Annotated in this window: 58 protein-coding genes, 1 tRNA gene and 2 pseudogenes (2 of these 61 running past the window's edge); 24 read left to right on the forward strand and 37 right to left on the reverse strand. The window is 64.9% G+C overall.

Features of this window, described 5'->3' with window-relative positions:
- Nucleotides 1-561, reverse strand: partial view of a competence/damage-inducible protein A gene (locus tag OKW52_RS03095; RefSeq protein WP_264504407.1) — the 5' portion only. 165 nt of this gene lie to the left of the window's left edge; the window shows 561 of its 726 coding nt (coding positions 1-561); its start codon is at nucleotides 559-561; the stop codon falls past the left edge of the window.
- Nucleotides 562-628: 67 nt separating this feature from the next.
- The gene (locus OKW52_RS03100; protein ID WP_264504408.1) at nucleotides 629-2,056 is read right to left on the reverse strand and encodes a hypothetical protein; all 1,428 of its coding nucleotides are present in this window, start codon (nucleotides 2,054-2,056) and stop codon (nucleotides 629-631) included.
- A 183-nt stretch (nucleotides 2,057-2,239) separates the two neighbouring features.
- On the opposite strand from OKW52_RS03100, the gene map reads away from it, so the two are divergent.
- Nucleotides 2,240-3,088: a type I methionyl aminopeptidase gene (gene map, locus OKW52_RS03105; protein WP_264504409.1), complete on the forward strand. Its 849-nt coding sequence runs from the start codon at nucleotides 2,240-2,242 to the stop codon at nucleotides 3,086-3,088.
- A gap of 129 nt (nucleotides 3,089-3,217) precedes the next feature.
- On the opposite strand, the gene OKW52_RS03110 is transcribed toward map, so the two are convergent.
- The 4 genes from OKW52_RS03110 to OKW52_RS03125 all read right to left on the reverse strand — a co-directional run bounded on the left by OKW52_RS03110 (nucleotide 3,218) and on the right by OKW52_RS03125 (nucleotide 6,039).
- Complete coding sequence (locus tag OKW52_RS03110) at nucleotides 3,218-3,529, reverse strand: H-NS histone family protein (RefSeq protein WP_264504410.1); 312 nt, start codon at nucleotides 3,527-3,529, stop codon at nucleotides 3,218-3,220.
- A gap of 470 nt (nucleotides 3,530-3,999) precedes the next feature.
- On the reverse strand, nucleotides 4,000-4,446 hold the full coding sequence (locus tag OKW52_RS03115; RefSeq protein ID WP_264504411.1) for a YaiI/YqxD family protein: 447 nt from the start codon (nucleotides 4,444-4,446) through the stop codon (nucleotides 4,000-4,002).
- 66 nt (nucleotides 4,447-4,512) lie between these two features.
- Nucleotides 4,513-5,124 (reverse strand): hypothetical protein, encoded by a 612-nt coding sequence (locus OKW52_RS03120; protein ID WP_127106450.1) that lies wholly within the window; start codon nucleotides 5,122-5,124, stop codon nucleotides 4,513-4,515.
- A gap of 93 nt (nucleotides 5,125-5,217) precedes the next feature.
- The gene (locus tag OKW52_RS03125) at nucleotides 5,218-6,039 is read right to left on the reverse strand and encodes an ABC transporter permease (RefSeq protein ID WP_264504412.1); all 822 of its coding nucleotides are present in this window, start codon (nucleotides 6,037-6,039) and stop codon (nucleotides 5,218-5,220) included.
- Between the two features lie 111 nt (nucleotides 6,040-6,150).
- Here OKW52_RS03125 and cysQ point away from each other — a divergent pair, with 111 nt between their 5' ends.
- The 6 genes from cysQ (at nucleotide 6,151) to OKW52_RS03155 (ending at nucleotide 13,328) form a co-directional block, all read left to right on the forward strand.
- Nucleotides 6,151-6,948, forward strand: a complete 798-nt coding sequence (gene cysQ, locus OKW52_RS03130) for a 3'(2'),5'-bisphosphate nucleotidase CysQ (protein WP_264504413.1) — start codon at nucleotides 6,151-6,153, stop codon at nucleotides 6,946-6,948.
- A gap of 168 nt (nucleotides 6,949-7,116) precedes the next feature.
- Complete coding sequence (gene galU / locus OKW52_RS03135) at nucleotides 7,117-8,010, forward strand: UTP--glucose-1-phosphate uridylyltransferase GalU (RefSeq protein WP_264504414.1); 894 nt, start codon at nucleotides 7,117-7,119, stop codon at nucleotides 8,008-8,010.
- A 111-nt stretch (nucleotides 8,011-8,121) separates the two neighbouring features.
- On the forward strand, nucleotides 8,122-9,144 hold the full coding sequence (locus tag OKW52_RS03140) for a glycosyltransferase family 2 protein (RefSeq protein WP_264504415.1): 1,023 nt from the start codon (nucleotides 8,122-8,124) through the stop codon (nucleotides 9,142-9,144).
- Nucleotides 9,145-9,228: 84 nt separating this feature from the next.
- Nucleotides 9,229-10,239 carry a glycosyltransferase family 2 protein gene (locus OKW52_RS03145; RefSeq protein ID WP_264504416.1) on the forward strand — a complete coding sequence of 337 codons (1,011 nt, stop codon included), beginning with the start codon at nucleotides 9,229-9,231 and terminating at the stop codon, nucleotides 10,237-10,239.
- Nucleotides 10,236-11,933 (forward strand): beta-1,6-N-acetylglucosaminyltransferase, encoded by a 1,698-nt coding sequence (locus OKW52_RS03150; protein ID WP_264504417.1) that lies wholly within the window; start codon nucleotides 10,236-10,238, stop codon nucleotides 11,931-11,933. Before OKW52_RS03145 ends, OKW52_RS03150 begins: the two co-directional genes overlap by 4 nt.
- A 3-nt stretch (nucleotides 11,934-11,936) precedes the next feature.
- Nucleotides 11,937-13,328: a sulfotransferase family protein gene (locus tag OKW52_RS03155; protein WP_264504418.1), complete on the forward strand. Its 1,392-nt coding sequence runs from the start codon at nucleotides 11,937-11,939 to the stop codon at nucleotides 13,326-13,328.
- 186 nt (nucleotides 13,329-13,514) lie between these two features.
- Here the strand turns inward: OKW52_RS03155 and OKW52_RS03160 are convergent, their stop codons facing one another.
- The 11 genes from OKW52_RS03160 to OKW52_RS03210 all read right to left on the reverse strand — a co-directional run bounded on the left by OKW52_RS03160 (nucleotide 13,515) and on the right by OKW52_RS03210 (nucleotide 26,820).
- On the reverse strand, nucleotides 13,515-13,856 hold the full coding sequence (locus OKW52_RS03160; RefSeq protein ID WP_127106464.1) for a DUF2853 family protein: 342 nt from the start codon (nucleotides 13,854-13,856) through the stop codon (nucleotides 13,515-13,517).
- Nucleotides 13,857-13,970: 114 nt separating this feature from the next.
- The gene (locus OKW52_RS03165; protein ID WP_264504419.1) at nucleotides 13,971-15,152 is read right to left on the reverse strand and encodes a lytic murein transglycosylase; all 1,182 of its coding nucleotides are present in this window, start codon (nucleotides 15,150-15,152) and stop codon (nucleotides 13,971-13,973) included.
- 169 nt (nucleotides 15,153-15,321) lie between these two features.
- Nucleotides 15,322-16,455 (reverse strand): DNA recombination protein RmuC, encoded by a 1,134-nt coding sequence (locus tag OKW52_RS03170; protein ID WP_264504420.1) that lies wholly within the window; start codon nucleotides 16,453-16,455, stop codon nucleotides 15,322-15,324.
- Nucleotides 16,452-18,314 carry a DNA mismatch repair endonuclease MutL gene (mutL, locus tag OKW52_RS03175; protein WP_264507646.1) on the reverse strand — a complete coding sequence of 621 codons (1,863 nt, stop codon included), beginning with the start codon at nucleotides 18,312-18,314 and terminating at the stop codon, nucleotides 16,452-16,454. Before mutL ends, OKW52_RS03170 begins: the two co-directional genes overlap by 4 nt.
- 39 nt (nucleotides 18,315-18,353) lie before the next feature.
- Complete coding sequence (locus OKW52_RS03180; protein ID WP_264504421.1) at nucleotides 18,354-19,670, reverse strand: M16 family metallopeptidase; 1,317 nt, start codon at nucleotides 19,668-19,670, stop codon at nucleotides 18,354-18,356.
- On the reverse strand, nucleotides 19,670-21,001 hold the full coding sequence (locus tag OKW52_RS03185) for a M16 family metallopeptidase (RefSeq protein WP_264504422.1): 1,332 nt from the start codon (nucleotides 20,999-21,001) through the stop codon (nucleotides 19,670-19,672). Before OKW52_RS03185 ends, OKW52_RS03180 begins: the two co-directional genes overlap by 1 nt.
- A gap of 93 nt (nucleotides 21,002-21,094) precedes the next feature.
- Nucleotides 21,095-21,625 (reverse strand): DUF3035 domain-containing protein, encoded by a 531-nt coding sequence (locus tag OKW52_RS03190; RefSeq protein ID WP_264504423.1) that lies wholly within the window; start codon nucleotides 21,623-21,625, stop codon nucleotides 21,095-21,097.
- A 32-nt stretch (nucleotides 21,626-21,657) separates the two neighbouring features.
- Nucleotides 21,658-22,149 carry a signal peptidase II gene (gene lspA / locus OKW52_RS03195; protein ID WP_264504424.1) on the reverse strand — a complete coding sequence of 164 codons (492 nt, stop codon included), beginning with the start codon at nucleotides 22,147-22,149 and terminating at the stop codon, nucleotides 21,658-21,660.
- Nucleotide 22,150: 1 nt separating this feature from the next.
- Nucleotides 22,151-23,734 (reverse strand): bifunctional phosphoribosylaminoimidazolecarboxamide formyltransferase/IMP cyclohydrolase, encoded by a 1,584-nt coding sequence (gene purH, locus OKW52_RS03200; RefSeq protein WP_264504425.1) that lies wholly within the window; start codon nucleotides 23,732-23,734, stop codon nucleotides 22,151-22,153.
- Nucleotides 23,735-23,746: 12 nt separating this feature from the next.
- On the reverse strand, nucleotides 23,747-25,501 hold the full coding sequence (locus OKW52_RS03205; RefSeq protein ID WP_264504426.1) for a heparinase II/III family protein: 1,755 nt from the start codon (nucleotides 25,499-25,501) through the stop codon (nucleotides 23,747-23,749).
- Between the two features lie 71 nt (nucleotides 25,502-25,572).
- Nucleotides 25,573-26,820, reverse strand: coding sequence for an RsmB/NOP family class I SAM-dependent RNA methyltransferase (locus OKW52_RS03210; protein ID WP_264504427.1), 1,248 nt, complete (start codon nucleotides 26,818-26,820; stop codon nucleotides 25,573-25,575).
- Between the two features lie 76 nt (nucleotides 26,821-26,896).
- On the opposite strand from OKW52_RS03210, the gene OKW52_RS03215 reads away from it, so the two are divergent.
- Complete coding sequence (locus OKW52_RS03215) at nucleotides 26,897-27,070, forward strand: DUF1674 domain-containing protein (RefSeq protein ID WP_127106484.1); 174 nt, start codon at nucleotides 26,897-26,899, stop codon at nucleotides 27,068-27,070.
- A 22-nt stretch (nucleotides 27,071-27,092) separates the two neighbouring features.
- Here the strand turns inward: OKW52_RS03215 and OKW52_RS03220 are convergent, their stop codons facing one another.
- The 4 genes from OKW52_RS03220 to rbfA form a co-directional block, all read right to left on the reverse strand.
- Nucleotides 27,093-27,428, reverse strand: a complete 336-nt coding sequence (locus OKW52_RS03220) for a dihydrodipicolinate reductase (protein WP_264504428.1) — start codon at nucleotides 27,426-27,428, stop codon at nucleotides 27,093-27,095.
- Nucleotides 27,429-27,493: 65 nt separating this feature from the next.
- The gene (locus OKW52_RS03225) at nucleotides 27,494-28,927 is read right to left on the reverse strand and encodes a protein adenylyltransferase SelO (RefSeq protein WP_319800495.1); all 1,434 of its coding nucleotides are present in this window, start codon (nucleotides 28,925-28,927) and stop codon (nucleotides 27,494-27,496) included.
- A 42-nt stretch (nucleotides 28,928-28,969) separates the two neighbouring features.
- Complete coding sequence (locus OKW52_RS03230; protein WP_264504429.1) at nucleotides 28,970-29,704, reverse strand: phosphodiester glycosidase family protein; 735 nt, start codon at nucleotides 29,702-29,704, stop codon at nucleotides 28,970-28,972.
- Nucleotides 29,694-30,110: a 30S ribosome-binding factor RbfA gene (gene rbfA / locus OKW52_RS03235; protein ID WP_264504430.1), complete on the reverse strand. Its 417-nt coding sequence runs from the start codon at nucleotides 30,108-30,110 to the stop codon at nucleotides 29,694-29,696. Before rbfA ends, OKW52_RS03230 begins: the two co-directional genes overlap by 11 nt.
- Before the next feature lie 90 nt (nucleotides 30,111-30,200).
- Here rbfA and dapB point away from each other — a divergent pair, with 90 nt between their 5' ends.
- On the forward strand, nucleotides 30,201-31,010 hold the full coding sequence (dapB, locus tag OKW52_RS03240; protein WP_264504431.1) for a 4-hydroxy-tetrahydrodipicolinate reductase: 810 nt from the start codon (nucleotides 30,201-30,203) through the stop codon (nucleotides 31,008-31,010).
- 140 nt (nucleotides 31,011-31,150) lie between these two features.
- Here the strand turns inward: dapB and OKW52_RS03245 are convergent, their stop codons facing one another.
- The 4 genes from OKW52_RS03245 to OKW52_RS03260 form a co-directional block, all read right to left on the reverse strand.
- Entirely contained in the window at nucleotides 31,151-31,534 is a 384-nt protein-coding gene (locus tag OKW52_RS03245) for a histidine triad nucleotide-binding protein (RefSeq protein WP_264504432.1), read from the reverse strand.
- A gap of 16 nt (nucleotides 31,535-31,550) precedes the next feature.
- Nucleotides 31,551-31,985 carry a hypothetical protein gene (locus OKW52_RS03250; protein ID WP_264504433.1) on the reverse strand — a complete coding sequence of 145 codons (435 nt, stop codon included), beginning with the start codon at nucleotides 31,983-31,985 and terminating at the stop codon, nucleotides 31,551-31,553.
- Nucleotides 31,978-33,423 (reverse strand): aldehyde dehydrogenase family protein, encoded by a 1,446-nt coding sequence (locus OKW52_RS03255; protein ID WP_264504434.1) that lies wholly within the window; start codon nucleotides 33,421-33,423, stop codon nucleotides 31,978-31,980. The genes OKW52_RS03250 and OKW52_RS03255 overlap by 8 nt, the downstream gene beginning before the upstream one ends.
- A 99-nt stretch (nucleotides 33,424-33,522) precedes the next feature.
- Complete coding sequence (locus OKW52_RS03260; protein WP_264504435.1) at nucleotides 33,523-34,149, reverse strand: hypothetical protein; 627 nt, start codon at nucleotides 34,147-34,149, stop codon at nucleotides 33,523-33,525.
- A 198-nt stretch (nucleotides 34,150-34,347) separates the two neighbouring features.
- Between OKW52_RS03260 and OKW52_RS03265 the strand changes: the two genes are divergently transcribed.
- Nucleotides 34,348-35,001 carry a peroxiredoxin gene (locus OKW52_RS03265; RefSeq protein ID WP_264504436.1) on the forward strand — a complete coding sequence of 218 codons (654 nt, stop codon included), beginning with the start codon at nucleotides 34,348-34,350 and terminating at the stop codon, nucleotides 34,999-35,001.
- Between the two features lie 52 nt (nucleotides 35,002-35,053).
- Here OKW52_RS03265 and OKW52_RS03270 read toward each other — a convergent pair whose 3' ends face one another.
- Both OKW52_RS03270 and OKW52_RS03275 read right to left on the reverse strand, forming a co-directional pair.
- Nucleotides 35,054-35,326: a DUF6525 family protein gene (locus tag OKW52_RS03270; protein ID WP_264504437.1), complete on the reverse strand. Its 273-nt coding sequence runs from the start codon at nucleotides 35,324-35,326 to the stop codon at nucleotides 35,054-35,056.
- A 3-nt stretch (nucleotides 35,327-35,329) separates the two neighbouring features.
- Nucleotides 35,330-36,521: pseudogene (locus OKW52_RS03275) on the reverse strand (GTP-binding protein).
- Between the two features lie 152 nt (nucleotides 36,522-36,673).
- Between OKW52_RS03275 and OKW52_RS03280 the strand changes: the two are divergent.
- Nucleotides 36,674-37,279, forward strand: a complete 606-nt coding sequence (locus OKW52_RS03280; RefSeq protein ID WP_264504438.1) for a LolA family protein — start codon at nucleotides 36,674-36,676, stop codon at nucleotides 37,277-37,279.
- Here the strand turns inward: OKW52_RS03280 and OKW52_RS03285 are convergent.
- Nucleotides 37,276-37,860 carry a transglycosylase SLT domain-containing protein gene (locus OKW52_RS03285; RefSeq protein WP_264504439.1) on the reverse strand — a complete coding sequence of 195 codons (585 nt, stop codon included), beginning with the start codon at nucleotides 37,858-37,860 and terminating at the stop codon, nucleotides 37,276-37,278. The two genes, OKW52_RS03280 and OKW52_RS03285, sit on opposite strands and share 4 nt — an antisense overlap.
- Nucleotides 37,861-38,110: 250 nt before the next feature.
- On the opposite strand from OKW52_RS03285, the gene hspQ reads away from it, so the two are divergent.
- Complete coding sequence (gene hspQ, locus OKW52_RS03290; RefSeq protein WP_264504440.1) at nucleotides 38,111-38,437, forward strand: heat shock protein HspQ; 327 nt, start codon at nucleotides 38,111-38,113, stop codon at nucleotides 38,435-38,437.
- 18 nt (nucleotides 38,438-38,455) lie between these two features.
- Here hspQ and OKW52_RS03295 read toward each other — a convergent pair whose 3' ends face one another.
- Nucleotides 38,456-38,965: an ATP-binding protein gene (locus OKW52_RS03295; protein WP_264504441.1), complete on the reverse strand. Its 510-nt coding sequence runs from the start codon at nucleotides 38,963-38,965 to the stop codon at nucleotides 38,456-38,458.
- A 23-nt stretch (nucleotides 38,966-38,988) separates the two neighbouring features.
- The gene (locus OKW52_RS03300; protein ID WP_264504442.1) at nucleotides 38,989-39,324 is read right to left on the reverse strand and encodes an STAS domain-containing protein; all 336 of its coding nucleotides are present in this window, start codon (nucleotides 39,322-39,324) and stop codon (nucleotides 38,989-38,991) included.
- An 85-nt stretch (nucleotides 39,325-39,409) separates the two neighbouring features.
- On the opposite strand from OKW52_RS03300, the gene OKW52_RS03305 reads away from it, so the two are divergent.
- On the forward strand, nucleotides 39,410-40,588 hold the full coding sequence (locus OKW52_RS03305; protein WP_264504443.1) for a thiolase family protein: 1,179 nt from the start codon (nucleotides 39,410-39,412) through the stop codon (nucleotides 40,586-40,588).
- Nucleotides 40,589-40,713: 125 nt separating this feature from the next.
- Here the strand turns inward: OKW52_RS03305 and OKW52_RS03310 are convergent, their stop codons facing one another.
- The 3 genes from OKW52_RS03310 to leuB all read right to left on the reverse strand — a co-directional run bounded on the left by OKW52_RS03310 (nucleotide 40,714) and on the right by leuB (nucleotide 43,099).
- A complete protein-coding gene (locus tag OKW52_RS03310) occupies nucleotides 40,714-41,043 on the reverse strand; it encodes a hypothetical protein (RefSeq protein ID WP_264504444.1) in 330 nt (109 codons plus the stop codon).
- Nucleotides 41,044-41,414: 371 nt separating this feature from the next.
- Nucleotides 41,415-41,900: a YybH family protein gene (locus OKW52_RS03315; RefSeq protein WP_319800450.1), complete on the reverse strand. Its 486-nt coding sequence runs from the start codon at nucleotides 41,898-41,900 to the stop codon at nucleotides 41,415-41,417.
- Between the two features lie 92 nt (nucleotides 41,901-41,992).
- A complete protein-coding gene (gene leuB, locus OKW52_RS03320) occupies nucleotides 41,993-43,099 on the reverse strand; it encodes a 3-isopropylmalate dehydrogenase (RefSeq protein ID WP_264504446.1) in 1,107 nt (368 codons plus the stop codon).
- Nucleotides 43,100-43,240: 141 nt separating this feature from the next.
- Here leuB and OKW52_RS03325 point away from each other — a divergent pair, with 141 nt between their 5' ends.
- Entirely contained in the window at nucleotides 43,241-43,633 is a 393-nt protein-coding gene (locus OKW52_RS03325) for a hypothetical protein (RefSeq protein ID WP_264504447.1), read from the forward strand.
- Here OKW52_RS03325 and OKW52_RS03330 read toward each other — a convergent pair.
- Nucleotides 43,620-44,522 (reverse strand): LysR family transcriptional regulator, encoded by a 903-nt coding sequence (locus OKW52_RS03330; protein ID WP_264504448.1) that lies wholly within the window; start codon nucleotides 44,520-44,522, stop codon nucleotides 43,620-43,622. The two genes, OKW52_RS03325 and OKW52_RS03330, sit on opposite strands and share 14 nt — an antisense overlap.
- Before the next feature lie 93 nt (nucleotides 44,523-44,615).
- Between OKW52_RS03330 and OKW52_RS03335 the strand changes: the two genes are divergently transcribed.
- Nucleotides 44,616-45,509: an NAD-dependent epimerase/dehydratase family protein gene (locus OKW52_RS03335; RefSeq protein WP_264504449.1), complete on the forward strand. Its 894-nt coding sequence runs from the start codon at nucleotides 44,616-44,618 to the stop codon at nucleotides 45,507-45,509.
- A gap of 102 nt (nucleotides 45,510-45,611) precedes the next feature.
- Nucleotides 45,612-45,803: a hypothetical protein gene (locus OKW52_RS03340; RefSeq protein ID WP_264504450.1), complete on the forward strand. Its 192-nt coding sequence runs from the start codon at nucleotides 45,612-45,614 to the stop codon at nucleotides 45,801-45,803.
- On the opposite strand, the gene zapE is transcribed toward OKW52_RS03340, so the two are convergent.
- A complete protein-coding gene (gene zapE, locus OKW52_RS03345) occupies nucleotides 45,800-46,882 on the reverse strand; it encodes a cell division protein ZapE (protein ID WP_264504451.1) in 1,083 nt (360 codons plus the stop codon). The two genes, OKW52_RS03340 and zapE, sit on opposite strands and share 4 nt — an antisense overlap.
- Nucleotides 46,883-46,892: 10 nt before the next feature.
- Nucleotides 46,893-47,756 carry a LysR family transcriptional regulator gene (locus OKW52_RS03350; RefSeq protein WP_264504452.1) on the reverse strand — a complete coding sequence of 288 codons (864 nt, stop codon included), beginning with the start codon at nucleotides 47,754-47,756 and terminating at the stop codon, nucleotides 46,893-46,895.
- Nucleotides 47,757-47,856: 100 nt separating this feature from the next.
- Here OKW52_RS03350 and OKW52_RS03355 point away from each other — a divergent pair, with 100 nt between their 5' ends.
- The 4 genes from OKW52_RS03355 to OKW52_RS03370 all read left to right on the forward strand — a co-directional run bounded on the left by OKW52_RS03355 (nucleotide 47,857) and on the right by OKW52_RS03370 (nucleotide 51,340).
- Nucleotides 47,857-48,642: a 2OG-Fe(II) oxygenase gene (locus OKW52_RS03355; RefSeq protein ID WP_264504453.1), complete on the forward strand. Its 786-nt coding sequence runs from the start codon at nucleotides 47,857-47,859 to the stop codon at nucleotides 48,640-48,642.
- An 89-nt stretch (nucleotides 48,643-48,731) separates the two neighbouring features.
- Entirely contained in the window at nucleotides 48,732-49,583 is an 852-nt protein-coding gene (gene sseA, locus OKW52_RS03360; protein WP_264504454.1) for a 3-mercaptopyruvate sulfurtransferase, read from the forward strand.
- A gap of 1 nt (nucleotide 49,584) precedes the next feature.
- Complete coding sequence (locus tag OKW52_RS03365; protein WP_264504455.1) at nucleotides 49,585-50,151, forward strand: GNAT family N-acetyltransferase; 567 nt, start codon at nucleotides 49,585-49,587, stop codon at nucleotides 50,149-50,151.
- A gap of 10 nt (nucleotides 50,152-50,161) precedes the next feature.
- Nucleotides 50,162-51,340 carry an amino acid aminotransferase gene (locus tag OKW52_RS03370; protein WP_264504456.1) on the forward strand — a complete coding sequence of 393 codons (1,179 nt, stop codon included), beginning with the start codon at nucleotides 50,162-50,164 and terminating at the stop codon, nucleotides 51,338-51,340.
- A 290-nt stretch (nucleotides 51,341-51,630) separates the two neighbouring features.
- Here the strand turns inward: OKW52_RS03370 and OKW52_RS03375 are convergent, their stop codons facing one another.
- Entirely contained in the window at nucleotides 51,631-52,500 is an 870-nt protein-coding gene (locus OKW52_RS03375; RefSeq protein ID WP_264504457.1) for a branched-chain amino acid aminotransferase, read from the reverse strand.
- 172 nt (nucleotides 52,501-52,672) lie between these two features.
- Here OKW52_RS03375 and OKW52_RS03380 point away from each other — a divergent pair, with 172 nt between their 5' ends.
- The 4 genes and pseudogenes from OKW52_RS03380 to OKW52_RS03395 form a co-directional block, all read left to right on the forward strand.
- On the forward strand, nucleotides 52,673-53,185 hold the full coding sequence (locus OKW52_RS03380) for a MarR family winged helix-turn-helix transcriptional regulator (RefSeq protein ID WP_264507647.1): 513 nt from the start codon (nucleotides 52,673-52,675) through the stop codon (nucleotides 53,183-53,185).
- Nucleotides 53,182-53,894, forward strand: a pseudogene (locus tag OKW52_RS03385) (response regulator). Before OKW52_RS03380 ends, OKW52_RS03385 begins: the two are co-directional and overlap by 4 nt.
- Before the next feature lie 124 nt (nucleotides 53,895-54,018).
- A tRNA-Lys gene (locus OKW52_RS03390) sits at nucleotides 54,019-54,093 on the forward strand.
- Between the two features lie 248 nt (nucleotides 54,094-54,341).
- Nucleotides 54,342-54,447 carry the beginning of a UDP-2,3-diacylglucosamine diphosphatase gene (locus OKW52_RS03395; protein ID WP_264504458.1) on the forward strand. 644 nt of this gene lie beyond the right edge of the window, so 106 of the gene's 750 nt are visible here — the first part of the coding sequence; the start codon lies at nucleotides 54,342-54,344; its stop codon lies beyond the right edge, outside the window.

A 54,447-nucleotide genomic window follows, 5' to 3' on the forward strand; every position in this document is an offset into this window, starting at 1 on the left:
GGCAATTTCCCCCTCGCCGCGCTTGACGTCGATCATCTGGCTGAGCAGCGGATCGCCACCGGTAAGCGTGGGCAGCACGCTGGCCACCATCGCTTCAAAGATCGCGGGGACTCCGGCCATGACATGCACGTTGCCGAGGGTGAAACCCGGGGCCGAGGACACCGGGTTGTCGATCAGCGTTGCGCCGTCGGGGACGCGGGCCATGCGCAGGCGGGCCTCGTTCAGCTCTAGCCCGGTGCGCTGGTAATGCGCTTCAAGGATCGCGCGGGCATCGGCGCGCACGTCGATGGGGGCGCCAAAAGCCGCTGCCACGGCATCGGCGGTGATGTCGTCATGCGTCGGCCCGATCCCGCCCGAGGTGAAAACGTGGTCATAGGCACCCCGCAGCGCGTTCACCGCAGCAACGATGGCGCCCTGATCATCGGCCACCACGCGGGCCTCCTGCAGGCGGATGCCGCGCGCGGTCAGCGCCTGCGCCAGATGGTTGGTGTTGGTGTCGCGGGTGCGGCCGGACAGGATCTCGTCCCCGATGACGAGCATGGCGGCGGTGGGATTGGGCATGGTGACCTCTTGTGCTTTGCGCCGACGTTAGCGCGGTTGCACACGGTTTCCAATCGGGCCCGGCCGCTTATCGGTGCGTGGTGAAAGGGATCTTGGCGCCGAGGGTCAGGGTTGTCGGTGACATGCCATTGCCGCGCAGCGCCGTCAGCTGGCCGACACCCAACGACAGCCGCCACGCCTCACCCACGCGGTAGTCAAGCTCGGCCCGCAGCCCGCCGATGATCCCGCCCGCCGCATTGACCCCGCCGCCGCCTGCTGCGCCCAGCAGACCCTCGACCGACAGGCTCCAGCGATCCGACAGCGTGAACTCATAGCCCAGACCCATCATCCCGATCGCATAGCCCGCAGCACCGCCGCCGACGGTGGTTTGCGCGTTGCCGGTGACATACAGGCTTTGACCGACGAAATAATCCAGCGCACTTTCCTGCATGAAGACGGCATTGCTGGTGTTGGCCGGGTTCTGGAAATAGCCCGCGTGGGTTTGCTGCACCGAAATCCCGGAGCTGAAGGCCCAGCGCTGATCCGTAGCAGCCTGCCCGGGCCGGTTGAAGACGCGGGTCAGGTTCAGCGCCACGGTCGAGGCACGGTAGTCGCCGCTCGCGGCCCCCTGCGCGCCCACCGCCAGCTCCAGATCGAACGCGCGCGAGACGGGAACGCTGATGCCCAAGGCCGCGCGCAGCAACACGCCATTGCCGGTGTCGACATCGCCGCCACCGCCAAAGCCCAGGCCTCCTTCGGCAAAGAAGCTGAGGGAATTCAACGCGAATCGCTGCCTCGCACCGGCCATGATCTGCATATAGCCCTGCGCCCCGTCAGCGGCACCGGCGGCGCCAAACGACAGTTGCGTGCGCTCACTGACATCAAACAATACCTGCGCGCCGACCAGCGCGATCGCAGGCTGTGCGCTGCCCGAGCGGGTGCGCGTGCCCGAGGCCGCCTGCATATAGGTCGCACCCAGGGTGATCGCGTCGAACTCGGGGGCCCAGCCCGGCGTCGCCCGGTCGCCGAAGCGATAGCGCAGGCCAAGCCCATAGGCCGGTCCGTCGATGGGCGCACCGGAGATGCGGATCCACGAGGTCGTCAGCTGCACATCCCAGTCGCGTGAGAGCTGGTAGTCCAGCGCGATCCCGGCACGCAGCATGGTGCCGTCGCCATTCACCTGCGCCGCGCCGCCGCCACCGCCGGCGAAACCCGAAAAGCTCAGGCCGAAGCGGCTGGACAGGGGCAGATGCGCGACACCCTCAAAGCCCCAGAAGAAAGCGCCACCGGCATCGCCGGCAGCGGCGGAATAAATGCCCTGGCCAACGCTGAAGGTCGGCGAAACGCGACGCCCGATGTACAGGCGATGAAGCCCCTCGATCGTGGTGTTCGGCGACTGGAGCATCTCGATGCCGGTTTCGACCTCAAAGGTCTGGGCATTTGCTGCCGATACCGCACCAAGGCCCGCACTGAACGCGAGAGCAAACGCCACTGCAACGTTGTCTGTCTGAGTCACGTCTCTGTCCCGCACAATTTTTTCAAACATTAGCAAGTGGCGCGCCGCGAACAACGCATGACGAGTCACTCAATCCAAGATTGTTGTCCAAGAGCCACGCTGAATGAACCGGCACTCTGTGCACCCATCTGGCCTTTTCGCCGATTCGTCCCTATTTAGAGACCAGAAAAAAGAGGTCAGACCGTGTACGACAAGAAAGGGACCGTCACCCGCGAGGGGATCCGCATCCACGAGGCCGAAGATTTCGCCGGGATGCAGCGGGCCGGGCAGCTGGCCGCAAAGATCCTTGACGATATCGCGCCGCATGTCGCGCCGGGCCAGACGACAGGAGAGCTGGATCGCCTGATCGAGGAATGGGTCAATGCCAATGGCGCGACCTCGGCAACGATCGGCTATCGCGGGTACAAGCACGCCAGCTGCATCAGCCTGAACCATGTCGTCTGCCATGGTATCCCCGGCAGCCCGGTGCCCACCGGGCGCACCGAGAAGAAGCGGCTGGATGACGAGATCCGCGACGGTGATATCCTGAACATCGACGTGACGGTGATTGTGGACGGCTGGTTCGGCGACTCCTCGCGCATGTATATCGCTGGCAAGCCGAAGCCCTTTGCGATGCGGTTGATCGAGGTTACGCATGACTCGTTGATGAAGGGGATCGAGGCGGTAAAGCCCGGCAACACCTTTGGCGATATCGGCTATGCGATTCAAAGCTATGTCGAAGCGCAACGCATGTCGGTGGTCCGCGATTTTTGCGGGCACGGGTTGGGCCGGGTTTTTCATGCGCCGCCCAATGTGCTGCATTACGGGCGTCCCGGGCGCGAAGCTGTGCTGGAAGAGGGGATGTTCTTTACCATCGAGCCTATGGTCAATCTGGGACGGGCCGAGACCAAGGTTCTGGCTGACGATTGGACGGCGATCACCCGCGACAAATCCCTGTCCGCGCAGTTCGAACATTCGGTGGGCGTTACTGCCACTGGTTGTGAAATCTTTACGCTTTCACCCGGAAACAAGTTTCATCCCACCTGGAGTTGAAAAAACGGCGGCCCTTGGGCCGCCGTTTCTGCTTCTGGTCTAAAGACAGAAGTCAAACTATGTCGTATTACATCTTTTTCCAGATCTGACTTAATAAAGCCGTAGGCTCGGCTTTGTTGATCATGACTCTCAGATCGTCATGTCTTCCAGCGACTTACCCTCGGCCAGCGCGGCTTCGATCCAGCGCGGGCGGCGGCCACGGCCGGTCCAGGTCTGGCTATCGTCTGCCGGGTTGGCGTATTTCGGCACGGCAGCCTTGCGCGTACGTTTGGAAGTCAGTTCAGACAGATCCGACGGGGACAGGCCACGTTCTTTGGCAAAAGCCTCAACTTCGGCCAGCGCCTTTTTCCGCTCGCGATCTTTGAATTCGGTGATCGCCGCGTCGACGTCTTTCTGAAGTTGCTTGAGCTCCTTCAGCGACAGGCTTTCCAGATTGTTCATGTGTCGTCCTGCTTTATTACGGTGATTCGCATCATTCTGGTTTGCACGTTCCTCTTTTTCGCGTCAAATGCAAAATGCAAACATCAGTTTTCCTTATTCCGATCACCGCGTCGGAAAGCGGGCAATACAGACGGCTCGGGTCCTTGTGCTTAATCCCTGATCACAGGGGCTGAGCATTCGTCAGATGTCGTACGAAAGGCTTAAGCGCGGGCGGTTCGGGGGGTGATTTGCAGCGAATTCGTTCAGTGTTGCGCTGAAAACATGCCTGTTAGCGCGCAAACTCGTCCGGATAACTGCTTGAGCGTTAATGCGAAACGCCGAAAGATCGGGGCGAGCAGGGAACTGCGAATGGCGGTTTCATTTACACCGGCGAGAAATTGCCGATCCCCTCTGGGCAGGTACCGTAAATGTGAACAAGGCAAGCGAGGGCGCTTGCGGTCTTTCGTGCATTAGCGAAGCAACGGCGCGTTTTACTTGCGATTCACCAGCAGACGGTCAAGCACTTGCGAAAAGCGTGAGCGATCGCGCGGGCCGAATGCCTTGCCCGAACCCTGGCGAAACGGATCAGCGGCGCGCAGGTCGGCGGCAAGGTCGCGCATGGCCAGAACCTGACCGATATTGACCGGCGTCAACTCACTCCCGTCATGCTTGAGCACGGCGGCCCCGGCCTCGAGACAGCGCGCCGCCAGAGGGATATCGCCGGTCACCGCCACATCGCCGGGCACACAGGCGGCGGCGATCCATTTGTCTGCCTCGTCCGCGCCCTGATCGACATAGACCATCCGCACCAGCGGGTGATTGACCGGACGGATGCCGCCATTCGACACAAAGACAACGTTGGCGCCGTGGCGCAGCGCGACTTTCAGGGCCTCTTCCCGCACCGGGCAGGCGTCGGCGTCGATATAGAGCGTGGGCATGGGCACCTTTGGCTTGATCGGGGGTATGTGGCCCGGCTGGGCATCAAGTGCAAGCCGGGCCTGCGGTCAATGCGCGAGTGTGCAGCACCCGGACAGCGCCGAGGTCTGGCCGCGGAAATAGACCTGCGTCTCAAGCCCGTAAAGATAGTCGCTCATCCCGTCGGAACACACGCCATTGCGGATCACCGCCATGCCAGTACGTCCGCCGGTAAAGGGAACGGCCAGTGTCGGTGGCGCAAAGGTGGTGGGCAGGGCCGGTGCATCGGTGGTCAGCGTGGTGTTGGTGCCATCCGCCAGACTTTGATACGCGCCGCCATTCGTCGGCAGATACAGATGCAGCGTCCAGAACGGCTCGGTTCCCGAGCAAGTCAGCGATTGCTGGCCGTCACGCCAGCTGTCCGAGCGTTCGGCGGTGAGATAGCGCATCGAGGTCCAGCCAACGGCCTCATTGGTGCGCACCAGACCCCAGTTGCGGTCTTCGGACAGGCCGATAACCTCGATCCCGACCTGCGTGCGGGTGAATTGGCCGACGATGTTGGACCGGGCGCTGGCCTCGGCGCGGATGTTGAGAACATCGCCGGCCGAGACATTGGTGACACGGAACAGCGCGGGGAAATCCTGCGCCATGGCGGCGTGCGAGAGGAAAACAGCGATAAATAGAGAAATGAAACGGATCATGAAAAGCCTCCTTGTCGCTCAAGGATAGCAAATATTCCGGCGTCGTGCTGTGTTTGCATGCGGCGCGCCTTCACAGTCGCGCCAACGACCCGTTCAGTGCTTCGCGCTCCAACTGATCGACGCGCGGCGGCGGGTGTAGAACTCGCCCATAAGCCCGATCAGCAAGGCGGCAAAGGTGATCGCCACGGGATAGACCACATTGGTGTAATGCGGGTTATAGTTCAGGAAAGCGTAGCCGCGCGCCTGATCGATCGTGTGGAACAGCGGGTTCCAGCTGAAATAGGGCAGCATGAAACCGGGCAGCGAATTGGCCACGAACATCTTGCCCGAGGCGAACATGTTCACCCGCGAATAGACCTGCGCCAGCAGGCCGATGGTCTTGGGCGACCACGGTTTCGCCGCCAGAAAGATCATGCCGATCGCCACGCCCGAGAACCAGCTGAGCAACATCATCAGCAGCGTGCCCAGCACATCATAGATCACCAGCGGCTGCCACGCGGCGTGGTAGAGGAACAGCACCACGGTCATCGACAGGATCTGCACATAAAGCTCACCCAGCGCGGCGGCGCCAATCGACACGATGGTGTTCATCGGCGCGTGTTTCATCATCGCCGAGGTTGGCCCCTCAGAGGCGACAACGGCGCCCATCGCTTTGACGTGACACATGAACAGGAACACGCCGGTCATCAGGTACAGCAGGAAATCGCCGCGGATGCCCGCGCTGGTGCGCCCCATGAAAAAGAACATGAGGTAAAAGACGCCGACCAGCATCAGCGTCTGCACGATGTTCAGCAACAGGCCCATCAGCGCGTTGCCATGCGCGTTGCGCACGGACCGGACGGCCGAGTGATAAATCAGCTCAAGAATGGTGAAGGCCGAAGCCAGTCCCGAGTCCTGGCTGCGATTACTGAGCATCGGCGCGATTCCTTGCCGGTATAAGGGTGGGTAAGCTTGCACCCCGGGCTGTGGCAAGGATAAGGCGAAAGGCGAACCCGATCAACTCGGCCCCCCAGAAAGAGCGATTTCATGTCCGCAGATTTGCATCAACAGATTGAGACCATTTTTCGCGCCATCGCGCTCAAGGCCGGCGACGTCATCATGGAGGTCTATGCCCGCCCCGATTTCGAGGCGCGTGCCAAGTCCGACAACTCGCCGGTGACCGAAGCGGACGAAGCCGCCGATGTGCTGATTCGCGCTGAACTGGCCAAGGCATTTCCCGGTGTGCCGGTGGTGACCGAAGAGCTGTCTGAATCGCACGCCATTCAGGCGGACCGCTTCATCATCGTCGATCCGCTGGATGGCACCAAGGAATTCGTCCAGCGTCGCGGCGACTTCACGGTGAATATCGCGCTGGTGGAAAACGGTGTGCCGGTGCGCGGCGTGGTCTATGCACCGGCCAAGGACCGGCTGTTCTATACGCGCGCCGATGGGTCGAGTGTGGAAGAGGCCGCACCCTTTGGCGAAACGGCCGGTGTCCTGACCCCGATTCAGGTGTCAAAGCCCGACAATGACGCGCTTTTGGTCGTGGCGTCGAAATCGCACCGCGATGCGGCAACGGATGACTACATTAACCGCTATACCGTCAAGGACGCCAAAAGCGCGGGATCGTCGCTGAAGTTCTGTCTGGTGGCCACGGGTGAGGCGGATTTCTATCCGCGTCTGGGTCGTACGATGGAATGGGACACAGCAGCGGGGCATGCTGTCGTGCTGGGCGCAGGTGGTGTCGTGCTGCGCTTTGATGACCATTCGCCGCTGACCTATGGCAAGGCGGGCTATGAGAACCCGTTCTTTCTGGTGCTCTCGCCCGGGGTGATTCTGCGCTGAGGTGTCGAATCCCGGCTGATTCACGCTGCAAAGCGGCATTGGCCGGGATTCTGTCCTTAATTCACCAATAATTCCACAATATCGGGCCACAAACGCGCCCAGTTTCACCGGCATCAAGTGTCTGTGGGCGGCAGAAGCACCGCCAAGGACAGCAAGGTGGAACCTCAGATGCGCAACAAAGTTACCAAAGCCGTTTTCCCCGTAGCCGGCATGGGCACCCGTTTCCTGCCCGCGACCAAGGCCGTTCCGAAAGAGATCATGACGCTGGTTGACCGGCCGCTGATCCAGTACGCGATCGACGAGGCACGCGACGCCGGGATTACCGAATTCATCTTTGTGACCTCGCGCGGCAAGGGCGCGCTTGAGGACTACTTTGACCGTGCACCCGAGCTGGAAGCCTCGCTGCGCGCCAAGGGCAAGACCGACCTTCTGGAAATCCTGAACGCCACCAACATGGACAGCGGCGCGCTGGCCTATGTCCGCCAGAATCAGGCGCTGGGTCTGGGTCACGCTGTCTGGTGCGCCCGTCACCTGATCGGCGACGAGCCTTTCGCCGTGCTGCTGCCCGATGATGTGATCGCTGCCGAGAAGCCCTGCCTCAAGCAGATGGTCGAGGCTTACGCCGAAACCGGCGGCAACATGGTTGCGGCGATGGAAGTGCCCGCCGACAAGGCCAGCTCGTATGGCGTGCTGGATGTGCCCGCATCGATCAGCCCTGTTCTGCCGGTCAAAGGCATGGTCGAAAAGCCCGCGCCGGGCACCGCGCCGTCCAATCTGGCCGTGATTGGCCGCTATATCCTGACCCCGGACGTGCTGAAAACGCTCGACAACAAGCAGACCGGTGCCGGGGGTGAGATCCAGCTGACCGACGCGATTGCCCAGCAGATCGAAGCCCACAACAACGTTTATGGCTACCGGTTCCAGGGCCAGCGCTATGACTGCGGCTCGAAAGCCGGGTTCCTGCAGGCGACCATCGCTTTCGGTCTGGCCCGCGCCGACCTGCGCGACGAGCTGGAAGACTATATCTACGACATGATGGCGATGCGTCAGGCTGCTGAATAAGCGACTGTGCTGCCTTTGAGATCGCACAGAGGGGGCCTGCTGCCCCCTCTTCGCATTCGCGAATTCACCCCCGCGCGTATTTAAGGCAAGATGAAGCGCAACAGGGGTGTGATGGGCAAGGTTCTCGATCTTTGGACAGCGTATCAGTGGCGGCGGCGCAGGCAGCTGCGGCTGGCGCGTGCGCTGCGCAAACGGCGGGAACTGAGTGCGCTGGTGGATCGGACGGATGCGATCAGGCCGGGGGACGTGCTGGCCTTTACCACGCTGCGAAACGAGGCCGAGAGGCTGCCCTATTTCCTGAACCATTACCGCGCCTTGGGTGTGCAGCATTTTCTGGTGGTGGATAATGACAGCGACGACGGCAGCCGCGCGCTGTTGGGCGCGCAGCCGGATGTATCGCTGTGGCACACCACGGCCAGCTATCGCGACTCGCGTTTTGGCGTGGACTGGCTGCAGGGGCTGTTGATGCGCCATGGCGACGGGCATTGGTGCCTGACCGTCGATGCCGATGAGCTGCTGGTCTATCCGCATCACGACACCCGCCCGCTGCCTGCGTTAACCACGTTTCTGGAGGGCGAGGGTGAACAGGCCTTCGGCGCGCTGATGCTCGATCTCTATCCCAAGGGCCCGCTGGACAGTCTGCGCTACCGCGCCGGGCAAGACCCGGTCGAGGTGCTGGGTTGGTACGACAGCGCCAATTACACCATCACGCGCAAACCCGAGCTGGGGGCGCTGTGGATACAGGGCGGGCCGCGCGGGCGGATGTTCTTTGGTGATACACCCGAGAGGGGGCCGACCTTGACCAAGGTGCCGCTGGTCAAATGGAACTGGCGCTATGTGTATCTGAACTCGACCCACACCCTGCTGCCGCGCCCGCTGAACCGGGTTTACGACACCGACGGTGGCGAGAAACTATCGGGCGTGTTGCTGCACACCAAATTCCTGCCGGGCATCGGCGCGAAATCGGCAGAGGAAAAGACCCGCCGCCAGCATTTCGGCGAACCGGGCGCTTTCGACCGCTATTACGACGCACTGATCACGTCGCCGGATCTGTGGACCCCGGCTGCCTCGCGCTATCGCGGCTGGCGGCAGCTTGAGGCCGAAGGGCTGATGTCGCGCGGCGGGTGGGGGTGACGGTCCGATGACAAGTTTTCGGTTTGATCCTGATTCGGTCCGGGGTATTCCCAAGGGAACAGGCAGTGTTGTGTGGGTAGTTGCGTGGGTTTTCTGACGTCATATCGCCTGCGGTTGATGCGCAAGCGCTGGCAGCTGCGCGCCCGGTTGAAGCGGCGAGAGCTGGCACCGCTCGCGGATCGTACCCACCAGTTGCGCAAGACCAGCATTCTGCTGTTCGCCACGTTGCGCAATGAAAAATCCCGGCTGGCGTATTTCCTGACGTATTACCGCGCGCTGGGCGTCGAGCATTTTCTGATCGTGGATAATGGATCGGACGACGGCTCGGCGGAATACCTGAGCGCGCAGCCCGATGTTTCGGTCTGGCGCACCACGGCCAGCTACAAGGCCTCGCGCTTTGGCATGGACTGGATGAACGCGCTCTTGCGCCGCTATGCGCATGGGCGCTGGGCGCTGGTGGTCGATGTGGACGAGTTCTTCCTTTACCCGTTCTGCGATACCCGCCCGTTGCGCGCGCTGACCGACTGGCTGGACGACGCCGGGCTGCGCAGCTTTGGCACGCTGCTGCTGGACGTCTACCCCAAGGGACCGGTGAACGCGCAGCCCTGCATCGAGGGGCAGAACCCGCTGGAAATTGCCAGCTGGTTCGACAACGCCAATTACGCGATCACCCGCAACCACCAGTACCGTAACCTGTGGATTCAGGGCGGGCCGCGCGCGCGCGGGTTCTTTGCCGATACGCCCAAGGCGGCGCCGGCGCTGAACAAGATCCCGCTGGTCAAATGGGACCGCAGCTATGCCTATGTCAGCTCGACCCATATGCTGCTGCCGCGCGGGCTGAACCTGACCTATGACACCTACGGCGGCGAAAAGGCGTCGGGCTGTTTGCTGCATGCCAAGTTTCTGGCGACGCTCACCAGCAAGGCGCGCGAAGAAATGGCGCGGGGCGAGCATTATGCCGACAGCCGCGAGTATAAGGCCTATGCCGAGGGGCTTGAGGACGGCACCGATCTGTGGACCAAATGGTCCGAGCGCTTCATCAACTGGCGGCAGCTGGAAATCATGGGGCTGATGTCCAAGGGGAACTGGGCATGAGCGAGAAGCTGGGGTTCATCCTGCTGGCCCATACCGCGCTGGACCGCGTGGCGCAGGTGGCACGCTTTGTGGCGCAGGGTGGCAATCCGGTGGTGATCCACGTCGATGCCCGCACCCCGGCGAAGGCGTTTCAGGGTCTGCAACAGGCGCTGACCGATCTGCCCGACGTGCGGTTCAGCAAGCGGCATCGCTGCGACTGGGGCACGTGGTCGCTGGTGGCGGCGATGCAGACGGCGGCCGAGCAGATGCTGGCGCAGTTTCCGGGGGTCGAGCGGGTTTATGCGATGTCCGGCGCCTGCCTGCCGCTGCGCCCGGTGAGCGAGCTTGAGGCGTGGCTGGCCCGCCACCCCGACACGGATTTCATCGAATCGGTGAATGTGGGCGATGTGAACTGGACCAAGGGCGGGCTGTCCAAGGAACGCTTTACCTTGTGGTTTCCCATCGGGTTCAAGCGCAACAAATGGCTGTTCGACCGGCTGGTTGATGGCCAACGCCTGCTGCGGATGAAGCGCGACATTCCCGATGGCATCGTGCCGCACATCGGCTCGCAATGGTGGTGCCTGACCCGTGAGACGCTGAACGCGATCCTGACAGATCCGATGCGCGGGCCCTACGACCGGTATTTCAAGCGCGTCTGGATCCCTGACGAAAGCTATTTCCAGACGCTCGTGCGCCTGCATGCCCGCCGGATCGAAAGCCGCACGCTGACGCTGGGCAAGTTCGACCATCAGGGCAAACCGCATGTGTTCTACGATGACCATTTGCAGCTGCTGCGCCGGTCGGACTGTTTCATGGCGCGCAAGATCTGGGCGGGGTCGGACCGGCTGTATCAGCATTTCCTCGCCGCGCGTGACGCAGCGCCCAGCGACGCCGAGCCGCAACCCAGCCGCATCGACCGCCATTTCGCCCGCGCCACCGAGCAGCGGGTGCGCGGGCGCGCCGGGCTTTATATGGCCAGCCGGTTTCCGGTCAGGAACCGCGAAAATGGCAAAACGGCCGAGCCCTATTCAGTGTTTCAGGGCTTTACCGAGGTGTTTCAGGACTTTGAGGGTTGGTTGGCCGCCGTTGCCCAGTGCCGCGTGCACGGCCACCTCTTTGCCCCGCGCAAGGTCCAGTTTGCCGGGCGCGAACGGGTGTTTACCGGCGGCCTCAGCGACAGCGCGACCCTGCGCGACTATAATCCGCGCGCCTTTCTGACCAACCTTCTGTGGGCCACGCGCGGCGAGCGGCAGTGCTTTCAGTTCGGCCCCGGCGATACGCAGGGCAAGGATTTCGACCTGCTGCGCTTCATGGCGACCGATTCCAACGCGCAGATCTCGGTGATCTCGGGAGCCTGGGCGGTGCCGCTTTACCGCTCGGGCGGTGATTTTGCGCAACTCCGGCGCGAGGCCGCGCGGTTGCAGCGGATCGAGACCGCGATGCTGGACGTCCTGCAAAGCCCGCAGACCCGCGCGCGTATCCGCATCTGGACGATGGCCGAGTTTCTGGAAAACCCCGCCGAGCCGCTGCACATGCTGTTCGACGAAATCGCCCCGCACGCGCAGGCCCGGCTGATCCGCATTCCCGATATGGTTGATCTGGGCGGTTTCGGCAGCTTCCTGCAGGAATTGCGCAATCAGGGCATGCAGCCGGTGCTGATGGGGGATTTCCCGCAGACGCCTGTCTCTCCCGACCCCTCGCACCGGATGAAATAACCCATGGCGTATGAGTATTTTGTTGTTCTGGCTGAAATGCGGACCGGGTCCAACCTGTTGGAGTCCAATCTCAATGCCCTTGAGGGGATCGAATGCCACGGTGAGCTGTTCAACCCGTTCTTCATCAATCAGCCGGGCACCGACACTTTCAAAGGCATCAGCTTCGCCGAGCGCGAGAAAGACCCCTGGCCCTTGATGATGGCCGTGCGTGCGGGCGGGGGGCGGATGGTCGGTTTCCGGCTGTTCCATGACCACGACCGGCGGATCTGGGACCATGTGCTGGCCGATCCGGCCTGCGCCAAGATCGTCCTGACGCGCAATCCGCTGGACAGCTATGTCTCGCGCAAGATCGCGGCGGCGACGAACCAGTGGAAACTGGGCGATGTGAAGCACCGCAAACAGACGCAGGTGACGTTTGATGCGGCCGATTTCGAGCAGCATCTGGCCCGTGTTCAGGGCACACAGATCGAGATCCTGAACCTGTTGCAAACCACCGGGCAAAGCGCGTTCTATATCGGCTATGACGACGCCAATGATCTGAGCGTTCTCAACGGTTTGGCGCGTTGGCTGGGCGTGGCCTCGGTGATCACCGAACTGCCCCGCGCGCTGAAAAAGCAAAACCCCGAGCCACTGGACCAGAAGCTGACCAACCCGCAGGCCGTCGCGCAGGCGATGGCACGGATTGACCGGTTCGACCTGACCCGCACGCCGAATTTCGAGGTCCGGCGCGGCCCGACGCTGCCCGCGATCCACGCGGGCGCGCAGGTGCCGCTGCTGTTCCTGCCCCTGCGCGGCGCGCCCGAGGCCTCGGTGATCGACTGGCTGGCCGCGCTGGACGGGGTGCCGCCGGGCGCTCTGCCGCGCGATTTCGACGAGGGGCGGCTGGACCAATGGCGTCGCGCGCATCCGGGCTTTCGCAGCTTCACCGTGCTGCGCCACCCGCTCAAACGCGCCTATTGGGTGTTTCAGCGCAAGGTGCTGACCGGCGACTTCACCGCCGTGCGCGAGCATATGCAGCGGCTGTTTGGTGCGTCACTGGAAGGGGGCTCGCTGTCACTGGACGAACAGCGCACGGCGTTCAAGGCGTTCTTGCGGTTCTGTGCCGCGTCTGTCTCGGGTCAGACCGGGCTGCAGCCCTGGCCGATGTGGGCCAGTCAGGCGGCGCTGCTGGACGGCTACACCAAGGTTATCACCCCGGACCTGATCCTGCGCGAAGAGGAACTGGCCGAAGACCTGACCACCCTCGCCCGCCGTATGGGCCGCCCTGCGCCAGAGCTGGGATCCGAGAGTGAGCCGGGTCTGCCGCTTGCTGCGCTCATCGACGAAGAGATCACCGATCTGGTGCGTATCGCCTATCGGCGGGACTATGACGCCTTCGGCTTCGCGGATCTGTAAGGGGAAAATCAATGGGGGGCTCCAGTCGCCCGGAACCCCCATCTCCCACGTGCCCTTCGCACCACACGTGAACCTGGATATGTCCCGGACCATCCTGGTCCATGAAACAACCCTGACACGGCGCGGTGCGCATGGCAAAGATTTAGCCCGCCGCATTTAGCTCAAATGCGACGGGCCAGGGGCAGGTCAGGCGTAGGCGGCTTCCTTGCCGAAATGCTTGCACAGCATGTAATACACCACCGCGCGGTACTTGTTGCGCTCGGATTTGCCATAGGTCTCGATCACCGCTGCAATCGCCTCATCCAGCGCCGGACCGGCTGCCAGACCGAGCTTCTTCATCAGGTACTTTTCCTTGACGGTTTCCAGCTCACCCGGCTGGCTGGCGGCGACGGTCGAGGCGTCGGCGTCATAGATCGACGGGCCACAGCCAATCGTAACCTTGGTGAGCAGCGCCATATCCGGCTCCATCCCGCATTTATTGCGCAGGTCATCGGCATATTTGGCAATCAGATCGTCACGGCGTCCCATAGCGTACCTCTCCCCGAGAAATCGTTTATTTCTGTCGTCAAACCATACGGAAACGCCGCGCTTTCTCGCAAGAAGAAAGCGCGGCGGTCAGCGGGTTTGTCACGGGCCGTCGGATCAGAGGCGGCGCAGAAGCTCTGCGGTGGGCCAGCCATCGGCGGGCAGACCCAGCTGGCCCTGCACGTCCTGCACGGCGGCGCGGGTGCCAGCCCCCAGAATGCCGTCAATCGCCCCGACGTCAAACCCGCGCGCCTGCAAGCGTTGCTGCAAGGCGCGCATGCCGTTCTGGTCCAGACCCTCTTGCGGGTTGCCCGCGTCATAGATCGGCGCGCCCTCGATCCTTGTGGCGAAATAGGCGGCGGTCACGACATAGGTGAAGGACTGGTTCCACTCGAACAGCACGCGGAAATTGTCAAAGATCATGAAGGCCGGTCCGCGATGGCCCTGCGGCAGGATCACCGAGGCCGACAACCGGCCTGATGGCATCGACACGCCCCGCGCCTGCACGCCCATCCGCTCCCAGTCTGAAACGCTCATCTGCGTGCGCAGCCCGGTGCGGCTCAGGTCCAGGTTCGACGGGATCGACACTTCGACCAGCCACGGCTCATTCGGCCGCCAGCCGTGGTGGCGCAGCAGGGCGGCGCCGGTCATCACCGCGTCAGGCATCGAGCCGCGCACATCCACGTGCCCGTTGCCGTCAGCATCGACGCCCAAGGTCAGAATATCGCGCGGCAGCATTTGCACCATGCCGATCTCCCCGGCCCAGGCGCCCTGCGTCGTCGCCGGGTCCAGATCGCCGCGGCGGTACAGCTCGGCCATCGCGATCAGCTGCGGGCGGAACAGTTGCGGGCGGCGGCAGTCATGCGCCAGCGTTGCCAGCGCGTCGGCGGTGTTGATATCGCCCTGAAACGCGCCGAAATCGGTCTCGAAGGCCAGAAAGGCCAGCATCACCCCGGGGTTGATCCCATAGCTGCGCTGTACCTCCTGAAACAGCGCGCTGCGTTGCGACAGCAGTTGGCGCGCGCGGTCCAGCCGGCTCTGGCTGATCAGCGAGCGCGAAAAGTCGATGAACGGGCGCTGAAAGAACCCCTGCGCGCGGTCGCGGCTCAGCACGGTGCTGTTCTGGCGCAACCGGCCAAAGAACTGATCCGCGACCGATGACGGCAATCCGCCGCGCACGGCTTCCTGTTTCACGCCGTCGATAAAACCGGACCAGCTGCCACCGCAGCTGGCCTGTGCTTGTGCGGCAACGGGGGAAAGGCAAAGGGCGGTAACGGCAGCGGCAAGAAATCGGCGCATGAAAACTCCTGTCAAATGTTAACCGAATCTACCAACAAACGCCGCCCGCGTCCAAGGGTGCCGCGGCCTGCCCGGTAACATCTTCACGCGGGACGCAGGTCACATCATCTGTCCGGAAATATCCTCGGGGGTGAATTCGGCGAACGCCGAAGAGGGGGCGGAAAGCCCCCTACCCGCCCACCCGCAGCGGTGGGGCCGGGCTGTCGGGCGACAGTTCTTCAAAGTCGAAGTTATCCAGCCGCCGTGCGCGCCGCCCTGCCTTGTCCGCCGAGATGCGGATCTCCGACACGTCCTTGGCGGCCTGCGCGAAATGCCGGTCCAGATTTTCGACCCGCCCGCCCAGCCGCTCCAGATCGCGGCACAGCTCGGCCAGTTCGCGACGGATCGCCCCCGCCTGCTCACGCATGCGGGCGTCCTTGAGCACCGCGCGCATGGTGTGCAGCGTGGCCATGCAGGTGGTGGGCGACACGGTCCAGACCTTCAGCGCGAAGCCCTCGCGCACCAGATCGGGAAAGTTGGAATGCAGTTCGGCATAGACCGCTTCCGAGGGCAGGAACATCAACGCGCCCTCGGCGGTCTCGCCCTCGATAATATACTTTTCGGCAATCGCCCTCATGTGGTTGCGCATCGAGGCGCGCATCTGGCGGCGGGCCTCTTGCCGTTCGGCCTCGGTCGTGGCGTTGCGCAGGGCCTCGTAGGGTTCCAGCGGGAATTTGGCGTCGATGGCAATGGGGCCGGGCGGGTTGGGCAGATGCACCAGACAATCAGCGCGTTTGCCGTTCGAGAGCGTCGCCTGCATGGTGAAGGCGTCCGAGGGCAGCGCGCGCCCGACGATATCGTGCAGCTGGATCTCGCCAAAGGCACCGCGGGTCTGCTTGTTCGATAGGATATCCTGCAACGACAGCACATCACCGGACAGCTTCTCGATATTCTCCTGCGCCTTGTCGATGGCTTCCAGCCGCGCGTGCAGGTCGCCCAGACTGCGCGCCGTGCGCACCGCGCTGCCCTCAAGCGCCTCGCCCATGCTGTCCGCGACATCAGCCAGCCGCTGCTCCATCAGTCCCATCATCTGCGCCTGTGATTTCGCCTGCGCGTCGGAGACATGGTGCAGCCCGCCCGCCAGATGCTGCTGGCCGTCCGAGATTGCCTGCACCCGTTGGCCCAGCTGGCTCATCTGCCAGGACAGCGGCGCTGCCACCCGCGCGGCCTTGAGCGCAGCGAACAGGATCAGCACCAGCAGCAGCGCCAGCACCCCACCGCCAAGCGCGGCCAGCGTCATTGGGTCTTGCAGATCGAGGGTCATCGCCGGCCGAACAGCTTTTCGATGTCGCTCAGCTTCAGCTCGACATAGGTCGGCCGCCCGTGGTTGCACTGGCCCGACATCGGCGTTGCCTCCATCTCGCGCAGCAGGGCGTTCATCTCTTCGGCGCGCATCTGTCGGCCCGAGCGGATCGAGCCGTGGCAGGCCATGCGGCTGAGCACCGCGTCGATGCGCGATCCCAGCGTGGCGGATTGCCCCAGATCGGCGAGTTCATCGAGGATATCGAGCACCAACCCGCGCGCGTCGCAGGTTCCCAGCGCGGCGGGGGTCTCGCGCACGGCGATGGCGTCGCCGCCGAAGGGTTCCAGCGTCAGACCCAGTTGTGACAGGGCGTCGGCATGGTCGAGCAGGCGTTGGGCATCGGCAGGTGACAGCGGCACGATCTCGGGGATCAGCAGCGCCTGCGCGGTGATGCCATGCTCAGCGGCCTGCTTTTTCAGCCGCTCATAGACCAGCCGTTCATGCGCGGCGTGTTGATCCACGATCACCATCCCGTCGCGGGTCTGCGCGACGATGTAATTCTCGTGCAGCTGTGCGCGGGCGGCGCCCAGCGGCGTGTCGGTCGGGCCTTGCGCCGGCTCGACGCGGGCGGCGGTGAAGGGGGTCGGAGCCTCGGCCAAAGCCTCAGGGGCAAAGCCCTCAGGCGCCTGCGCCGCGTAGCTCTGACGCATCGCGCCAAGGCTGGGGCGGCTGGCGAAATCCATCTGGTAGATGCGCGGGGCTTGGGCTTCAAACCCCGCCGCAATCCCCTCAGGCCGCATCGCGTTCAGCGTCTCGGTCGCCACGGTGCCCGAGGCGCGGTGCCCTGCCCCGGCCAGCGCATGCCGTAGCCCGCTGACCATCAGGCTGCGCACCAGCCCCGGATCGCGAAAGCGCACCTCGGCCTTGGCCGGGTGGACATTGACGTCCACCAGATGCGGGTCGCAGTCGATAAACAGCACTGCCGCCGGGTGCCGGTCGCGCGACAGCACGTCCATATAGGCGGCCTTGAGCGCGCCGATCAGCAGCTTGTCCCGCACCGGGCGACCGTTGACAAAGACATGCTGCGCGACGGACGAGCCGCGCGAATAGGTCGGCAGCGCGGCAAAGCCCGACAGGCGCACGCCGTCGCGCTCAATGTCCACGCGGATCGCGTTGTCGACAAAGTCGCGGCCCATCAGACGGCCCAGCCGCGCGCCCAAGGCATCGAACAGCTCGCCCTGTTCGGCATCGACGCGCAGGATCTCGCGCGCGCCGTCGGTGTCGTACAGGGTGAAGCCGACGAAGGGCTCGGCCATCGCCAGTTTGCGGATGGTGTCGGCAATCGCCTGCGCCTCGGACCGGTCGGTGCGCAGGAATTTCAGCCGGGCGGGCGTGGCGTAGAACAGATCGCGCAGCTCAACCTGCGTGCCCCGGTTCAGTGCGGCGGGGCGGACCGGGCCGATCTGGCCGCCGGTGACGGTGATCTCGGCGCCCTCTTGGCCGGGGGCACGGCTGGTGATGGTCAGCCGCCCGACCGCACCGAGCGAGGGCAGCGCCTCGCCGCGAAAGCCGAAAGTGTGGATGTCGAGAAGGTCCGAGCCGTCGATCTTCGAGGTCGCGTGACGGCTCATCGCCAGCGGCAGACTGTCGGCCTCCATCCCGTGGCCGTCATCGGTCACCCGGATCATCACCTTGCCGCCGCCCGCGTAATCGACGCGCACCCGTGTCGCGCCAGCGTCCAGCGAATTCTCGACCAGTTCTTTGACCGCCGAGGCCGGGCGTTCAACGACCTCACCCGCCGCGATGCGATTCGCGGCGGTGTCGTCCAGTTGTCGAATCACTGGAAGGGTTTGGCTTATATGGGGGCGGGTTGCATGCATGCCACTAGGCATAGCATGTCCCCTGCCCCCAGAAAAGCGTCACGGGGTGGTGGTCACAACCCCGACAGGCTGCCCGACGACGACGAAATGCAGCGCGTCCGGCTGCGCCAGCCGTTGCGCCATGCGCTGCACATCGTCCAGCGTGACGGCGCGCAGCAGGTCGTTGCGGATGTTCACATAGTTCAGCGGATAGCCCTGAAACTGCATGGCGGCGAGGATACCGGCGATGGAATCATTGCCGTCAAAGCGCAGCGGATAGGCGCCGGTCAGGTAGGTCTGGATACGCGAAAGATCGTCCTGCGTGATGCCGCCATCGGCCAGCCACTGGAACTGCGCGCGCACCAGTTCGATGGCCTCTGCGGCATTCTCGTTCCCGGTCGAGAAGCGCCCGGCATAGCTGTCGCCGAATTTGGACGAGGCCAGCGAGGTGTAAATGCCATAGGTCAGTCCGCGCGTCTCGCGCAGCTCGCCCATCAGGCGCGAGCCAAAGCCGGAACCGCCGAAGATTTCGTTCATCGCGAAAGCGGCCATGAAATCATCATCATCCGACGCGATCCCGCCATGCCCGAACTGGATCACCGATTGCGGACCGGGGAAATCCACGACCGTAACGCCGGCGGGGGCATCAAAGCGGTGATACGCGGGCAGCTGCGTGTCCGAGACCGGCAGATCGCGCGCGATCCGGTCGACAATCACACCCAGCTCAGCCGCCGAGATGTCGCCCGAGGCCCCGACATACATCCGGTCCGCGGTGAAGGCCGCAGCGTGCGCGTTCAGGATGTCATCCACCGTCAGCGCGGCGACGGTATCGGGCGTGCCTTCGGTCGGGGTGGCATACGCGTGCCCGGCATAGCCCAGCTGCAGATACGTCTGCTGCGCGACGGTATTGGGGTCACGCGCCGCGCGTTCCAGATAGGCGACAGTCTGGCCCCGCACCCGGTCGATGCTCATCTGGCCGAATTGCGCCTCTGTCAGGGCGAGCATCGCCAGCTCGATCACCTCATCGCGGTTTTCAGTCAGCGCGCGGATGTTCATCGACACCGAATCGCGCCCGGCCTCAAAGGTGATCGACCCGGCCAGCGACTCCAGCGCCGAAGCATAGCCTTGCGCGTCCAGATCGCCCGCGCCTTCGGTCAGCAGCGAGGTCATCAGCTGCACCGCCCCGGCGCGGCCCGCAGGGTCCAGCGCGGCACCGCCGGTAAAGACCACGTCGAGCGACACGAAGGGGATCGAGTGCTCCTCGACCAGCCAGGCGGTGTGACCGCCCGGCGAGGTCACGTCCTGAATGTCGATGGCGCTGGCGGTGAACGGCGCGGTCAGGCCGAAGGCCAGCGTAAAAGCGGCAAGGATACGCATCACTCTTCAACTCCCATCAGCCAGCCGGTCACCGATTCGCGCCGGTCCAGATGCCGGGCGGCGGCGAGGATTTCGTCAGGCGTCACGTCTTCGAGGACGTGCAGCCAGTCTTCGTTGTCCTGCAGCGTCAGCCCCAGTGCCAGATCGGCCCCGATGCTGTTCGCGCGCTGCGCGGTATCGTCCAGCTGATAGATCGCTTCGGCCCGGACCTGCATGCGGACCCGTTCCAGCTGTTCGGCGTCGATGCCGTCCTCGATGAACTGCGCCACGGTGGCGTCCAGCGCATCCTCGGCGTCCTGCAGGCTGACGCCTTCGACCGGCATGATGCCCAGACTGAAGGTGCCGCCGTCCAGCGCATTGCCGTTGTAGCTGGCCCAGCTGCTGACCGCGATGCTTTCGTCATAGGTCAGCGCGCGGTCCAGAACCGACGTGGCCGAGCCGCCGCTCAGAAGGGCTGCGAGCATGGTATAGGCCGCAGCCTGACGCTGATCGCCCGAGCGGCGTTGGGGCGCGATGTAGAGGCGGTTCATATAGGGCTGACCGACGCGGGCGTCGTGCATGGTCATGCGACGCTCGGCCAGTTGCGGCGGCTCTTGCGGGCGGAAGCGTTCGGGCATGTCCTGAACGGCGGGGATCGGCCCGTAGTATTGCTGCGCCAGCGCCAGAACTTCTTGCGGGTTCACGTCGCCCGCAACGACAAGGATGGCGTTGTTGGGCGCATAGTGGACGCGGTAAAAGTCGGTGGCTATGTCGCCGGTCAGCTGCTCCATCTCATGGCGCCAGCCGATGATGGGGCGCCCGTAGGGGCTGTTTTGATAAAGTGCCGCGCGCATCTGTTCGCTGAACACGCGGTCGGGGCTGGATTCCAGCGTCTGCCCGCGTTCACGCAGGATCACGTCGCGCTCTGGCAGCCAGTCCGAGCGGTCCAGACGCAGGTTGACCATGCGGTCGGCCTCCATCTCCATCATCAGCGACAGGCGGTCGGCGGCGACGCGCTGGTGATAGGCGGTATAGTCCCAGCCGGTGAAGGCATTATGCGTGCCGCCATTGGCCTGCACGGTCGCGTCGAACTCGCCCTCTTCCAGACTGTCCGTCGCCTTGAACATCAGGTGCTCAAGATAATGCGCAATGCCGGAATGGCCCGCTGGATCATCGGCGGCCCCGACCTTGTACCAGACCATATGGACAACAACCGGGGCGCGGTGATCTTCGATCACCACGACCTGCATCCCGTTGTCCAGCATGAACTCCTGGGGTTCGATTGCGGATGAGGCAACGGCGCTCGCGGCCCAGATAAAGCTGGCCGCGATCAGACGCTTGGCATGAAACATTGAAAACACGCTCCGCTCTTGGGTCGGCGCAGAATGACCGCGCGACCGGGACGGCGCAACGGGGTGTCCCGCGTTTGTGAAGCGTGTGTCGGTTTAGCGGCCCGGGGGCGGTGCGCCGGGCGTGATCACGCCGCGCGAGCGCCAGACCTGCAGCTCTGCCTGCGGGTCAAGGATCTGGTCCGCATAGGCGCGCCGGTACATGTTCGTGTTGAACATGCGTTCAAGGATACGGCCACCACCGCCCCGGCGGATCTCTTCATCCTCGGCTGCCAGCGTGGCGCGGATATCGGGCGTTACGCCCTGACGACCGGCATAGGCGACCAGCCCGGCATCGGCGCTGGGCACACCTGCCGAACGCTCGGCCGTGACCCGGCCGCCCAGAGCGGCCACAGCCGCGGCGCGCGGGTCAGGATCGGTCAGGTTCGAACCGCCGGGCGTGGGCGTCGGCAGCGTGTTGAAATCTGCCGGGGCCTGCAAAGGCTGCGTCGGCAGGATCGAGAACTCGTCCGGGCCGTTTTGCGACGAGGACGTGTTCATCAGCCGAGGCACCTCGCCATTGCGAGAGCAGGCGGAGACCGCCAGAAGGCCGATCACGGCAAAGGTGCAGAGGCGAAGCAAAGTCATCCCGGTCCCGATTGGTCTGAGCTGGGGCCTGTTTAGCCCATGCCCGGGCGATCGTCACGGGGCGTTTTGCCTCCTGACGTCAAGATGAGCCCGAACGCGCCGAGAAAGATGGCGATATCGGCCACGTTAAAGGCCCAGGGGTTGCGCAGGCCGCAGCAGCTGACATTGAGAAAATCGGCCACAGCGCCCCAGACTACGCGGTCAATCGCGTTGCCCAATGCGCCGCCGATCAGCAAACCGGCGGCAAATTGCAGGGCCGGGCGCGCGCCTTCCTTGCGCACCCAGCGCCAGACCCAGATCGCCACGATGACCGGCAGCAGCACCAGCGCCCAGCGCAGAACCCCCGAATCATCGGCAAAGAGGCCAAAATTGACCCCCCGGTTCCACGCCATGGTCAGCGTCAGGTACGGCGGCCAGACGTCGATCTGCAGGACCTCGGCCAGATTCAGCCCGGCGACGACAAGCCATTTCAGCGCCTGATCCAGCGCCAGAATGGCAAGGGTGGTCCACAGGGCGATCCGCATGTCAGTGCCGGAAGTGGCGCATGCCGGTGAAGACCATCGCCAGACCGGCCTCGTCGGCGGCGGCGATCACTTCGGCGTCACGCATCGAACCACCGGGCTGGATCACGCAGGTCGCACCGGCAGCGGCGGCTTCCATCAACCCGTCAGGGAAGGGGAAGAACGCGTCCGAGGCCACGGCAGAGCCGATGGTCAGCGGCTGCGGCAGGCCCAGGGCTTCGGCCATGCGCTCGGCCTTTTTGGCGGCGATCAGGGCACTGTCGACCCGGCTCATCTGGCCCGCGCCCACACCCACCGTCGCGCCGTCCTTGACGTAGACGATGGCGTTGGATTTCACATGCTTGGCGATTTTCCACGCCAGCAGCAGGTCTTCCATCTGCGCGGCACTCGGGGCCTTTTTGGTGACGATCTTCAGATCGTCCAGACCGACAAAGCCGTTGTCCTTGTCCTGCACCAGAAAGCCACCGGCAACCTGACGGAAGGTCAGACCACCGCTGCGCGCATCGGGCAGACCATCGGTGGTCAGCAGGCGCAGGTTCTTCTTGGCGGCGAAGATCGCCTTGGCCTCGTCACTCGCCCCTGGCGCGATGACCACTTCGGTAAAGATCCCGGTGATTTCCTGCGCGGTTTCGGCATCCAGCGGGCGGTTCAGCGCGACGATCCCGCCAAACGCGCTGGTACGGTCGCAGTCAAACGCGGCCTTGTAGGCCTCGAGCATCGTGGCACCGCGCGCCACACCGCAGGGGTTGGCGTGCTTGATGATCGCGCAGGCGGCGCTGTCGGCAGGGTCGAACTCGGCGACCAGCTCGAACGCGGCGTCGGTGTCGTTGATGTTGTTGTAGGACAGCTCTTTGCCCTGATGCTGCACCGCCGTGGCAACACCCTGACGGCCCGAGCCATCGGTATAGAACGCCGCCGACTGGTGCGGGTTTTCGCCATAGCGCAGGGTCTGGGCCAGCGTCCCGGCAAAGGCGCGGCGGCGCGGGGACGGGGTTTCCAGCGTCTGCGCAAACCATGCCGAAACCGCAGCGTCATAGGCGGCGGTGCGGGCATAGGTGCTGGCGGCGCATTCCTGACGGAAGCGCAGCGTGGTGCCGCCCTGCTCCAGCTGTTCCAGCAGGGGCGCGTAATCCTCGGGATCGGTGATCACGGTGACAAAGGCGTGGTTCTTGGCCGCCGCGCGCAGCATGGCGGGGCCGCCGATGTCGATGTTTTCGACGCAGTCGTCGTAATCGCCGCCACGGGCCACGGTGGCCTCGAACGGATAAAGGTTCACCACCAAGAGGTCGATCGGCACGATGCCGTGCTCGTCCATCGAGGCCAGATGCCCCGCATCGTCGCGCAGCGCCAGCAACCCGCCATGCACCATCGGGTGCAGGGTCTTGACCCGGCCGTGCATCATCTCGGGGAAGCCGGTCAGCTCGGCCACGTCGCGCACGGCCAGCCCGGCGTCGCGCAGGGCTTTGGCGGTGCCGCCGGTCGAGACCAGCTCAACCCCCTTGGCAGCCAGAGCACGACCGAGGTCGATCAGCCCGGCCTTGTCAGAGACAGAGAGCAGGGCACGTTTGGGAGAGACAAGATCGGTCATCGGAGGCGGTCCTTAGTCGAAGGCGAACAGGTCACGCGGCAAGGCCAGATCATCGTCGCGGCCAATGTCGCGAATCGCGAGCGGGGTATCCTGTGCCTTGGCGAGTGTCCAGTTGATCTGGCTCGTCTCATCGAGGATCGCGGCCCGAACGACGATTTGCTGGCACGGGCGCGGGGCCAGACGGCCCTTTTCCAGATAGACCGAGGGTTCCAGCGACAACCGCCCCGGCCCGTCAAAGCGAAACACCCACAATTCGCCCGAGGGCAGCGCGACCGATACGGCGCTGCCGTTCATGTCGAGCGAGGGGTCGGCATCGGGGTGCAGATGGAAGCGCAGGGCATAGGCGATACCGCGCATCCTGGTGCTGTTGAGCAGCGTCTCAAAGGTTTTGCGATGCGCCGGTTCCAGCGCGGCCAGCGTATCCTCACCCAGCACCGAGCGCCCGTCATGGTCCAGTGACAGGGTGCGCACATGGGTCAGGCCATGCGTCGGCACATAGCCGTCATGGCTGAGCAGCAGCGACGATCCGTCGCGCTCGTCCGTGCGGTGTCTTGTGACCAGACCCGGGCCTTCAACCAGCGGCGCGCCGCCGTCCTCGGGACGCGAGGCGCGCCCAAAGCGGGCCGAGGACCAGCCGTCGATCGACAGCGTGGAATGCGAATTGGTCGCGCGTCCGGCCTTTTCCCATTCGGGCCCGAACGGCAGGCCCGAACCCGAGCTGACCACCAGCGGGCGGCGGTTCGAGGTCAGCTCGAATGCCAGCATCGACGCATGCGCGCGATGCGCGGCCAGTCCACCCGGCGGTGCGGCGGCATCGACCAGCAGGGTGCTGCGCCCGCCCTCGAGCCGGGCAAAGCCCATCGCACTGCCATGGTTGGGCCGAACGGGGACATTGGCCGCCGAGAGCGCATGATCCAGCCGTCCCTCCATGCCGCGCCCGCCACCGTGGAACCGCGCCAGCCCGCCGTCGGCGTGTCTGAGCGCGCGCAGGCATGGCGCGATGCGGCTGAGCGCGCTTTCCAGCGCGGGGGGAATGGGGACCTCGGCATCCTGAAGTGCTTGCAGCGCCCAGGTCAGCAGGGTGAAAACTTCGAGCAGGTCTTCAGGGTTGCGGCTGGCCAGCCCGCCATCGGGGGCGATGTCCTCGGCGCAGGCGCGGGCCAGTGCGGCTGTCACCTCGTCGCGATACCGCTCCATCCCGATCAGCGCATAGGCGGCGTAAAGCAGGCCCGTCAGCGCCTCGAACCGGGGCAGGCCGGGGTCTGCGGCTTTCCAGCGCCGGGCCAGAAACGCGGTCTGGCGACCCAGTGCGGCGAAGAACGGCAGGGTTCCATCGGCATCTTGCCCGGCGGTCAGGAAGATGGCGTGATGCAGCCAGCGCAGCACGCGCCGCCCGGTCAGGTCAGGCTGCCAGCCGGGGCCTTTGCCCTTGCCGTATTGCGTGATCCAGTCGCCGATCCAGCCCTGCGCCGCCAGCCGCGCCGGGCGGTCGCCTGCCGCCGCCAGATGATCGAGCCAGCCCATGCCGTGCAGTTCTGCCGCAAACCCGGCCGAGGGCAGCTCGACCGCCCAGGGGGTGTGGGTTTCCAGCATATGCCCGGCCAGCAGGAAATTGCCTTGCGCCAGTTGCCGGCCCTTGGCGAAAAAGCCGACGGTGCGCGGCTCGGGCATCGAGGTGAAGCCCCCCGCCGCCGGAGCCGAGCGGACAGCGCGAGCGGCGAGGCGATTGCCCCACCGGCGTTTGCGTCCTGCCCAGCCTTGCTGCATGCCCGTGCCTCACCCTTGGTATGCCCGGCATAGCGCCCGCCCGGGCTGCTGTCATCCCGTCTGCCGGTTGGTCACACGGGATCGTGGCGAAGAAGTGCCATGTAGAACCCGTCGATGCCGCCGGATTGATCATCTGGCCCGGTCTTGTCATCGGGGCGCGTGCGCCAGCCGCCTTCAGCCGTGGCGCGGCCTAGCGGCAGCGCCGGGGTGTCGGTGCGCAGGCCGGGATGGCGTGTCAGGGCGGCGGCGATCTGTGCCTCGCCTTCATCGGGCAGCAGCGAGCAGGTGCAATAAACCAGCCGTCCGCCGGGCTTGAGAAAGCCCAGCGCGCGGTCGAGCAGGTCGGCCTGCAGCTTGGTCAACTCCTCGACATCCGCCGGTTTGCGCACAAAGGGCAGATCGGGGTGGCGGCGGATCGTACCGGTGGCCGAGCACGGCGCATCCAGCAACACGGCATCGACCAGCGCGGGCGGCGTCCAGTGCAGTGCATCGGCGCAGACGATTTCAGCGCTGAGCCCGGTGCGGGCGAGGTTTTCGCGCAGGCGGGTCAGGCGGGGTTCGGACAGATCCAGAGCGGTGACCTGCGCACCGGCGGCAGCCAGTTGCATCGTCTTGCCCCCCGGCGCTGCGCACAGGTCCAGCACGGTTTCGCCCGGCTGCACGGCCAGCAGCGTCGCGGGCAGCGCGGCGGCGGCGTCCTGCACCCACCAGTCGCCCGTCGCAAAGCCGGGCAGGGCCGAGACCTGACCACCCAGCGGCAACCGCCACGAGCCGCCGACCGGCTCAGCCCCTTCGGGTGCCGACGCGCCGGGCTTTACCGTCAGATCCAGCGCTGCGCCGGCCTGATGCGCGGTCTCGATGGCCTGCACGCCCTCTTCGCCGTACACAGCGCGCAAGCGGCGGCGCAGCCAGCCCGGCAGCTTTTGCTGCGGCAACTCGGCCCAGCCCTCGAACTCGGACGCCCGGCGCAGCACGGCATTCGCCATTCCCGCCGCCGCGCCGAATTCACGGCTGGCGCGCAGGGCTTTCACCGTCGCATTGACCACACCATGCGGCGGTGCGCCCAGTTCCAGCATCTCCACCGTGCCGACGCGCAGCGCCGCCATCACCTCGGGCTGCGGTTCGCGGCGCAGCCAGGGTTTCAGCACCGTTTCCGTGCGCGCAAAATTGCGCAGCGCGGTCAGGGCCAGCCGCTGCGCGCGCGCGCGCACGGCGGGTTCGGCCTGCGGCAAGGGGATCTCTGACAGCATCCCCCCTTCAACGACACCGGCCACCAAAAGGGCGGCGAGCTGGCGCGGATCGGCTTGGGGCTGCGGCATCGGGTCCTCGCACTTGTCGGTCTGGGGTCAGGGGGCTAAGTTGGCCTTATCCCTTTGCCCGCCGCAAGGAAAGCACATGACCGACGACAGCCTGCCCCCCGCCGCCAAACGCGCGCTTGCCGAAGCCGAAGAGCGCCGCCGCAAGGCCGACGCGGAAGCGCCGCTGCCCACAGAGCTGGGCGGCCGCAACGGGCCCGAGCCGGTGCGCTATGGGGATTGGGAGAAAAAGGGCATCGCCGTCGATTTCTGAAGCGGTTGATTGCTGAGCGCTCTCAGCGCAGCCGGAAATCCGCGTAAATCCCCGCGCCGCGCTCGGTGATGAAGCGCATCTCGTCGCCCTCGCGCAGCACAGCCTGACAATCGGAGCCCAGATCCCGTTCGCCCCAATAGAGCGAGCGGCAGAAATACCCATCCTGCCAGCGCCATTCGCCCGTCACCGGCGAGCCAAGCCCGCGCCCGGTGATCTGCCCGTCAGGCCGCACTTCCAGCCGGATCCCCAGCCGCGTCAGTTCCTGACCGACAACAAGGCGGCGAAACTCTGCTGCGTCGACAACAGGTTCGAATGCCCAGACCTGAGCCGGGAGGAGGAGGGCAACAAGGGCGAGCATCCGAACCATGAGACGCTAACGACGCGGTGGCAAAAAAGTTTCACCGCCGCGTGAACTTTTGGTCCTTACGTCCCGCAATACGTGACGTATTCGCCCGCGTCGGCAGGGGCGGGAGTTTCCAGATCCTCATACCCCGGCTTTGCGGTGAACGGATCAGCGAAGACCGTCAACAAACGCTGCATCGGCCCCAGATCGCCCGCATTCGCGGCGGCCAGCGCCTCTTCCACGCGATGATTTCGCGGGATGTAGAGCGGGTTGACCGCGTCCATTTCCTCTGCCGTCGCCGTCCGCTTGACGGCCCAGTCCTGCAGCCACGCATCCAGACGCGGGTCCGGGCCGATCAGTGCCCTGAGCGGTTCCTCATCGCCGCGCACCAGATCGGCCAAGGCGCGGAACGCCCCGGTGAAATCCGCGCCCTGCGCCGTCAGCATATCCAGAAACCCGTCGATCAGCGCATCGTCCGCCTCAGCCACGCCCAGCTTGGCGGCAAAGCGCTTGCGCCGCTCAACGGCAAAGCGCCCCTCGGCGGCCTCGATGATCGGCTGAACCAAGGGCAGCGCGTCTTCCGGGTTCTCGGCGATCAGCGGTAACAGCGATTCGGCCAGCCGCGCAAGGTTCCACCGCGCCAGCGCGGGCTGGTTGGCATAGGCGTAGCGGCCCTGATGGTCGATCGAGGAAAACACCGCCGCCGGATCATAGGCGTCGATAAAGGCACAGGGGCCATAGTCGATCGTCTCGCCCGAGATCGTCATGTTGTCGGTGTTCATCACCCCATGCACAAAGCCCACCGCCAGCCATTGCGCCACCAGCGCCATCTGCCGGTCGATGACCCGCTGCAGAAAGGCGATGTAGCGGTCAGGCTGGTCGATCAGATCGGGATCATGGCGGCGGATCGCGTAATCGGCCAGACGGCGCAGGCGGGCAATCTCTTGCCGCGCATAGAAAAACTGGAACGTACCAACGCGCAAATGGCTGGAGGCCACCCGCGCCAGCACCGCGCCTTTTTCCGGGCCTTCGCGCCAGACAGTCTCACCCGTCGCCACCGCGCTGAGCGCGCGCGTGGTCGGAATGCCCAGCCCGTGCATTGCCTCGCCGATCAGCACCTCGCGCAGCACCGGCCCCAACACCGCCTTGCCATCGCCGCCACGCGAAAACGGCGTGCGACCGCTGCCCTTGAGGTGAATGTCGCGCCGCGCGCCGTCTTGGTCGATCACTTCACCGACCAGCATCGCCCGCCCGTCGCCCAGCTGCGCGCTGAACCCGCCGAACTGATGCCCGGCATAGGCCATCGCCAGCGGCGAGGCCCCCTCGGGCATCGCGCCGCCGGTCAGCATCGCCAGCCCCTCGGGACTGCGCAGCGCCTCTGGGTCCAGCCCCAGCGCCTGCGCCACGGGCTCGTTCAGCCACAACAGCGACGGCTCGGGCGCCTTTGCGCCGGCGAAGGGAAGATACATCCCGTCCAGATCACGGGCGTAGGTGTTATCGAATTGAATGGTCAGCATGTGGCACCTCTTCCCCTTGAGATAGGGGCGCACCCCGCCTCAGTCCATGGGGGCGACAAGACCTACGACCGGCCCCATCGACATTCCCCAGTCCGAGCGGCCCAGTTCCGGCGCATACAGCCGCGATACACTGCCATCCAGATACAGCGCCCAGTTCACCCCCAGCGCGTCACGGAAGAACCGCGCGAACTGGTGAAAACTGATCGGCTGATCCGAGATCGCGAAAAACGCCGTCCGCCCGTCATCGCTGACCCCGACGCCATTGCGCAGATGCAGCGAGTCCGAGTCCGGCAGGAACCTTGGGTGCAGGTCCCCGTCGATCACCATCATCGGGCCGGATTGCGTGGCAAAGCGGCAATCGGGCGGCGCGTCAGCATAGGCGCGGCTCTCGAGAACGGAAAAGCGGTCCTCACCGATGCAGAACACGCCGTTGGGCAACATGCCGAAATTACCCGGCCCTTCGCGCGTGACGATGCGCGCCTGCTGCTGGTGATCCTCGACATACAGGCCCACGGGTGCGCGGTCGGCATGGAACATGCCCGCGTTCATCGCAAAGACCAGCGCCTTGCCCTCGGCCTGCAAGGCCGCCTCGATCCGCCCGAACGAGCCATAGATCTGCCCCTCCTCATCCGTCAGGAACAGGCGCAGGTCCTGGCCGGCGGTGACGGTGCAGGTGGTGATCGGGATCGTCTCGAAACTCACATCGCGACAAGTCGCCTGTGCCGGGGCCGCAGCAAGGCCCAAAAGCAGGGCCGCAAGCGCGCTACGCGTCATCGTCCTCGTCCGGCGCGGCCACATCGGCCTTGACGCGCGGGTCGTCGAACAGACGCCGCGCCTCTTCCAGCCGGTCAAAGGTGCCATCCAGATCGAACTTCAGTTCGGGCGCATGTTTCAACGCCATCTCGCGCGCTACCAGATGCCGCAGCTCGGCCTTGTGGCGCTTGAGCCCGGCGAGAACCTCTTCGGCCCCCTCACCGCCCAAGGGCATGACATAGACCATGGCATGACGCAGATCGGTGGTGATGGTCACCTCGGTCACGGTGATCGACACACGCGACAGCTCGGGATCGTGCAGCTCGCCGCGCGCGAAAACTTCGGCCAGCCGATGCCGGATCACCTCGGCAACCCTGAGTTGCCGTTGCGAGGGGCCTGAGCCCTGAGAGAAACGTTTTGCGCACATGCTTCTCCTCTAGGCCATTCTCCGGCGCGCGAAAAGCGGTTTTCCAACCTTGTGACGCAGGATAAGCAGGGCCCAACACAGGAGACCCCCATGAGCAACAAACCCGGAATCGTGGTAAACGGCGTGTCAGGCCGGATGGGCCGCATGCTGGTGCAGGTGATCAACGCCTCCGACAAGGCCCGTCTGGCGGGCGCTCTGGAGCGTCCCGGCCACCCGTGGATCGGCAAGGATCTGGGACTGATGCTGGGCGGTGCGGCCAATGGCATAACAGTGTCCGACGATCCCGCCGCCACGCTCAGCGATGCGCAGGCCGTCGCCGATTTCACCGCCCCCGCCGCCACCGTCGCGCTGGCCCCCGTCGCCATGGCGGCCGGTTGCGCCCATATCGTCGGCACCACCGGCATGACCGCCGCCGACATCGCAGCCCTTGGTGAAGCGGCGCAAAACGGCGTGATCGTGCGCGCGGGCAACATGAGTCTCGGCGTCAACCTGCTCGTCGCCCTGACCCGCAAGGTGGCCGAGGCGCTCGATGCCGACTACGACATCGAGGTGATCGAAGCCCACCACCGCCACAAGGTCGACGCCCCCTCGGGCACTGCCCTGATGCTGGGTCAGGCCGCCGCCGACGGCCGTGGCGTTGCGCTCAGCGATGCCGCCGTGCGCGGTCGCGACGGCATCACCGGCCCGCGCGAGCCGGGCAGCATCGGCTTCACCGCGATCCGCGGCGGTGACATCATCGGTGAGCATGACGTGATGTTCGCCACCGACGGCGAACGCATCACCCTGCGCCATGTCGCGTCTGACCGCTCGGTCTTTGCCCGCGGCGCGCTGAAAGCGGCGCTCTGGGCGCAGGGCCGACCGAACGGCGAATACGACATGGCCGCCGTCCTCGGCCTGTAAGGGCCCATTTTCTGTCTGAAAATATCCTCAGGGGGGTGAATTCGCTGAAAGCGAAGAGGGGGCCCGAGGGCCCCCTTACCCCGCGCGCAGCGCTCATAGACCTGCGGCGTCAGCCGCTCCGCCGGATCACTTGGGCCGCATTACTTGGGCTGTTCGACCATCCGGCCCAGCCAGCGCCCGGCCAGAATATGCACATGCAGATGCGGCACTTCCTGCACGCCGTTCTCGCCGGCGTTGGACAGCAGACGATACCCGTCGCCGCCCTCGCCCGGCTGCACGCCCAGCTCTTTGCACACCGCGCCGATCGCGGCGACATAATCCGCGCGTTCAGCGACCGAGGCGTCCTGTGCGAAGTGGTCAAACGTCACATACGGCCCCTTGGGGATCACCAGCACATGGTCCGGCGCTTGCGGGCGGATGTCGTGGAAGGCCAGCGAATGCTCGGTTTCCAACAGTTTCTTGCAAGGAATCTCGCCGCGCAGGATCTTGGCGAAGATGTTCTGGTCGTCATAGCTATAGGCCAATTTGGCTCTCCGGCGCTTACTTGTTGTCGCAGATTTCGGGCAGAACGGGCCCCCAGACCGGGCAGAAGTCCTGCGTGGCGTACCACACATCCGTGGCGCCGATGGCGCTGTGAACCGGCACCCACGCGTGAACTGACCGTTGAAGCAAGGCTTGCATCGTCGTGTTGTCCATCATCGGATCGATTTCGCCCCGCCGGTAAGCCGGCGTGTCCTCGAGCTTGATCGCAGCACCGCCCGGGCGCTGTGCAGTGCCCGAGGCGAAGGCGACGTCGCCCTCGACCCGCAGGTCCGAGACGACGAAGTCGACCGGGACACCCAGCGACCACTCGGCGCTGGATCGCAGGGCGTCCATCAGGTCGGCGCGCAGCGGGGTGCCGCGCGCCGGTTCTTCCCACGCCTGCGCAGCACCCGGCAGAGCCAGAGCAACGATCAGCGCGAGCGTTTTACGCATCTTCGCTCGACCAGCCCGAGACGGCTTTTACCTCAAGGAAATCTTCGATCCCCCAGACACCGCCTTCGCGCCCGCGACCCGAAGCTTTCATGCCGCCAAAGGGCGAACCCCGGCCGCGCGATTTGCCGTTCATCTCGACCATGCCCGAGCGCAGGCGGCGGGCCAGACGGTTGCGCTTGGCGCCGTCTTCGGACTGCACATAGTTGGTCAATCCGTAGACCGTGTCATTGGCGATGCGCAGCGCGTCGGCTTCATCCTCGAACGGGATGATCGACAGCACCGGGCCAAAGATTTCCTCGCGCGCGATGGTCATGTCGTTGTTCACATCGGCAAACACCGTCGGGCGCACAAAGTAGCCGCGGTTCAGACCGTCCGGGCGGCCAAGGCCCCCGGCAACCAGACGCGCACCCTCGTCGATGCCCTTCTGGATCAGGCCCTGGATCTTGTCGAACTGCGCTTCGCTGACCACCGGCCCGATATGGTTGCCGCTGTCATGCGCCGTGGCGACCTTGGTTTTCTCGGCGGTGGCGGCGGCGATCTCGACGGCCTTGTCATAGATCGAGCGTTCCACCAGCATCCGCGTCGGCGCGTTGCACGATTGGCCGGTGTTGTTGAAGCATTGCCGGGCGCCGCGCAGCACGGCTTTCTCGTCGGCGTCGGCGAAGATGATGTTCGCGCCCTTGCCGCCCAGTTCCAGATGGATGTGTTTCAGCGTCTCGGCGGCGTTCTTGGAAATGGCGATGCCCGCGCGGGTGGAACCGGTGAAGCTGACCATGTCCACATCAACGTGGCCCGACAGCTGCGTGCCGACGCCCGGGCCGTCACCGTTCACAAGGTTGAACACGCCCGCAGGCACGCCCGCCTCGTCAAGGATTTCCGCGAACAGCATCGACGACAGCGGCGCGATTTCCGAGGGTTTCAGCACCATCGTGCAACCCGCCAGCAGCGCCGGGATGACCTTGAGCGTGACCTGATTCATCGGCCAGTTCCACGGCGTGATCAGCGCGCAGACGCCGACCGCTTCTTTGATGATGCGGTCTTCGGTGGCTTTTTCGCTCAGCGGCGTCTCGAACTCGATCTGATCAAAAGCGCGGATGAAGTTCTCGATATGCCAGGTGCCCGAGCCGGACTGGCTGGTCTTGGCCATGTCGATCGGCGCGCCCATCTCAAGGCTGATCGCTTCGCCCATCTCGTCGTTGCGGCGCTTGTAGACGTCAAGGATCCGCTTCACCAGCTCCAGACGTTCGGCCGGCGGGGTCTCCATGAATGCCGGCAGCGCGGCGCGCGCGGCGGCGACGGCGGCGTTGGTGTCGGCTTCCCCGCCCAGCGAGATGACCGCGCAGGCCTCTTCGGTCGAGGGGTCGATCACCTCGATGTCACGCCCGGCAATTGGCGCAACCCAGGCGCCATTGATATAGAAATTGCGCTTGTCCAGCATTGTGGCCTCCAAACCTAGCACCCCTGCGGGGAGTTTCCGCGGCAGACTGTCACTCTGCCAACTTGAGGGCAAGGGGGACGACAGCACGTCCCGGCTGGGTCAGAAATTCGACCAGACGCTCAGGCGGACCGCTTCGATCCGTTCGCCCGGGGGCACAACCCCTTCGGCCACCAGCATCATCGGCCCCAGGCGCACCCCGACAGCCGGGCGCAGACGGGTGTAGCGGCCATAGCGGGTGGTGGCGTGGCTGACGCCGAACAGGGCCAGCCAGCGGTCCCCGCGCCAGCCGATCTGGCTGCTCAGGTCGGTGTCCAGCTCCCGGCCAAAATAGCCGGTCCCCTGATACAGCCGCACCCCGCCGCGCATCCACAGATTGCCCCGCGTGGTGTCAAACCCCCGGCCCAGATCAAGGCCGGTCATCAGGCGATAGGTGACCGCACGCCACGGTTCATAGCGAACCCCCGCCGTGACCCCCCAGACCAACCCGCCGGGCAGATCCGGCGGATGCCAGCGGGCAAAGACATTGGCCTGATCCAGTTGCGTGGTGATCGTGAAGCTGCCGCCAAGCGTCACGCGTCGGCGCAGCCCGAATTCGGCGTAGGTTTCGGTTTGCAGCGGTCGCCAGTCGCCCGCTGCGGGCAAGGTAGACGTGGTCGACAAAAAGATGCCGCCCACCTCTCGGGGCCAAGGTCCGGCCGCCGCCGCCCCGGCGGCCAGGATACTCATAACGCACAACATAAACAGGCGGGCGCAAACGCAGTGTTTCATCGCGCTACTTCACGGTGAAATAGTTAACGAACGGTAAAAACCGGCGCGGTCTTGCCGGAATGAGGGCTGAATCTGCAAAGACAGGGTGACGCATCTTCTTTCACGCGGTCCAAGCCCCTATGTCGGTAGCAGGACATCCCAAAAAGGAGCGCACTGATGGGCCTTCGCATTAATGACGTCGCACCGGATTTTACCGCGGACTCGACCAAGGGCACGCTGAACTGGCACGATTATATCGGTGACAGCTACACCGTTTTGTTCAGCCACCCCAAGGACTTCACGCCCGTCTGCACCACCGAGTTCTCTGCCGCGGCCAAGCTGCAGGGCGACTTCGCCAAGCGCAATTGCAAACTGGCCGGGATCTCGATCGACGGCGTGTCCGAGCACGACAAGTGGATGGCCGATGTCAAGACCTATGGCGGCACGGCGCCTGATTTCCCGATCATCGCCGACCCGGATCTGACGGTCGCCAAGCTGTATGACATGCTGCCGGCTGAGGCCTATCTGCCCAACGGTCGCACCCCGAACGACACCGCCACCGTGCGCACCACCTTCATCATCGGGCCGGACAAGAAAATCCGCCTGATGCTGATCTATCCGATGTCGGTGGGCCGCAACTTCAGCGAGATCCTGCGCGCGCTGGATGCCATCCGCCAGACCGACAGCCAGCCTTTCGCCACGCCCGCCGACTGGCAGCCGGGCGACGATGTGATCGTCGCGCTGTCGGTCTCGACCGAGGACGCAAAGACCCGCTTCGGTGCGCTGGACGTGCCGCTGCCCTATTTGCGCAAGGCCAAAGCGCCGAACTGATCGCCGCTTTGTCCTGACCGGAACCGCCCGTGCCCCCAAGACGCGGGCGGTTTCATTTTGATCGCGGCGTGCAGGCCGGATGCCCCGGCCCCCAGACCCGCATTGCGTCACGGGCCAGCATGCTGGCCTCGGCACGCTCCAGCCGCGCCCGCGCCGCACCGGGATCACCGGTTTGCGCCAGCGCGCGGGTCCAGAGTCTGAGCGCCGAGCGCGCGCTCCACGGCAGCGCCGCCTGCTGCAGCCAAGCCCGCAGTCCGGGCGGCAGCGCATCATGCGCCCGCATCGAGCCTGCCCGGCGGCGCAGACCGGTGGACAGGTTGCGCATCGCTTACTGACCCCAGCGCGGGAAGGGATCGGGCATCGCGGCCCAGTCGGCAGGCGCGAAATCGTCACCGGTCAGGCAGTCATCAAGCCGCGCGCGGATCGCCGCCTCGTCCATCTCGGCTCCGATGAACACCAGCTCTTGCCGCCGGTCGCCCCAGGGCTCGGCCCAATGCGTCTGCATCTGATCCAGAATGCGGGGATCCTGCGGCCAGCGCGCCTTGGGGACCGAGGCCCACCAGCGCCCCAGCGGCGTGACCGACGACAGCGCCCCGGCCAGACTGAACTCGGCCACCCAATCGGGCCGCGTGGCGATCCAGAAATGCCCCTTGGCGCAGAATCACCCCGGGCAGCGGGCCGTTCAGCGCGTCGTGGATGCGCTGCGGATCAAAGGGACGGCGCGCGCGGTAGACAAAGCTGCGGATGCCGTATTCCTCGGTCTCGGGTGTGTGGTTGGCGAAGCCGTAAAGCTCTTTGGCCCACAGCGGATGCTCCTGTGCGCGGTCGAAATCGAAGCGCCCGGTCGCCAGAATCTCACGCGCCGGGACGCGCGACTGGTCCGTCTCGATCAGCTTGGCGTCAGGGTTCAGGGCGCGGATGATCTTGCGCGCCGCGTCCAGCCTCTCGGGGCCCGCGTCGGTGACCTTGTTCAGCACGATGACGTCCGCGAACTCCATCTGTTCGGTCAGCAGCGTGACCAACTGCCGGTCATCCCCGTCGCCCGCTGTTTCGCCCCGGTCGGACAGCGCGTCATGGCTGGCGAAATCGCGCAGCAGGTTCACCGCGTCGACCACCGTCACCATCGTATCCAGCCGCGCCACGTCGTCCAGCGCCTCGCCATCCTCATCGCGGAACGCGAAGGTGGCGGCGACGGGCAGGGGTTCGGCGATGCCGGTGGATTCGATGAGCAGATAGTCAAAGCGCCCCTCGCTGGCCAAGGCGCGTACTTCGGCCAGCAGATCGCCGCGCAGGGTGCAGCAGATGCAACCGTTCGACATCTCGACCAGCCGTTCCTGTCCCTGCCGCAGATCGACGCCGGCGGCGACCAGATCCGCGTCGATGTTCACCTCGGACATATCATTGACGATCACCGCGACACGCAGGCCTTCGCGGTTGTTGAGAACGTGGTTAAGCAGCGTGGTCTTGCCCGCGCCCAGAAAGCCGGAGAGCACGGTGACGGGAAGGCGAGGAGAGGGCATGGTCGGTCTCTGTATCGTTACGTAATAACATAACATAAACCGAGGCAGCGCCCGCCCGCAACCGGAACGTCGCGCGTTTGTGTGGGGGCGTGACTGAAATCTGTGCTGTAACCGCCGCATCGGCGCGCTATCTAAAGGGTATGAAACGCCGCATGCTTCTTGCCACGATGGGCCTTGCTGCCCTTGCCGCCGCGACCCCGGCCTTTGCGGATCCGATTCCGCTGGCCGAGATTTCGCGTTATTTCAACAGTTTCCGCACAGCGCAGGCGGATTTCTCGCAGGTGAACCCGGATGGATCGCTGTCCACCGGCCGGTTGATGATCCATCGGCCCGGTCGCGTCCGGTTCGAATATGATCCGCCGGAACAGACGCTGGTGATGGCCGCGTCAGGCTCGGTGAACATCTTCGATGCCCGCTCGAACACCGGGCCGTCGACCTATCCGCTAAGCCGTACGCCGCTCAATCTGATCCTGGACGACACGGTGAACCTGAGCCGTGCGCGCATGGTCGTGCAGCATTTTGAAGAAGGGCCGACCACGAATGTCGTGGCGCAGGACCCCGAGCACCCGGAATACGGCAACATCCGGCTGGTGTTCAGCGCCAACCCGACCGAGCTGCGCCAATGGGTGGTCACCGACGACTCTGGCCAAGAGACGACGGTTATTCTGGGCACATTGCGCACCGGCGTCACGCTGGGATCGCTGCTGTTCAACCTCGATTCCGAGATGCAGCGCCGCGGGCTGGTGTCGAACCGTTAACGCCGCCCGCAGGTTCTGAGCTGCTGGTCATACATCACCGCGCGGTTGGCGACGTTGTCGGCAACCGCGATCAGCCATGCCTGATTACGGTAGCTGCCACGCGCATAGCCGGTGTTACCCTCATGATAGGCAAGATACAGTTCACGGGCGTTGGCGGGGTGAATGCTGTTGGCGCGCTGGGCTTCGGCCGCGTACCAGCCGATGAAATCGGTCGCATCGCGGATGTCGTCACGCTGGGCGCGGCGGTTGCGGGTCGCGGCCTGATATTCGTCCCAGGTGCCGTCCAGCGCCTGGCTATAGCCATAGGCCGACGATTGGCGTCCCAGGGGAATCACCCCCAGCGCATAGCGATGCGGGGTGCGGGCGCCGCCGTCGAATCGGCTTTCAGCGTGGATAATCGCCATTTGCACCGGAACCGGCACATTCCATTCGCGCTCGGTGTCGCGCATGGCGCGTAGATAGGCGGGCCGCTCGCTGGCCAGCGCGCAGGCGTCGTCGAGATTTCGCGGCGGCGAATGGTCGCGTCCACCACAGGACGCCACCAGAAAGGCCACCGCCATCAGGCGGAGAACACTGGTCATCAAACTGCCTCGGTCGTTTTTTCGTCTTTTTTTATTGGTAACCGATTTCGCAAAGATTTGAAACGACCTTGCAGTAACAACCCGGTGCACTTTGCAAATCCCCGTGGTGCGCCGCCGGCCGTGACACATTTTCGCCCCAATCTGGTCACTGTTGGGACACGTTTCACAGACTGTTTCCGTACGATCATGACGCTTGTTATGGACGTTTGCCCGCGAGTCACGCTAGAAAACAGCGATGACAGGAGCGTTCATGCTGCAGACGCAGGCAAAATTCAGTCTTGGCCAAGTGGTCCGCCACCGCAAACACCCGTTTCGCGGGGTGGTTTTTGATGTCGACGCCATATTTGCCAACACGCAGGACTGGTACGACGCCATCCCAGAAGACAGCCGTCCCAGCAAGGACCAGCCGTTCTACCACCTGCTGGCCGAGAACGATAACAGCTACTACGTCGCCTATGTGTCCGAGCAGAACCTCGAGGCCGATGACACGGGCGAGCCTGTGGACCATCCCGATTTGCCCGATCTGTTCGGTGATTTCGAGAACGGCTATTATCCGCTTCAGGTTGATCTGAACTGAGTCAGCGCCAGCCCCGCATCAGGCGCAGGGCACGCGGAAGATCAGCCGGTTCGACCCCCCGTCGCGCCGATAGCTGAGATCACAGGCCAGACTGCGGATGATGTGCCAGCCGAATCCCCCTTCTGGCAGATGATCAGGCGGGTCGATCTTGGGAAGCGCCGGGTCCGGCAGGGCCCCGGACATCAGGGCGCGCCCATGGTCTGACACCTCACACACCAATCCGTTGCGATGACACATCACCTGCACGGCAACGGGGCCTTCACCGTCGACATAGGCATGCTCGGCGATGTTGTTGAGCACTTCAGCCAGGATCAGCTCGGTGTTGTCGATCGTTTCTGCGTCCAGTCCCGCCGATCCCAGCGCCTGCACCAGATCCCCCAGTGCGGCGCGGGTTTCGTAAACACCGGCGTTCATATGGCGGGAAAAGAGGGGCTTGGCTGCCAGTCTCTCGGCGCCAAAGCCGCCCGTGTCGGGGCTGGCGCGTGCGGCGCCGGTCACCTGAAAGAAGGAAATGACGCGATTGGGCATGCCCCCGATCCCCATGGCAACGGTCAGCCAGCTTCCTGCAAGGTGCCGGGCGGTTGCGGGTGGATGGTAAAGACGGTGTCCATGCGGGTCAGGCGAAAGACCTTGGCGACCGAGGGCGTCAGCCCCGCCAGTTCCAGCCGCCGATCCGGCGCGAGCAGCTTCATCACCGCGACGATCGCGCCCAGCCCGCTGCTGTCCAGAAAGGTGACCTTTGACAGATCGAGGATCACGGGCGTGCCACTTTCCTCTGTCGCGCTGCGCACGGCTTCTTTGAATTCGATGGCAACAGCGGCGTCGATGCGCACGTCATCGACCGCGATGATCAGGCCCTGCGGCGAGCGGCTTAACCGGATATCCACGCCTGTCTCCCTTTATTCCATCCTGTTCCTTTGGGATGCTAGGCGTTAAGTCTTGCCAAATGGTTCACAGCGGAGGGAGCGGGATATGTCAGAAGTCGTGATCATCGGCGCCGCCAGAACCCCCATGGGCGGGTTTCAGGGCGTGTTTTCGGGGGTAACCGCGGCTGAGCTGGGCGGCGTGGCGATTGCGGCCGCGCTGGAAAGCGCCGGCACCCCGCCGGACCGTGTGGAAGAATTGCTGATGGGCTGCGTGCTGCCCGCCGGACAGGGTCAGGCCCCCGCGCGGCAGGCGGGCTTCAAGGCCGGTCTGGGTGAGGACGTACCGGCAACCACGCTGAACAAGATGTGCGGCTCGGGCATGAAGGCGGTGATGGTGGCGCATGACCAGATCGCGTTGGGCCAGACCGGTATCATGGTCGCTGGCGGCATGGAGAGCATGACGGAATCGCCCTACCTTTTGCCCAAGATGCGCGCTGGCGCGCGGCTGGGGCATGGTCAGGTTATCGACCATATGTTCCTGGACGGACTGGAAGACGCCTATGACAAGGGCCGTCTGATGGGCACCTTCGCCGAGGATTGCGCCGACACGTATCATTTCTCGCGCGAGGCGCAGGATGATTACGCGCTGGGCTCGCTGACCAATGCGTTGTCGGCCCAAGCCAATGGTGCCTTTGACGGGGAAATCGCCGCCGTGACCATCCACACCCGCAAAGGTGAGGTGACGATCACCCAGGACGAGCAGCCCGGAAAGGCGCAGCCGGCAAAGATCCCGACCCTGAAACCGGCCTTTCGCAAGGACGGCACGGTCACGGCGGCCAATTCATCGTCGATCTCGGATGGCGCGGCGGCGCTGGTGCTGGCCTCACGCGATGCCGCAGAGACCCACGGTGCGCCGATCCGCGCCATCCTTCGCGGCCACGCCAGCCATGCGCAGGCCCCGGCATGGTTCAGCACCGCCCCTGTTCCGGCGGCGCGCAAGCTGCTGGATCAGCTGGGCTGGAGCGTTGCGGATGTTGACCTGTGGGAGGTGAATGAGGCCTTCGCCGTCGTTCCCATGGCCTTCATGCAAGAGCTGGGGATCGACCGCGACATCATCAACGTGAATGGCGGCGCGTGTGCGCTGGGGCATCCCATCGGTGCCTCGGGCGCGCGGATCATCGTCACGCTGTTGCACGCGCTGGAAAACCGGGGGCTGAAGCGTGGAATCGCGGCCATCTGCATCGGCGGCGGCGAAGGAACAGCCATCGCGATCGAGCGCCCCTGACAGCAGGGGCTGCGGGCCTGGCGCGGGATGGGCGCTGACCCTGAATGTATTTCGACGCGCGCCGGGGAGGGCGCGCGTCGTGAAGGATCGGCTAGCGATGCCGGTAGTCGTCAGGAAGTCAGGCGTTAGCGGTCAGCGCGCCAGGCGTTCTGGTTGTTGCGCGTCTCGACCTGGCCGTTGCCAGCGAAGTTGCTGACGGTCACGGTGTCGTTGGCATCAAGGCCGGAAGCTTTCAGTTCGCGCGACGTGTACACGTTACCAGCGCGGACCTGGACTTGCTCGCGGGCGGTGAACTCGATGACATCGGACTCGGTCAGGCCGGCAGTCGCCAGTTCCCGTGCCGAGTAAACGTCGCCAGCGCGGACGGAGTCGTTGCGCAGGTCGGCTGCATTGGCAGCAACAGCGCTCAGAGCGACAAAAGCGGCGACGGCGGCGGTGGTAGCAAAGTGGGTCATTTCAGTTTCTCTTACATTTCTGTCTGTGTGTGTCTGTGAGCGTCTTCGTTCACAAAGCAGCAGGTAAGCTTCACCACCTCTGTCATCAATCCGTTACACATATGCCCAAATCCACGTCTTAATGTGCGGAAATGCGTAGTAAACAAGCATGTGATATGTCTTGAAATGCCGACCCAAGCCGAGCGTCAAACGCTCCGCTTAGATCGCTGTCGGTTTCGGCTGAAGACGGCAAGCTTGTCACATGGCGCATCAGTCAAACAGCTTCCGCATCTGTCGGTATTTGGCCCCCGCGCCCGGGCCGTTTCAGGCCGCACCGGGATCGCCTGCTGACCATCGCCGCCGCTGCGAACGGGGGTCACTGATGGCGGCGCTCAAGCGGGTGCTTGCTGCCACATATCGGCCGAAATCAGCCAGCCGCCCTCGACCTGCTTGAGATACAGGATGCTGCGCCCCCGCAACGTCTGCGCGGCGCTGCCCTGCGGGGCAATCGTGGCCTCCCAGACGAACACGCTGGCGGCCCGGTCCGTGCCACGCTCGGTCCGCACGCGGCCCACGCGCAGGGCGGAATACCCGGCGGCAAAGCTGCGGACCCAGCCGTCACGGATCGCGGTGCGCCCGGCCGTGGCCTCGCGGTTGGGGCTGAGAACGATGGCGTCTTCGGCATAGAGCCCGGCAATCGCATAGGCGTCACGTGCCGCGACCGCGGCGACCATGGCGTCGACGGCGTCCTGCACATTGGCAAAGGACGCGACTGCTGCGCCCAGGCGGCAGGCGCGGTCAGGACCAGGACAAGGATCAAAAAGGGTTTGGCAAATCGCATGAGAAGGCTCCTGTGGTCTAAAGCCCCTCTCTGGCACGGGTGGTCCGGTCTCGCTTACCCCAAACGGATTAGGCCCAAACGCAAACGGCCCGGCACAAAGGCCGGGCCGTTCACGAATGCTGCAGGCGCTCAGAGGCTGGCGTCCATCGCCGCGATGATCGCTGCGCCCATTTCCGAGGTGGTCACCGGGGTGCCGCCCTCAGGCCCCATCAGGTCGCCGGTGCGCACGCCGTCGGCCAGAACCTTCTCGACCGCCGCTTCGACGCGGGCGGCTTCGTCGCCCATGTCGAAGGAATAGCGCAGCGCCATGGCAAAGCTGAGGATACAGGCGATCGGGTTCGCCTTGGCCTGACCGGCGATGTCGGGAGCCGAGCCGTGCACCGGCTCGTACAGTGCTTTCGGGCGGCCATTGGCCATCGGTGCGCCCAGGCTGGCCGAAGGCAGCATGCCAAGGCTGCCGGTCAGCATCGCCGCCGCGTCAGACAGCAGATCGCCGAACAGGTTGTCGGTGACGATGACGTCGAACTGCTTGGGATTGCGCACCAGCTGCATGGCGCCGTTGTCGGCATACATGTGCGACAGCGCGACGTCGGGGTATTCCTTGTCGTGGATCTCGGTCACGACCTGACGCCACAACACGCCGGATTCCATCACGTTGGCCTTCTCCATCGAGCAGACCTTGTTGCCACGCTTGCGGGCCAGTTCGAACGCCGAACGCGCCACGCGGGCGATCTCAGATTCGGTGTAGCGTTGGGTGTTGATGCCGACGCGCTCGTTGCCTTCGGTGAAGATGCCGCGCGGTTCGCCGAAATAGACACCCGAGGTCAGTTCGCGCACGATCATGATGTCCAGACCGGCAACGACGTCTTTCTTCAGGCTGCTGAAATCGGCCAGCGCGTCAAAGCACTGCGCCGGGCGCAGGTTGGCGAACAGGTCCATTTCCTTGCGCAGACGCAGCAGCCCGCGCTCGGGCTTCACCGCAAAGGGCAGCTCGTCATACTGCGGGCCACCGACAGCACCCAGCAGAACGGCGTCGACCGCTTGGGCCTTTTCCATCGTGGCATCGGCCAGCGGCGTGCCGTGCACGTCATAGGCGCAGCCCCCGACGAGATCCTCGCTGACGTCAAAGGTGACGCCGCGCTTGTCGCCCATCCAGGCGATGATCTTCTTCACCTCGGCCATGACTTCGGGACCGATGCCGTCGCCGGCGAGGATGAGGAGGGAAGGATTGGCCACGGGGAACTCCTGATTGACGGATGCGTGAGCGGCGTAGCGCGCCTCTGCCGTGCGGTCAAGCTTGCGCCGGTTTTCGTGTGCAGGGGCAGGGGCGCGGGTGTGCTATTGTCGCGCGAACCCTTGCCGCAAAGGTCGCACCCTGTGTTCAGAACATTGCTTGCCGTCGTGATCCTGTCCGCCGGTCTGGCTCCGGTCGCAAGGGCGCAAGAGGCGACCATCCGCCCCGCCGTCATCCCCGCCTTGCCCGCAGGCGAGGCCGAGCATCTGTTGCGGATGCTGGTGCAGGCGCAGGTTGCCGCGTCGAACTGTCCGGGGCCCTATGACACGGCCGCGCCGTTCTTGCTGATGTCGGCAGCGATGGAGGCCGTGATGGACCAGATCGGGCTGGACGATCAGGGTCTGGAGCAGATCTATGCGCCGGTCCGTGCGGCGGTGGACAAGCCCGCTTTCTGCACAACCGAAACGGCGCGCATCGGGTATGTGCTGGACATGCTGGTGTTCTGGGGCGGCGCGCTGACGCTTATCCGCGGCTGACACCGGCGTTTGGCACCAGCGCCGCGACCAGCAGATCCCAGACGCGGCGGATGCGCGGCGTGGTGCGGATCGCGCCGGGCGCGGCGATCCACAGGCCCAGCGGCGGCAGCGGGATTGCATCCAACGCCCTGACCCGCTCGACGGTCGGGTCGTTGTCCGCGATCCGCAGTTGCGCGACGCTGACACCGCACCCCGCGCGTACCAGTTCCCACAGCGCGGGCTGGTGATCACAGCGCACAGTGAACGAGTCGCGCGTGATGCCGGAGCCGAGGTCATTGAGCACCTTGGTCATTGACTCGCTACGATCAAACCCGACGAAATCGAGGGTCATGGCCTGTTCCAGCGTTTCGGGTCGTCCGACACGGTCCAGATAGGATGTCGCCGCATACATCGCCATCGGCAGGTCGGTCAGCTTTCGCGACACCAGATCCAGCTGGGTCGGCGGGTACATGCGCAGGGCAATGTCGGCCTCGCGGAACAGCAGGTTTTCGGTGCTGTCCGAGGGCACCAGATCCAGCGTGATCTTTGGCTCGGCCTGTCGGATCCGCGCCAGTATCGGCGGCAGCAGGTAGTGTGACACCATATGCGAGGCGGTGATCCGCACCGCCCCCTCCAGCGAGGCGCTGCCCCCTTCAGCGGCGAGCGACAGGCGGGCGGCGGCCTCGGCCATGGCGCGGGCCGGGGCGATCAGCGCGACCCCGGCGGCGCTGGGCTCCAGCCCGCTGGGAATGCGGCGGAACAACTCCGCCCCGACCGCATCTTCAAGCGCGCGGACATGGCGGCCAAGCGTGGGCTGGCTTTGCCCGGTCTTGCGCGCGGCAGCTGACAGCGAGCCGGTTTCGACCACAGCAAGGAACGAGCGGATGAGCGACCAGTCGAGCGTATCCATGCAAATATGAATACCAGATCGCCGAATTTCCGCAATTTATAAACGGCGGTGAATGGCGCAACGTGACCCCATCATCAGGATCAGGAGCACCCCATGACCGGAACCATTCTTATCGCAGGCGCCTCGGGCGGCATTGGCCGGCGCGCTGTTCAGGCCTTCACGCAAGCGGGCTGGACCGTGCGCCTGTATGACCGCAGCACCGATCTGACGCAGGCTGCGCAGGGCGTGGATGTGATCTTCAACGCCCTGAACCCGCCGATGTACCGCAACTGGCCGGTCGAGATCCCGCGCATCACCCGGATGGTGATTGACGCGGCGCGCGCCTCGGGCGCGACGGTGCTGATGCCCGGCACCGTCTATGTCTACGGCGACCAGCAAGGCCCGTGGCGCGAGGATACGCCGCACCGCGCGGCATCGCGCAAAGGCCAGATCCGCATCGACATGGAAAAGGCGTATCGCGCGGCGGCCAGTGACGGGGTGCGCACGACCATCCTGCGGGCGGGCGATTTTCTGGACGCCGAGAACCCGCAGACGCTGTTCAATCTGGTGGTGCTCAAAGGCGCGGCCAAAGGCAAGGTCACTGCCACCGGCAACCCGGACGCACCCCGCGCCTATGCCAACCTGACCGACCTGTCGCGCGCCATGGTGCTGCTGGCCGAGAAGCGGGCCGAGCTGAGCGCGTTCGCGGACATCGGCTTTCCGGGCCTGACGTTTTCCTACCGCGACCTTGCGCAGACGCTGCAGGGTGTGACCGGGCACCCCACCCGCGTGGGCCGGTTTCCGTGGTGGGCGCTCAAGATCGCCTCGCCGGTCTGGGGTTTTGCGCGGGAGATGTCGGAAATGCGGTATCTGCACGAAACACCGCATCGGATCGACGGCACCAGGTTCCAGCGGATGTTCCCTGATTTTCAGCACACCGCGCTTGCGCCGATTGTCGCCGCGCATCTGACGAAGCCAGCGGCCACCGCCGCCGCCGTGCCCGCCTGACCGCTTTGCGGGTGCAGCGAGTAGCCTTTGCACCTGCGGCGTGACCTGTCGGCGCGAAGGCGCTAGGCTTACGCTCTGAACAGGTCGCAACAGGAGGTTTCCATGTCCAAGCATCCCCTCGACCATGACCGTGGCGCGTCGTCGTCACGGTTGGCGAAATTCGCAGCCTTCGAGCGCAGCGAACAACCCAGCGCCGCCAGCAAGACATTGCAGCAGCGCCCCCGCACGCAAAGCGAAACCCGGGCCAAGCAGTTCGCCCGGATCGAGCGTGAGATGAAAGCGGTCGCGCCTTAACCCTCGCTGCCCCAGTCGGCCGCCTGCATCTCGCGCAGGCGGCTGGCCGTGCGCTCGAACTCAAACGATCCGGCACCCTCGCCGTAAAGCTGCTCGGGCTCATCCGCCGCGCTGGCGATCAGGCGGACCTTGGCCTCATAGAGCGCGTCGATCAGCGTGACGAAGCGCTTGGCCTCGTTGTAATTCGAGGCTGACAGCTGTGGGATATCCTCAAGGATCAGCACCCGTACCCGGCTGGCCAGCGCCAGATAATCCGCAGGCCCCAAGGGCCGCCCGCACAGATCCCAGAAGCCGGCACGCGCAACCGCGTTGTGGTGCTTTGGCACATCGACCTTGCGGCCCTGCACCTCGAACACCAGCGGCGTGCCCTCGGCATGGCCGGTCAGCTCGTCCCACAGCGCGTTGATCGCGGTGCGGGCCTCGGCCCCGGCGGGGTGGAAATAGACCTGCTGGCCGGTCAGCCGATGCTGGCGGTAATCGGTCTCGCTTTTCAGCGCGACCACGTCCATCTTTTCGCGCAGCAGCTCGATGAACGGCAGGAACAGCGCGCGGTTCAGCCCGTTCTTGTACAGATCCTCGGGCGGGCGGTTCGAGGTGGTGACGATCACCACGCCCTCTGCCATCAGCATCTGGAACAAGCGGCCCACGATCATCGCATCGGTGATGTCGGTGATCTGCATCTCGTCGAAGGCCAGCAACCGCACCTCGGACGCCACCCGCTGCGCCACCGGGGCCAGCGCGTCATCGACGCCGGTTTTGCGGGCTTCATGCATGCCGTGGTGGATTTCCTGCATGAAGGCATGGAAATGCACGCGGCGCTTGGCCTGAATGTCGACCGATTTCTCGAACAGATCCATCACCATGGATTTGCCGCGCCCGACTCCGCCCCACAGGTACAGGCCCTTGGGGCCCTCAGGCGCTTTCTTGAACAAACCGCCCAGCAAGGACTTCTTCACCGGCGTTTCCAGAAACACCCGGCGCTCTTCCAGCGCGGGAAGCAGGGCGCGCTGGGCGGCGTCGGGGTGGATCGAGCCGTCGGCGATGCGGCTGTCGTAGATTTCGGTCAGGGTCTTTCGCATGAAGCCTTCCCTAGCGCGGCTGGATCAGCAGCGCCAGCATCCGTTTGAGCGCCGGTTTGCGCGATTTGGCGTGGGGGTGGATGGCGACATAGGCATGGCCCAGCGGCAGGGAATGCGGCGACAGGGCGATCAGATCACCGGCGGCAATCATTGGCGCGGCCAGCGCGCGCTGACCCAGCGCGACGCCAAGGCCGCGCCGCGCCATATCCAGCGCCAGAAACGAGCCGCCGATGCGGTGGCCTGATCCGGGCGCAGGCGGTGGGCGGTCAGGCGCGTGCGCTGTCAGCCAGTCGCGCCAGGTGGGATGCGAGGCAAAACCCGCGCCCCAGTCGGTGTGGATCAGCCGGTCATCGGGCAGGTCGGGCCAGTGCGCAGCCAACGCGGGCGCGGCCAGCGGCAGTACGGCATCGCGGAAAAGCGGCTGCGTGACCAGATCGGGATAAAGCGCATCTCCATAGCTGAGCCGCAGGTCGATGCCGTCACGGGCGAAGGCGACCGGGTCCGCCTCGAGCCGCAGGTCGATCAGCGGGCCGTCCGGCTGCAGGCGGGGCAGCAGCCAGGCCTCGGCCAGCGAGGGCAGGCAACTGACCACCAGCCGTCCCTGCACCCGCCCGCCCTGCGCCCGCTCGGCCATCTGCGCCAGATCCCCCAGCGCGCGGGCGGTTTCGGCATAGATCGCCTGTCCGGCATCGGTCAGCGTGATGCGGTTGTTGTGACGGGTGAACAGGCGGCGGCCAAGGTGGTCTTCCAGCCGCCGCACCTGCTGGCTGACGGCGGCGGGGGTGACGCCCAACTCGCCCGCCGCCGCGACATAGCCGCCGTTGCGGGCCGCCGCCTCGAAGGCGCGCAGGGCGTTGAGTGGGGGCAGGTTCATGGCTTTGCCTTAGATCAGCTAAGGCAGGGTCACAATTTCTGCCGTTGCAGGCAAGCGGATTGCGGCAAATCATCGGGCCAGACCAAGAAAGGCCTACCCCATGCGCGATATCCTCGATCTTGACCGCTACCCTCTCGACCGCCCCGGATCGCCCGCGTGGCACGCGCTGGTCGGTCACTGCCGCGCGCAGCTGGCAGCCGACGGGATGTTCAGCCTGCCGGGACTGGTCACCCAAGCCGCGCTGACCCGCGCCATGGCCGAGATCACGCCGCTGATGCCGCAGGCCTTCACCCACAAGCGCAGCCACAACATCTATTTCAAACCCACGGTGCCCGGCCTGCCTGACGACCACCCTGCCCTGTGCAAGGTCGAAACCGCCAGCCACACGCTTTGCGCCGACCAGATGCCGCAATCGGTGCCGGTGTGGATCTATGAATGGGCACCGTTTCAGGTGTTTCTGGCCGCTGCGATGGACCTGCCCGCGCTGTTCCCGATGCTGGACCCGCTGGCCCGGGTCAACGTGATGACCTACCGTACCGGCGAGCGGCTGAACTGGCACTTCGACCGCTCGGATTTCACCACCACGATCCTGCTGCAGGCGCCTGAAGGGGGTGGCGAATTCCTCTATCACACCGACCTGCGCAGCGACGACAACCCCAACCACGACGGCGTCGCCCGACTGCTGCGCGGCGAAGACCCGTTGATGCAGACCCTGCGCCTGTCGGCCGGCACGTTGAACGTGTTCAAGGGCCGCAACACACCGCATTGTGTCACCCCGGTCGAGGGCAGCACAGACCGCGTGATCACCGTTTTTTCGTATTATCCGCGCCCCGGCGTGGTTTTTTCGCCCGAAGAACGCCTGGGCTTCTATGGCCGCGAAGGCTGACGCTGCGCCACAAAGGCCGGTCAATGCCCTTGCCTGACCTACCCCGCAAACGCTATCCGTTGTGCGAGTTCTTGCAAGGAAGTGACCGCATGGCGATTGATGATCCCCGCACGCTGGTGTCCACCGATTGGCTGGCGGCGCATATGGAAGACCCCGATCTGCGGATCATCGACGGGTCGTGGCACATGCCGGGCACCGGGCGCGATGGCCGGGCCGAGTATGACGCCGAACACATCCCCGGCGCGCGGTTCTTTGATATCGACGAGATTTCCGACCAGCGTTCGTCGCTTCCGCATATGGCACCACCGCCCGAAAAATTCGTCAGCCGCATGCGCGCGATGGGCATCGGCGACGGGCATCAGGTGGTGATCTACGATTCCGTCGGCGTGCGGTCGGCCCCGCGGGTGTGGTGGACGTTCCGGCTGATGGGCAAGATGGACGTAGCCGTACTGGACGGCGGTCTGCCCAAGTGGAAGGCCGAGGGCCGCCCGACCGAGGACATGCCGACCATGGTGCGCGACCGCCATATCACCGTCACCCGCATGGCCAATCTGGTCAAGGATGTCTCTCAGGTGGCTTCGGCGTCCAAGCTGGGCGACTGGCAGATCCTCGACGCGCGCGCCGCCGAGCGGTTCCGCGGCGAGGTGGAAGAACCGCGCGCCGGTCTGCGCGCGGGCCATATCCCCAACTCAAAGAACCTGCCGTTCCCCGAGTTGCAAAACCCCGATGGCACGATGAAAGACCCCGCCGCCCTGCGCGCCGCGCTGGTCGCTGCCGGGATTGATCTGGACCGCCCGGTGATCACCACCTGCGGCTCGGGCGTGACGGCGGCGATCCTCAGTCTGGCGCTGGAGATCGTCGGTCATCGCAACCACGCGCTCTATGATGGCTCGTGGAGCGAATGGGGCATGTATCCTGACCTCAAGGTCGAGAAGGGTTGAGATGATTGACTGCAAGGCTGGCGACAGCATCGACTACCGGGTGACCTGGCTGGAGATGGACAAGCGGCCAGACTACGACTGGCCGCACCAGCCCGTCGCCCATGACGGCGCGCTGATCCGCGCCATCGACCCGCCATGGTGGTGGTTTCTGTCGCTTTATGACGCGGTCGGGCGCGATTATGCCTGGACCGACAAGCACAAGATGCCGCGTGACGCGCTGCAGGCGTGGATTCAAGACCCGGCTGTGGCGATCTACACGCTGATGGGCAAGGGGTGGCCGCAGGGCTTTTTCATGCTCGACAGCCGCGAGGCGGGCGTTTGCGAACTGGCCTATTTCGGGCTGGTGCCCGAAGCGGTTGGCACGGGGCAGGGCACATGGCTGCTGAAAACCGCGGTGCTGACCGGCTGGTCGCTGCCCGGTACGCGCAAGATGACCGTCAACACCTGCACGCTGGACCACCCCCGCGCGCTGGCGCAATACCAACGCATGGGCTTTTCGCCGGTCAGCACCGAGGTGCGCTCGACCGTGCTGGAAAGCGACCATGTGTTTCTGCAACCGCTTCTCTGAAAGAGCTGACATGTTCCAGAGCCTGCCTGCCCCCGCCGCCGATCCGATCCTGCATGTGATGACGATGTACCGCGAGGATCCGCGGGCCGAGAAAGTCGATCTGGGGCTGGGGGTCTATAAAGACCCTCAAGGGGCGACACCAGTGATGCGCGCGGTCAAGGCCGCCGAGCAGCGGCTGGTCGACGAGCAGGACACCAAGAGCTACACGACGCTGTCGGGGGATCCGGCGTTTCGCGCAGCGGTGGCCGGGCTGGTCCTGGGCGATGCGGTGCCAGCGACGCGGCTGGCGGGCAGCACAACGACGGGCGGCACGGCGGGGGTGAAGCTGGGGATGGACCTGATCCACGCGGCCAGCCCGGGCTCGACGATCTGGATCTCGACGCCGACATGGCCAAACCACTACGCGCTGGCCAAGGCCGCCGGTACTGCGTTCAAGACCTATCGCTATTATGACGCCGAGACCGGCAGCATTGACCGTGCGGGCATGTGGGCGGATCTTGAGGCGGCGCAGCCCGGCGATGTGCTCCTGCTGCACGGGTGCTGCCACAACCCCACCGGGGCGGATCTGTCGGCGGAGGACTGGGCGGCTGTGGCGGCGTTCTGCAAGGCCAAGGGCGTGATGCCGTTCATCGACATCGCGTATCAGGGCTTTGGCGACGGGCTGGACGAGGACGCCGCAGGTCTTCGCGCGCTGGCGGCGCAGATGGCGCGGATGATCGTCGTGTCGTCAGCCTCGAAGAACTTTGGCCTCTACCGCGACCGCGCGGGCTGCTGTCTGGTGATCTGTCCCGAGGGAGAGCGCGCTCTGGTGCAGGGCACGCTGGAAGTGCTGAACCGCCAGTCGATCAGCTTCCCGCCGGACCATGGCGCGCGGGTGGTGACCGAGATCCTGTCTGACCCGGCGCTGCGGGCGCAGTGGGACGATGAACTGACCGAGATGCGCGACCGGATGAACCGCCTGCGCCGCCTGCTCGCCACGGCGCTGCGCGATGCCTGCGGCTCGGACCGGTTCGGGTTTCTGGCCGATCAACGCGGGATGTTCTCGATCCTGGGCGGCTCCGAGGCGCAGATCACCCGGCTGCGCGAGGAATTCGGGGTTTATATCGTCGGCGGTGGGCGGCTGAACATGGCGGGGCTGACCGAACACAGCATCCCCCGTGTCGCCAAGGCGATCGCAACGGTCCTGTGATCTCACGGAGCGGCTGACGCCGCACGCCTATGAGCGCTTCGCGCGGGTAAAGGGGGTCCTCGGACCCCCTCTTCGGCTGACGCCGAATTCACCCCCGAGGATATTTAAGGACAGAAAATAGGGCGAGTTAAGGGTTCATTGACCCTGTTTCATTTTCTGTCTTCAAATATCCACGGGGGTTTCCGAAGGGGGCGCGTCTTGCGTCGCGGCCAATCGTCCACTGGACGATTGGCTTTTCGCTCCTCACCCTTCGGCGGGGGTGTGGGGGCTGGCCCCCCACCACCAACGGGTCAGCTACGGACCAGCGCCTCGTAGGTGTCCGACACCTTGCGGGTCAGGTCGCCGACCTGGAAATGGTAGTCACCGATCTGGCCCACCGGCGTGACCTCGGCGGCGGTGCCGGTCAGCCAGCATTCCGAGAAGGTGCCAAGTTCGTCGGGCATGATGTGGCGTTCTTCGACGCTCAGGCCCATGTCCTTGAGCATGGCGATGACCGTCTGGCGGGTGATGCCGTTGAGGAAGGCGTCAGCCAGCGGCGTGTGGACCACGCCGTCCTTGACGAAGAACACATTCGCCCCGGTCGCCTCGGCCACATAGCCGCGATAGTCCATGAACAGCGCATCCGAGCAGCCTTTGGCTTCTGCCGCGTGTTTGGACATGGTGCAGATCATGTAGAGCCCGGCCGCCTTGGCCGCCGTCGGGATGGTTTCCGGCGAGGGGCGTTTCCACTTGGCGATGTCGAGCTTGGCACCCTGCCATTTCGCGTCGCCATAATACGCGCCCCATTCCCAGCCCGCGACCGCCATGCGTACCGGGTTGCGCGCGGCCGAGACGCCCATATCTTCGCCCGCGCCGCGCCAGGCGACCGCGCGCACATAGGCGTCGGTCCAGCCATTCGCCTTGAGCATGGCGTACTTGGCCTCTTCGATCTGATCGACCGAATAGGGCACGGTCATATCCAGCAGCCGGCCGGATTCGATCAGCCGGGCCGAGTGTTCGCGGCTTTTGAAGATCTTGCCGTTATAGCAACGCTCGCCCTCGAAGACCGACGAGGCATAGTGCATCGCATGGGTGAGGATATGCACTTTGGCATCGCGCCATGGCACAAGGGTGCCGTCCATCCAGATGTAGCCATCTCTGTCATCATAGGCGCCGGCCATGGCTCTCTCCCCTGCTGCGCGTTTCCGAAAATTGCGCGACAAAGGACCGGTAAGGACATTATATTGCGCAAACTGGTCGATTTGCTAACAATTGATTCTTGGAAAGTCAATAACGCTGACATAAAACGAACCTGGCCCGGTTCCGGGTCGGTTGCGGGGGTAAACAGAGATGATGGCCGACGGTATGACGGGCGGGACGACGGGTGGCGAGAACCTGCTTTTCCTGACCGACGAGCAGCTGCGCAAAGGCATCGAGGCGATGTTCTTTGCCTACCGCGGATTCACCGCTGATCCCGACCGTATCCTTGCCGATCTGTCCTATGGTCGCGCGCATCACCGGGCCTTGCACTTCATCAACCGGTCGCGCGGGACGACGGTGAATAACCTGCTTTCGGTGCTGGGGGTGACCAAGCAATCGCTGAACCGGGTGCTGCGCACGCTGATCGAGGACGGGCTGGTGGAATCCCGTGTGGGCCGCGAGGACAGACGTGAACGCAATCTCTATCTGACTGCCGCCGGGGCGGAGCTGGAGCGCCAGCTGTCCGAGGCGCAGCGCGCCCGGATGCGTGCGGCGTATCGCGCCGCCGGGCCGCAGGCCGTCGCCGGGTTCCGTCAGGTGCTGGAGGCGATGATGGACGAGTCAATCCGCGCCCAGTATCAGGCGATGCAGGATGGCAGATCATGAGCGACACCCCCGCCCATTTGCTGATCGTCGATGATGACGAACGTATCCGCGAGTTGCTCAAGCGCTATCTGGTCAAGCAGGGTTTCATGGTCACCGCCGCGCGCGATGCCGCGCAGGCGCGGCGACTGCTGAGCGGGCTGGCCTTTGATCTCATCGTTCTGGATGTGATGATGCCGGGTGAGGACGGTGTGGCGCTGACGCAATGGCTGCGCGGTGCGATGGCGACACCGGTGATCCTGCTGACTGCGCGCGGCGAGGCCAAGGATCGCATCACCGGATTCGAGGCCGGGGCGGATGACTATATCGCCAAGCCGTTCGAGCCCCGCGAGCTGGTGCTTCGCATCAACGCGATTCTGCGCCGCGCCCCCGGCCCGAAGCCGGGGCTGACGCGCCGCAGATGCTGATGCTGGGCCGGTTGCGCTATGAGATCGAGACCGGCGACTTGCGCGACGGGCAAGAGCCGGTGCGCCTGACGCAGACCGAATCAGCCCTGATGCGCATCCTTGCCGCGCGGCACGGTCAGGTGGTCAGCCGCGAAGCGCTGGTCGATCAGCTGGGTCGGGATCGCGGTCTGGGCGGAGAAATCGCGCAAGAGCGGGCGGTGGACGTTCAGATCACGCGATTGCGCCGCAAAATAGAGCTGGATCCTCGCCGCCCGCGCTATCTGCAAACGGTGCGCGGAGAGGGCTATATGTTGACTGCGGGCTGAGTGTGCTGGGGTTAAGACCGAAGCGACGCCGCGTCGCATCGCTCGTGCCGACAAGGTCGCGAAAAAAAATGACATCTTACGCCTTGACCCCGGCGCGAGTTCTTTCTACTTAGCCTCGCAATGTGGGCCGGTAGCTCAGCGGTAGAGCAACTGACTTTTAATCAGTTGGCCATAGGTTCGATCCCTATCCGGCTCACCACTTTCCTCAAAGGCCCGGGCGTTATTGCCCGGGCCTTTGGTGTTTCAGGCACAACCCGGGACGTTTCGGGCCGGGACGTTTCGGGATTGTGACAGCGGAAATCCGCTGCGTTGCAGAAACGACATCGAAATGTCACCCGGTTGTGGCGTAGGCTTGGCAATGCTCGAGTTACCGAAGCGTTTCGCAGGTTTCCGATGTCTGATCGCCACTCCTCGAATTTTTCGCCGCGCGTTTGTCGAACCTTGTTCGTGTCAGACCTGCATCTTGGGGCGCTGGGCGCGCAACCCGCACGGGCGCTGGGTTTCCTGCGTGCGCACCGGGCCGAGACCTATGTGCTTGTCGGTGATGTGCTGG

The sequence above is a fragment of the Pararhodobacter zhoushanensis genome, from assembly GCF_025949695.1.
GTDB classification, from domain to species: domain Bacteria; phylum Pseudomonadota; class Alphaproteobacteria; order Rhodobacterales; family Rhodobacteraceae; genus Pararhodobacter; species Pararhodobacter zhoushanensis_A.

Coding starts and splice junctions, on each gene's coding strand:
- OKW52_RS03215 (WP_127106484.1), top strand. CDS start 26,897: ATGACCGACGACAGCCTGCCCCCCGCCGCCAAACGCGCGCTTGCCGAA.
- OKW52_RS03355 (WP_264504453.1), top strand. CDS start 47,857: ATGCGCGATATCCTCGATCTTGACCGCTACCCTCTCGACCGCCCCGGA.
- mutL (WP_264507646.1), bottom strand. CDS start 18,314: ATGCATGCAACCCGCCCCCATATAAGCCAAACCCTTCCAGTGATTCGA.
- OKW52_RS03285 (WP_264504439.1), bottom strand. CDS start 37,860: ATGACCAGTGTTCTCCGCCTGATGGCGGTGGCCTTTCTGGTGGCGTCC.
- OKW52_RS03185 (WP_264504422.1), bottom strand. CDS start 21,001: ATGTTTCATGCCAAGCGTCTGATCGCGGCCAGCTTTATCTGGGCCGCG.
- OKW52_RS03330 (WP_264504448.1), bottom strand. CDS start 44,522: ATGGATACGCTCGACTGGTCGCTCATCCGCTCGTTCCTTGCTGTGGTC.
- cysQ (WP_264504413.1), top strand. CDS start 6,151: ATGTCCGCAGATTTGCATCAACAGATTGAGACCATTTTTCGCGCCATC.
- OKW52_RS03180 (WP_264504421.1), bottom strand. CDS start 19,670: ATGCGTATCCTTGCCGCTTTTACGCTGGCCTTCGGCCTGACCGCGCCG.
- OKW52_RS03375 (WP_264504457.1), bottom strand. CDS start 52,500: ATGGCCGGCGCCTATGATGACAGAGATGGCTACATCTGGATGGACGGC.
- OKW52_RS03260 (WP_264504435.1), bottom strand. CDS start 34,149: ATGAGTATCCTGGCCGCCGGGGCGGCGGCGGCCGGACCTTGGCCCCGA.
- OKW52_RS03220 (WP_264504428.1), bottom strand. CDS start 27,428: ATGCTCGCCCTTGTTGCCCTCCTCCTCCCGGCTCAGGTCTGGGCATTC.
- purH (WP_264504425.1), bottom strand. CDS start 23,734: ATGACCGATCTTGTCTCTCCCAAACGTGCCCTGCTCTCTGTCTCTGAC.
- OKW52_RS03155 (WP_264504418.1), top strand. CDS start 11,937: ATGGCGTATGAGTATTTTGTTGTTCTGGCTGAAATGCGGACCGGGTCC.
- OKW52_RS03205 (WP_264504426.1), bottom strand. CDS start 25,501: ATGCAGCAAGGCTGGGCAGGACGCAAACGCCGGTGGGGCAATCGCCTC.
- OKW52_RS03250 (WP_264504433.1), bottom strand. CDS start 31,985: ATGCGTAAAACGCTCGCGCTGATCGTTGCTCTGGCTCTGCCGGGTGCT.
- OKW52_RS03120 (WP_127106450.1), bottom strand. CDS start 5,124: ATGATCCGTTTCATTTCTCTATTTATCGCTGTTTTCCTCTCGCACGCC.
- OKW52_RS03110 (WP_264504410.1), bottom strand. CDS start 3,529: ATGAACAATCTGGAAAGCCTGTCGCTGAAGGAGCTCAAGCAACTTCAG.
- OKW52_RS03280 (WP_264504438.1), top strand. CDS start 36,674: ATGCTTCTTGCCACGATGGGCCTTGCTGCCCTTGCCGCCGCGACCCCG.
- OKW52_RS03210 (WP_264504427.1), bottom strand. CDS start 26,820: ATGCCGCAGCCCCAAGCCGATCCGCGCCAGCTCGCCGCCCTTTTGGTG.
- OKW52_RS03335 (WP_264504449.1), top strand. CDS start 44,616: ATGACCGGAACCATTCTTATCGCAGGCGCCTCGGGCGGCATTGGCCGG.
- OKW52_RS03365 (WP_264504455.1), top strand. CDS start 49,585: ATGATTGACTGCAAGGCTGGCGACAGCATCGACTACCGGGTGACCTGG.
- OKW52_RS03150 (WP_264504417.1), top strand. CDS start 10,236: ATGAGCGAGAAGCTGGGGTTCATCCTGCTGGCCCATACCGCGCTGGAC.
- hspQ (WP_264504440.1), top strand. CDS start 38,111: ATGCTGCAGACGCAGGCAAAATTCAGTCTTGGCCAAGTGGTCCGCCAC.
- OKW52_RS03125 (WP_264504412.1), bottom strand. CDS start 6,039: ATGCTCAGTAATCGCAGCCAGGACTCGGGACTGGCTTCGGCCTTCACC.
- sseA (WP_264504454.1), top strand. CDS start 48,732: ATGGCGATTGATGATCCCCGCACGCTGGTGTCCACCGATTGGCTGGCG.
- OKW52_RS03340 (WP_264504450.1), top strand. CDS start 45,612: ATGTCCAAGCATCCCCTCGACCATGACCGTGGCGCGTCGTCGTCACGG.
- zapE (WP_264504451.1), bottom strand. CDS start 46,882: ATGCGAAAGACCCTGACCGAAATCTACGACAGCCGCATCGCCGACGGC.
- lspA (WP_264504424.1), bottom strand. CDS start 22,149: ATGCGGATCGCCCTGTGGACCACCCTTGCCATTCTGGCGCTGGATCAG.
- OKW52_RS03170 (WP_264504420.1), bottom strand. CDS start 16,455: ATGACCCTCGATCTGCAAGACCCAATGACGCTGGCCGCGCTTGGCGGT.
- OKW52_RS03255 (WP_264504434.1), bottom strand. CDS start 33,423: ATGCTGGACAAGCGCAATTTCTATATCAATGGCGCCTGGGTTGCGCCA.
- OKW52_RS03265 (WP_264504436.1), top strand. CDS start 34,348: ATGGGCCTTCGCATTAATGACGTCGCACCGGATTTTACCGCGGACTCG.
- OKW52_RS03115 (WP_264504411.1), bottom strand. CDS start 4,446: ATGCCCACGCTCTATATCGACGCCGACGCCTGCCCGGTGCGGGAAGAG.
- OKW52_RS03370 (WP_264504456.1), top strand. CDS start 50,162: ATGTTCCAGAGCCTGCCTGCCCCCGCCGCCGATCCGATCCTGCATGTG.
- OKW52_RS03270 (WP_264504437.1), bottom strand. CDS start 35,326: ATGCGCAACCTGTCCACCGGTCTGCGCCGCCGGGCAGGCTCGATGCGG.
- OKW52_RS03310 (WP_264504444.1), bottom strand. CDS start 41,043: ATGACCCACTTTGCTACCACCGCCGCCGTCGCCGCTTTTGTCGCTCTG.
- OKW52_RS03190 (WP_264504423.1), bottom strand. CDS start 21,625: ATGACTTTGCTTCGCCTCTGCACCTTTGCCGTGATCGGCCTTCTGGCG.
- OKW52_RS03140 (WP_264504415.1), top strand. CDS start 8,122: ATGGGCAAGGTTCTCGATCTTTGGACAGCGTATCAGTGGCGGCGGCGC.
- OKW52_RS03380 (WP_264507647.1), top strand. CDS start 52,673: ATGGCCGACGGTATGACGGGCGGGACGACGGGTGGCGAGAACCTGCTT.
- galU (WP_264504414.1), top strand. CDS start 7,117: ATGCGCAACAAAGTTACCAAAGCCGTTTTCCCCGTAGCCGGCATGGGC.
- dapB (WP_264504431.1), top strand. CDS start 30,201: ATGAGCAACAAACCCGGAATCGTGGTAAACGGCGTGTCAGGCCGGATG.
- OKW52_RS03295 (WP_264504441.1), bottom strand. CDS start 38,965: ATGCCCAATCGCGTCATTTCCTTCTTTCAGGTGACCGGCGCCGCACGC.
- rbfA (WP_264504430.1), bottom strand. CDS start 30,110: ATGTGCGCAAAACGTTTCTCTCAGGGCTCAGGCCCCTCGCAACGGCAA.
- OKW52_RS03305 (WP_264504443.1), top strand. CDS start 39,410: ATGTCAGAAGTCGTGATCATCGGCGCCGCCAGAACCCCCATGGGCGGG.
- OKW52_RS03160 (WP_127106464.1), bottom strand. CDS start 13,856: ATGGGACGCCGTGACGATCTGATTGCCAAATATGCCGATGACCTGCGC.
- OKW52_RS03350 (WP_264504452.1), bottom strand. CDS start 47,756: ATGAACCTGCCCCCACTCAACGCCCTGCGCGCCTTCGAGGCGGCGGCC.
- OKW52_RS03165 (WP_264504419.1), bottom strand. CDS start 15,152: ATGCGCCGATTTCTTGCCGCTGCCGTTACCGCCCTTTGCCTTTCCCCC.
- OKW52_RS03230 (WP_264504429.1), bottom strand. CDS start 29,704: ATGACGCGTAGCGCGCTTGCGGCCCTGCTTTTGGGCCTTGCTGCGGCC.